The 57,671-nt window shown below is 58.0% G+C and carries 51 protein-coding genes, 2 tRNA genes and 3 pseudogenes (1 of these 56 cut by a window edge); 30 read left to right on the top strand and 26 right to left on the bottom strand.

The genetic code is table 11. The features are described from left to right. Positions 1-478, top strand: partial view of a glutathione-dependent disulfide-bond oxidoreductase gene (gene yghU / locus ACZ9XP_RS10925; RefSeq protein ID WP_465188423.1) — the 3' portion only. It extends 371 nt beyond the left edge of the window; 478 of the gene's 849 nt are visible here — the last part of the coding sequence; its start codon lies off the left edge, out of view; the stop codon is at positions 476-478. Positions 479-543: 65 nt separating this feature from the next. Here the strand turns inward: yghU and ACZ9XP_RS10920 are convergent, their stop codons facing one another. From ACZ9XP_RS10920 to ACZ9XP_RS10895, 6 genes are all read right to left on the bottom strand, one after another. Next, on the bottom strand, positions 544-1,044 hold the full coding sequence (locus tag ACZ9XP_RS10920; protein WP_147688844.1) for a YajQ family cyclic di-GMP-binding protein: 501 nt from the start codon (positions 1,042-1,044) through the stop codon (positions 544-546). Positions 1,045-1,076: 32 nt separating this feature from the next. Continuing rightward, the gene (locus tag ACZ9XP_RS10915; RefSeq protein ID WP_465188422.1) at positions 1,077-1,934 is read right to left on the bottom strand and encodes a DUF1294 domain-containing protein; all 858 of its coding nucleotides are present in this window, start codon (positions 1,932-1,934) and stop codon (positions 1,077-1,079) included. Next, positions 1,931-2,134 carry a DUF2788 domain-containing protein gene (locus tag ACZ9XP_RS10910; RefSeq protein ID WP_147688842.1) on the bottom strand — a complete coding sequence of 68 codons (204 nt, stop codon included), beginning with the start codon at positions 2,132-2,134 and terminating at the stop codon, positions 1,931-1,933. The genes ACZ9XP_RS10915 and ACZ9XP_RS10910 overlap by 4 nt, the downstream gene beginning before the upstream one ends. A 100-nt stretch (positions 2,135-2,234) precedes the next feature. Then, on the bottom strand, positions 2,235-3,455 hold the full coding sequence (locus ACZ9XP_RS10905; RefSeq protein WP_147688841.1) for an argininosuccinate synthase: 1,221 nt from the start codon (positions 3,453-3,455) through the stop codon (positions 2,235-2,237). 28 nt (positions 3,456-3,483) lie between these two features. After that, a complete protein-coding gene (gene argF / locus ACZ9XP_RS10900) occupies positions 3,484-4,407 on the bottom strand; it encodes an ornithine carbamoyltransferase (RefSeq protein ID WP_147688840.1) in 924 nt (307 codons plus the stop codon). A gap of 332 nt (positions 4,408-4,739) precedes the next feature. Further along, positions 4,740-6,698, bottom strand: a complete 1,959-nt coding sequence (locus tag ACZ9XP_RS10895) for an aminotransferase class I/II-fold pyridoxal phosphate-dependent enzyme (RefSeq protein ID WP_465188421.1) — start codon at positions 6,696-6,698, stop codon at positions 4,740-4,742. 189 nt (positions 6,699-6,887) lie between these two features. Here ACZ9XP_RS10895 and dinG point away from each other — a divergent pair, with 189 nt between their 5' ends. From dinG to map, 4 genes and pseudogenes are all read left to right on the top strand, one after another. Then, positions 6,888-9,023 (top strand): ATP-dependent DNA helicase DinG, encoded by a 2,136-nt coding sequence (gene dinG / locus ACZ9XP_RS10890; protein ID WP_465188420.1) that lies wholly within the window; start codon positions 6,888-6,890, stop codon positions 9,021-9,023. Between the two features lie 170 nt (positions 9,024-9,193). Then, a pseudogene (locus tag ACZ9XP_RS10885) lies at positions 9,194-9,481 on the top strand (DUF3579 domain-containing protein); the annotation flags it as partial. Positions 9,482-9,631: 150 nt separating this feature from the next. Then, positions 9,632-10,759, top strand: coding sequence for a porin (locus ACZ9XP_RS10880; RefSeq protein ID WP_465188419.1), 1,128 nt, complete (start codon positions 9,632-9,634; stop codon positions 10,757-10,759). Positions 10,760-10,891: 132 nt separating this feature from the next. Continuing rightward, positions 10,892-11,692 (top strand): type I methionyl aminopeptidase, encoded by an 801-nt coding sequence (map, locus tag ACZ9XP_RS10875; RefSeq protein WP_147688835.1) that lies wholly within the window; start codon positions 10,892-10,894, stop codon positions 11,690-11,692. A 72-nt stretch (positions 11,693-11,764) separates the two neighbouring features. On the opposite strand, the gene prmB is transcribed toward map, so the two are convergent. From prmB to ACZ9XP_RS10830, 9 genes and pseudogenes are all read right to left on the bottom strand, one after another. Beyond that, positions 11,765-12,709 (bottom strand): 50S ribosomal protein L3 N(5)-glutamine methyltransferase, encoded by a 945-nt coding sequence (gene prmB, locus ACZ9XP_RS10870; protein WP_147688834.1) that lies wholly within the window; start codon positions 12,707-12,709, stop codon positions 11,765-11,767. A gap of 123 nt (positions 12,710-12,832) precedes the next feature. Further along, positions 12,833-14,206 carry a phosphomannomutase/phosphoglucomutase gene (locus ACZ9XP_RS10865; RefSeq protein ID WP_147688833.1) on the bottom strand — a complete coding sequence of 458 codons (1,374 nt, stop codon included), beginning with the start codon at positions 14,204-14,206 and terminating at the stop codon, positions 12,833-12,835. Between the two features lie 64 nt (positions 14,207-14,270). Next, positions 14,271-15,296 (bottom strand): anthranilate phosphoribosyltransferase, encoded by a 1,026-nt coding sequence (trpD, locus tag ACZ9XP_RS10860; protein ID WP_147688832.1) that lies wholly within the window; start codon positions 15,294-15,296, stop codon positions 14,271-14,273. A gap of 33 nt (positions 15,297-15,329) precedes the next feature. Continuing rightward, positions 15,330-15,899 (bottom strand): aminodeoxychorismate/anthranilate synthase component II, encoded by a 570-nt coding sequence (locus tag ACZ9XP_RS10855; protein ID WP_147688830.1) that lies wholly within the window; start codon positions 15,897-15,899, stop codon positions 15,330-15,332. A gap of 389 nt (positions 15,900-16,288) precedes the next feature. Further along, positions 16,289-17,077: a MetQ/NlpA family ABC transporter substrate-binding protein gene (locus ACZ9XP_RS10850; RefSeq protein WP_465188418.1), complete on the bottom strand. Its 789-nt coding sequence runs from the start codon at positions 17,075-17,077 to the stop codon at positions 16,289-16,291. An 89-nt stretch (positions 17,078-17,166) separates the two neighbouring features. Continuing rightward, positions 17,167-17,844: a methionine ABC transporter permease gene (locus tag ACZ9XP_RS10845; RefSeq protein WP_147688731.1), complete on the bottom strand. Its 678-nt coding sequence runs from the start codon at positions 17,842-17,844 to the stop codon at positions 17,167-17,169. Beyond that, positions 17,845-18,117 carry an NIL domain-containing protein gene (locus tag ACZ9XP_RS10840; RefSeq protein WP_465188481.1) on the bottom strand — a complete coding sequence of 91 codons (273 nt, stop codon included), beginning with the start codon at positions 18,115-18,117 and terminating at the stop codon, positions 17,845-17,847. A 6-nt stretch (positions 18,118-18,123) separates the two neighbouring features. Next, positions 18,124-18,855 (bottom strand): annotated as a pseudogene (locus ACZ9XP_RS10835) (methionine ABC transporter ATP-binding protein); the annotation flags it as partial. Positions 18,856-19,093: 238 nt separating this feature from the next. Continuing rightward, positions 19,094-20,092, bottom strand: coding sequence for an HD domain-containing phosphohydrolase (locus tag ACZ9XP_RS10830; RefSeq protein ID WP_147688727.1), 999 nt, complete (start codon positions 20,090-20,092; stop codon positions 19,094-19,096). 204 nt (positions 20,093-20,296) lie between these two features. Here ACZ9XP_RS10830 and ACZ9XP_RS10825 point away from each other — a divergent pair, with 204 nt between their 5' ends. Beyond that, positions 20,297-20,800 (top strand): molybdopterin-dependent oxidoreductase, encoded by a 504-nt coding sequence (locus ACZ9XP_RS10825; protein ID WP_147688725.1) that lies wholly within the window; start codon positions 20,297-20,299, stop codon positions 20,798-20,800. 27 nt (positions 20,801-20,827) lie between these two features. Next, positions 20,828-23,437, top strand: coding sequence for a hybrid sensor histidine kinase/response regulator (locus ACZ9XP_RS10820; RefSeq protein ID WP_147688723.1), 2,610 nt, complete (start codon positions 20,828-20,830; stop codon positions 23,435-23,437). A gap of 225 nt (positions 23,438-23,662) precedes the next feature. Here the strand turns inward: ACZ9XP_RS10820 and ACZ9XP_RS10815 are convergent, their stop codons facing one another. After that, entirely contained in the window at positions 23,663-24,454 is a 792-nt protein-coding gene (locus tag ACZ9XP_RS10815; protein WP_465188417.1) for a helix-turn-helix transcriptional regulator, read from the bottom strand. 160 nt (positions 24,455-24,614) lie between these two features. Here ACZ9XP_RS10815 and ACZ9XP_RS10810 point away from each other — a divergent pair, with 160 nt between their 5' ends. The 12 genes from ACZ9XP_RS10810 to ACZ9XP_RS10755 all read left to right on the top strand — a co-directional run bounded on the left by ACZ9XP_RS10810 (position 24,615) and on the right by ACZ9XP_RS10755 (position 39,525). Continuing rightward, on the top strand, positions 24,615-25,427 hold the full coding sequence (locus ACZ9XP_RS10810) for a carbon-nitrogen hydrolase family protein (RefSeq protein ID WP_465188416.1): 813 nt from the start codon (positions 24,615-24,617) through the stop codon (positions 25,425-25,427). A 59-nt stretch (positions 25,428-25,486) separates the two neighbouring features. Continuing rightward, a complete protein-coding gene (locus ACZ9XP_RS10805; RefSeq protein ID WP_465188415.1) occupies positions 25,487-26,809 on the top strand; it encodes an APC family permease in 1,323 nt (440 codons plus the stop codon). Positions 26,810-27,010: 201 nt separating this feature from the next. Beyond that, positions 27,011-28,348, top strand: coding sequence for a purine-cytosine permease family protein (locus tag ACZ9XP_RS10800; protein ID WP_465188414.1), 1,338 nt, complete (start codon positions 27,011-27,013; stop codon positions 28,346-28,348). 200 nt (positions 28,349-28,548) lie between these two features. Continuing rightward, on the top strand, positions 28,549-30,333 hold the full coding sequence (gene capB / locus ACZ9XP_RS10795; protein ID WP_465188413.1) for a caprolactamase subunit beta: 1,785 nt from the start codon (positions 28,549-28,551) through the stop codon (positions 30,331-30,333). Next, entirely contained in the window at positions 30,330-32,414 is a 2,085-nt protein-coding gene (gene capA, locus ACZ9XP_RS10790) for a caprolactamase subunit alpha (RefSeq protein ID WP_147688717.1), read from the top strand. Before capB ends, capA begins: the two co-directional genes overlap by 4 nt. A gap of 128 nt (positions 32,415-32,542) precedes the next feature. Beyond that, a complete protein-coding gene (locus ACZ9XP_RS10785) occupies positions 32,543-33,505 on the top strand; it encodes an AraC-like ligand-binding domain-containing protein (protein ID WP_147688716.1) in 963 nt (320 codons plus the stop codon). A 389-nt stretch (positions 33,506-33,894) separates the two neighbouring features. Next, positions 33,895-35,226 (top strand): tyrosine-type recombinase/integrase, encoded by a 1,332-nt coding sequence (locus ACZ9XP_RS10780; RefSeq protein WP_465188412.1) that lies wholly within the window; start codon positions 33,895-33,897, stop codon positions 35,224-35,226. A gap of 227 nt (positions 35,227-35,453) precedes the next feature. Next, on the top strand, positions 35,454-36,029 hold the full coding sequence (locus ACZ9XP_RS10775) for a helix-turn-helix transcriptional regulator (protein WP_465188411.1): 576 nt from the start codon (positions 35,454-35,456) through the stop codon (positions 36,027-36,029). Then, positions 36,026-36,985 carry a helix-turn-helix domain-containing protein gene (locus ACZ9XP_RS10770; RefSeq protein WP_465188410.1) on the top strand — a complete coding sequence of 320 codons (960 nt, stop codon included), beginning with the start codon at positions 36,026-36,028 and terminating at the stop codon, positions 36,983-36,985. Before ACZ9XP_RS10775 ends, ACZ9XP_RS10770 begins: the two co-directional genes overlap by 4 nt. 173 nt (positions 36,986-37,158) lie before the next feature. After that, positions 37,159-38,238 carry a phage/plasmid replication protein, II/X family gene (locus ACZ9XP_RS10765; protein WP_465188409.1) on the top strand — a complete coding sequence of 360 codons (1,080 nt, stop codon included), beginning with the start codon at positions 37,159-37,161 and terminating at the stop codon, positions 38,236-38,238. Between the two features lie 61 nt (positions 38,239-38,299). Continuing rightward, the gene (locus ACZ9XP_RS10760) at positions 38,300-38,521 is read left to right on the top strand and encodes an AbrB/MazE/SpoVT family DNA-binding domain-containing protein (RefSeq protein ID WP_465188408.1); all 222 of its coding nucleotides are present in this window, start codon (positions 38,300-38,302) and stop codon (positions 38,519-38,521) included. Between the two features lie 281 nt (positions 38,522-38,802). Continuing rightward, a complete protein-coding gene (locus ACZ9XP_RS10755; RefSeq protein ID WP_465188406.1) occupies positions 38,803-39,525 on the top strand; it encodes an NYN domain-containing protein in 723 nt (240 codons plus the stop codon). Positions 39,526-39,783: 258 nt separating this feature from the next. On the opposite strand, the gene ACZ9XP_RS10750 is transcribed toward ACZ9XP_RS10755, so the two are convergent. Then, on the bottom strand, positions 39,784-40,695 hold the full coding sequence (locus ACZ9XP_RS10750; RefSeq protein WP_465188405.1) for a hypothetical protein: 912 nt from the start codon (positions 40,693-40,695) through the stop codon (positions 39,784-39,786). A 332-nt stretch (positions 40,696-41,027) separates the two neighbouring features. On the opposite strand from ACZ9XP_RS10750, the gene ACZ9XP_RS10745 reads away from it, so the two are divergent. The 3 genes from ACZ9XP_RS10745 (at position 41,028) to ACZ9XP_RS10735 (ending at position 42,453) form a co-directional block, all read left to right on the top strand. After that, entirely contained in the window at positions 41,028-41,321 is a 294-nt protein-coding gene (locus tag ACZ9XP_RS10745; protein WP_465188404.1) for a hypothetical protein, read from the top strand. Between the two features lie 78 nt (positions 41,322-41,399). Beyond that, complete coding sequence (locus ACZ9XP_RS10740; RefSeq protein ID WP_465188403.1) at positions 41,400-42,350, top strand: site-specific integrase; 951 nt, start codon at positions 41,400-41,402, stop codon at positions 42,348-42,350. Between the two features lie 22 nt (positions 42,351-42,372). Then, positions 42,373-42,453 (top strand): DUF4113 domain-containing protein, encoded by an 81-nt coding sequence (locus tag ACZ9XP_RS10735; RefSeq protein WP_465188480.1) that lies wholly within the window; start codon positions 42,373-42,375, stop codon positions 42,451-42,453. Positions 42,454-42,596: 143 nt separating this feature from the next. Here ACZ9XP_RS10735 and ACZ9XP_RS10730 read toward each other — a convergent pair whose 3' ends face one another. Beyond that, a complete protein-coding gene (locus ACZ9XP_RS10730) occupies positions 42,597-45,221 on the bottom strand; it encodes an AAA family ATPase (RefSeq protein WP_465188402.1) in 2,625 nt (874 codons plus the stop codon). Positions 45,222-45,369: 148 nt separating this feature from the next. On the opposite strand from ACZ9XP_RS10730, the pseudogene ACZ9XP_RS10725 reads away from it, so the two are divergent. From ACZ9XP_RS10725 to ACZ9XP_RS10710, 4 genes and pseudogenes are all read left to right on the top strand, one after another. Next, positions 45,370-45,642 (top strand): annotated as a pseudogene (locus tag ACZ9XP_RS10725) (hypothetical protein); the annotation flags it as partial. A gap of 32 nt (positions 45,643-45,674) precedes the next feature. Next, a complete protein-coding gene (locus ACZ9XP_RS10720) occupies positions 45,675-45,926 on the top strand; it encodes a hypothetical protein (RefSeq protein ID WP_465188401.1) in 252 nt (83 codons plus the stop codon). Continuing rightward, a complete protein-coding gene (locus tag ACZ9XP_RS10715) occupies positions 45,898-46,317 on the top strand; it encodes a hypothetical protein (RefSeq protein ID WP_465188400.1) in 420 nt (139 codons plus the stop codon). Before ACZ9XP_RS10720 ends, ACZ9XP_RS10715 begins: the two co-directional genes overlap by 29 nt. A gap of 86 nt (positions 46,318-46,403) precedes the next feature. Next, positions 46,404-46,796: a hypothetical protein gene (locus ACZ9XP_RS10710; protein ID WP_465188399.1), complete on the top strand. Its 393-nt coding sequence runs from the start codon at positions 46,404-46,406 to the stop codon at positions 46,794-46,796. Between the two features lie 326 nt (positions 46,797-47,122). Here ACZ9XP_RS10710 and ACZ9XP_RS10705 read toward each other — a convergent pair whose 3' ends face one another. The 3 genes from ACZ9XP_RS10705 to ACZ9XP_RS10695 all read right to left on the bottom strand — a co-directional run bounded on the left by ACZ9XP_RS10705 (position 47,123) and on the right by ACZ9XP_RS10695 (position 50,953). After that, a complete protein-coding gene (locus ACZ9XP_RS10705) occupies positions 47,123-48,433 on the bottom strand; it encodes an FRG domain-containing protein (RefSeq protein ID WP_465188398.1) in 1,311 nt (436 codons plus the stop codon). A 69-nt stretch (positions 48,434-48,502) separates the two neighbouring features. Then, complete coding sequence (locus ACZ9XP_RS10700) at positions 48,503-49,825, bottom strand: hypothetical protein (protein WP_465188397.1); 1,323 nt, start codon at positions 49,823-49,825, stop codon at positions 48,503-48,505. Between the two features lie 222 nt (positions 49,826-50,047). Further along, complete coding sequence (locus ACZ9XP_RS10695; RefSeq protein WP_465188396.1) at positions 50,048-50,953, bottom strand: lysozyme inhibitor LprI family protein; 906 nt, start codon at positions 50,951-50,953, stop codon at positions 50,048-50,050. Positions 50,954-51,233: 280 nt separating this feature from the next. Between ACZ9XP_RS10695 and ACZ9XP_RS10690 the strand changes: the two genes are divergently transcribed. Beyond that, on the top strand, positions 51,234-51,554 hold the full coding sequence (locus tag ACZ9XP_RS10690) for a helix-turn-helix domain-containing protein (RefSeq protein ID WP_465188395.1): 321 nt from the start codon (positions 51,234-51,236) through the stop codon (positions 51,552-51,554). Here the strand turns inward: ACZ9XP_RS10690 and ACZ9XP_RS10685 are convergent. From ACZ9XP_RS10685 to ACZ9XP_RS10675, 3 genes are all read right to left on the bottom strand, one after another. Beyond that, positions 51,543-52,349 (bottom strand): hypothetical protein, encoded by an 807-nt coding sequence (locus ACZ9XP_RS10685; protein ID WP_465188394.1) that lies wholly within the window; start codon positions 52,347-52,349, stop codon positions 51,543-51,545. The two genes, ACZ9XP_RS10690 and ACZ9XP_RS10685, sit on opposite strands and share 12 nt — an antisense overlap. A 12-nt stretch (positions 52,350-52,361) precedes the next feature. Beyond that, positions 52,362-52,850 carry a hypothetical protein gene (locus ACZ9XP_RS10680; protein WP_465188393.1) on the bottom strand — a complete coding sequence of 163 codons (489 nt, stop codon included), beginning with the start codon at positions 52,848-52,850 and terminating at the stop codon, positions 52,362-52,364. 370 nt (positions 52,851-53,220) lie between these two features. Then, a tRNA-Ser gene (locus tag ACZ9XP_RS10675) sits at positions 53,221-53,310 on the bottom strand. Positions 53,311-53,601: 291 nt separating this feature from the next. Between ACZ9XP_RS10675 and ACZ9XP_RS10670 the strand changes: the two genes are divergently transcribed. Next, entirely contained in the window at positions 53,602-54,528 is a 927-nt protein-coding gene (locus ACZ9XP_RS10670; RefSeq protein WP_147688715.1) for an ArgP/LysG family DNA-binding transcriptional regulator, read from the top strand. Between the two features lie 53 nt (positions 54,529-54,581). Further along, a complete protein-coding gene (locus ACZ9XP_RS10665) occupies positions 54,582-54,986 on the top strand; it encodes a cytidine deaminase (protein WP_147688714.1) in 405 nt (134 codons plus the stop codon). A gap of 64 nt (positions 54,987-55,050) precedes the next feature. Here the strand turns inward: ACZ9XP_RS10665 and tilS are convergent, their stop codons facing one another. Both tilS and ACZ9XP_RS10655 read right to left on the bottom strand, forming a co-directional pair. Continuing rightward, positions 55,051-56,358 carry a tRNA lysidine(34) synthetase TilS gene (gene tilS / locus ACZ9XP_RS10660; protein ID WP_147688713.1) on the bottom strand — a complete coding sequence of 436 codons (1,308 nt, stop codon included), beginning with the start codon at positions 56,356-56,358 and terminating at the stop codon, positions 55,051-55,053. After that, a complete protein-coding gene (locus tag ACZ9XP_RS10655; RefSeq protein ID WP_147688712.1) occupies positions 56,348-57,313 on the bottom strand; it encodes an acetyl-CoA carboxylase carboxyltransferase subunit alpha in 966 nt (321 codons plus the stop codon). The genes tilS and ACZ9XP_RS10655 overlap by 11 nt, the downstream gene beginning before the upstream one ends. 230 nt (positions 57,314-57,543) lie before the next feature. Here ACZ9XP_RS10655 and ACZ9XP_RS10650 point away from each other — a divergent pair. Further along, positions 57,544-57,619, top strand: a tRNA-Val gene (locus ACZ9XP_RS10650). Positions 57,620-57,671 lie beyond the last annotated feature (52 nt).

Raw genomic sequence — 57,671 nt, 5'->3', positions numbered from 1 at the left:
GTTGTACCTGGCCGAAAAGTTTGGTGCGCTGCTGCCGCAGGACATTACCAGCCGCACCGAAACGCTGAACTGGCTGTTCTGGCAAATGGGCAGTGCGCCCTATCTGGGCGGTGGCTTTGGTCATTTTTACCAGTACGCGCCGGTAAAAATCGAATACGCCATCGACCGCTTCAGCATGGAAGCCAAGCGCCAGCTGGACGTGCTGAACCGCCGCCTGGCAGATAGCCCTTATCTGGGTGGCAGCAGCTACAGCATTGCCGATATCGCGGTATGGCCGTGGTACGGTGCGCTGGTACTGGGCCAGCTGTACGGCGCGGCCGAGTTCCTGCAAGTAGACGACTACCCGCATGTACAACGCTGGGCCCGCGAGATTGCCGAACGCCCTGCCGTGCAGCGCGGCCGCCGCGTTAACCGCACCTGGGGTGACGAGGCCGAGCAGCTCGCCGAGCGCCATAGCGCTGCCGACCTGGACCGCTAAGCGCCAAAAGCACAAGGCCGCTGCATCTGCAGCGGCCTTGTGCTTTTACGCCAGCAACAACGCGCTTAGTCGCGGAAGTTGTTGAACTGCAGCGGAAAGCCGTTTTCCATATCGCCGGCAATTTCCTTGCGCATCAGCGCAATCACGTCTTGCAGCATGTCGCGCTTGGCACCCGATACGCGCACCGCCTCACCCTGGATGCTGGCCTGTACTTTCAGCTTGCTGTCCTTGATGAGCTTGACGATTTTTTTCGCCAGGTCGGTTTCCAAGCCTTCTTTCACGGTAATGGTTTTCTTGACCTTGTTACCGCTGACTTTTTCCAGCTTGCCGTATTCCATGCAGCGCACGTCTACGCCACGCTTGGCCAGCTTGGCCACCAGAATGTCGTTAACCTGGTCCAGCTGAAACTCGCTGTCTGCAAACAGGGTCAGCGTCTTGTCGCCGGTTTCGATACGGGCATCGCTACCCTTGAAGTCATAGCGGGTGGACACTTCCTTGTTGGATTGGTCTACCGCGTTGCGTACTTCGATTTTGTCCACTTCGGACACAATGTCAAACGATGGCATATCGCCCTTCCTTTCGTGTTATGGCGCGTATTTTAGCCCAAGTTGGCCGCAGGCTGTGCGCCCAGCACAGCGAAAGCCCCGTAGTACAGCAAGCTACCCAATGCTGCCACGTTCAGCAGCACGGTTAGCCAGTACAGGCGGCGAAAAGACGGCTTGGTGGACTTGTGATTGAACACATACTGCGCCAGCGCCGCACCCGGCCAACCACCCAGCAGGGCCAGCACGTGTAGTGTGCTTTCCGGGGTGCGCCACTGCTGGCGCTGGGCAGCGTGTTTATCGCGGCCGTAAGCCAGAAACAGCAGCACGCTCAGCAGGCCATACTCTGCCAGCATCCCGGTGGGCAGCCTGCCCGCCTGCCACAATGCGGCCAACATCAGCACCATCACCAGCGCAGGCCACGGCCGCGGGCGGCGGTCCGGCTTGAGGCTGGCCAGCACGTGCAGGCCGGGCAGCGCCGCGTAGTTGGCCCACACGGCCACCAGCTTGCCCAGCTCGTTATGGCCCGCCTTGTAATACACCTCGTCGCCGGCTACCGGCCGCCTGGGCGATACCGGAAACGCCGACACGTGCACAAACAGCGACTGGCCGTCTGCCGTGCCGATAAACCCGAACCCACGGCTATCGTCCCAGCGCAGCAGCGTGCCTTTATGGCGAATGCTGGCAGCCTGCCTGGCGGTGGCTACCTGCGCCCACACTGCCTGTGGCCGGCCGTCGCGCCCTGGCCCGGCGCGGTAGTGCACCGGGTCGCCCGCTACTGGCAGCACACCATCGGCAAACACGCTGGCGTGGGCAAACAGCCGGCTACCATCGGCCTGGCGGATAAAGCCGAAGCCGCGCGCCGCGTCCCAGCTGGCCAGCGCGCCTTCACGTGTTGTTTGCGGCGTGCTCATTTCAGCAGCATGAACTCCACCAGCACGTTCTTGAACACAAAACCCACCACGCCGACGCCCAGCACAACGAACAGGGCAATCATGCCGGTTTTGCCGGCATTGGATTTCTTGCCCAGGTCGTAAATGATGAAGCCCATGAAAATGATCAGGCCGGTCAGCAGGATACCCATGGACCAGTTGGTAAATTGTTCTTCGCTCATGATGTCTTTGCGCTAAAAGGTTGGCCGCCATTATAGAAGCGACAACAAAAAACCGCACCCCGTGGGGTGCGGTCTGGCTGTATCACTTCGTTGCAACAGCTTACTTGTTCAAGCGGCCGGCAATGCGCATGCGCAGTGCGTTCAGCTTGATGAAGCCGCCAGCGTCGGCCTGGTTGTAAGCACCGCCGTCGTCGTCGAAGGTGGCGATGTTCATATCGAACAGCGAGTTGGTTTTGGAGTCGCGGCTCACCACGATCACATTGCCCTTGTACAGCTTCAGGCGTACCCAGCCGTTTACGGTTTGCTGGGTGTAGTCGATCAGGGTTTGCAGCGCCTTGCGCTCCGGTGCCCACCAGTAGCCGTTGTAGATCAGGCTGGCGTAGCGTGGCATCAGGTCATCTTTCAGGTGGGCTACTTCGCGGTCCAGGGTGATGGACTCGATCGCGCGGTGCGCCTTCAGGATGATGGTACCGCCCGGGGTTTCGTAGCAGCCGCGGGACTTCATGCCCACGTAGCGGTTTTCCACCAGATCCAGGCGGCCGATGCCGTGCTTGCCGCCCAGCTCGTTCAGCTTGGCCAGCACTTCGTGGGCAGCCAGGCGTACGCCGTTCAGCGCCACGATGTCGCCTTTTTCGAACTCTACGTCCAGGTATTCGGCTTCATCCGGTGCCGCTTCTGGCGACACGGTCCAGCGCCACATGGCTTCTTCGGCCTCGGCGGACGGGTTTTCCAGATGGCGGCCTTCGAAGGAAATGTGCAGCAGGTTGGCGTCCATGGAGTATGGCGCGCCACCGTTCTTGTGCTTCATATCCACCGGAATGCCGTTTTTCTCGGCGTAGGCCAGCAGTTTTTCGCGGGACAGCAGGTCCCACTCGCGCCACGGGGCAATCACTTTGACGTCCGGCTTCAGGCCGTAGTAGCCCAGCTCGAAGCGCACCTGGTCGTTACCCTTGCCTGTAGCACCGTGCGATACCGCGTCGGCACCGGTCAGGTTGGCGATTTCGATCTGGCGTTTGGCGATCAGCGGGCGCGCAATGGAGGTGCCCAGCAGGTATTCGCCTTCGTAAATGGTGTTGGCGCGGAACATCGGGAACACGAAGTCGCGTACAAACTCTTCGCGCAGGTCGTCGATGAAGATGTTCTCCGGCTTGATGCCGAACTGCAGCGCCTTCTGGCGTGCCGGCTCCAGCTCTTCGCCCTGGCCCAGGTCGGCGGTGAAGGTCACCACTTCGCATTGATAGGTGTCTTGCAACCACTTCAGGATCACCGAAGTATCCAGGCCACCGGAATAGGCCAATACCACTTTATTGATGTCTGCCATCGTCTTCTCTCTCAGTCTACAAGCCGGGTCAGTCGTGTACACGACCCAGCATCAGGTATTCAATCAGGGCTTTCTGGGCATGCATGCGGTTTTCTGCTTCGTCCCATACCACGCTTTGCGGGCCGTCAATCACCTCGGCAGCCACTTCTTCGCCACGGTGGGCCGGCAGGCAGTGCATGAACAGCGCATCCGGCTTGGCTTGCTTCATCAGTGCTTCGCTCACCATATAGCCTTCAAACGCTTCACGACGTGCTTCTGCTTCGCCTTCGAAACCCATGCTGGTAAACACATCGGTGGTCACCAGGTCGGCGCCGGCCACGGCAGAGGCCGGGTTGTGGAAGGCTTCGAAACAGTCGCTGTCGTAGTGCTGGCCGTCCAGCACCTGCAGTTCGTAGCCTACCGGGGTGGCGATTTTCAGCTTGAAGCCCAGCAGCTTGGCGGCTTGCAGCCAGGTACGGGCCATATTGTTGCCATCGCCAATCCAGGCCACGGTCTTGCCCGCAATACTGCCACGGTGTTCGATATAGGTCAGGATGTCGGCCAGAATCTGGCACGGGTGGTATTCGTTGGTCAGGCCGTTAATCACCGGCACGCGGGAAAACGCGGCCAACCTTTCCACCATGTTTTGCTCGAACGTGCGGATCATGATGATGTCCGCCATGCGCGACAGCACGCGGGCGGTATCTTCTACCGGTTCGCCGCGGCCGATCTGCGAGCTTTTGCCGTCCAGAAACATGGCGTGGCCGCCCAGCTGGGACATGCCGGCTTCAAACGATACGCGGGTACGCGTGGAGTTCTTTTCGAAGATCATGGTCATCACCCGGCCTACCAGGGGGCGGTACAGCTCGCCGGACACCTGTCGTCGCTTCAGTACCTGTGCTCGCTCGAAGATGTGCTGGTACTCCGCGGCGGAAAGGTCTGTGAACTGGAGAAAGTGTTTGGGCTGCTTCATATCGGGTTCCGAAAAAAATTAATGCCACGGCGCTGTGAAAACGTGGCGTTTTCATGCGCGGCGGCACATTACTACACGCAAACCATCTGTCATCGGGTTGATCAACGCAATTTTGTTCATGATGAATTCATGATTTACAAAATTGCGACATGGTTATATGTATACGAAATCCACATTGGTGACAAGCCCAAGCCGGTTTCAAACAGCCACCATCCGGCAATAAAAACGCCGATACGCTGCAAGATCAATCACTTGCAGCGTACCGGCATTTTTTCAGGCTTTTAGCGAAGCGGCACAGCTGTTTAACAAAACGCTAAGCGCTGGCCATAAGGTCAGTTGAACCAGGCGCGGCTAGGCAGCCCCGCCAGCTCGTCGCCCCGCAGCACCCGCACGCAGAACTCGCCCCCCTCCTCGGCCAGGCCGTGTATTTCTATGCTCTTTTGCGTTTTCAGCAGCCGCGCCATATACGCCACGATATTGGCCTCGATCACCTGCCCCGGCACCAGCACCGGGATACCCGGCGGGTACGGCACGATCTGGTCGCAACACACTCGGCCGGTCAGCGCAGCGTTGGGCAAACCGTCGTCGTCCAGCAGCGGCAGGCGCTCGCCCGCCTCGTAAAACGCGTCACGCGGCAGGCAGGCCAGGCGCGAGAAGCCGGGGATTTCCGGCATCTTGCCCAGCGCACGCGGCGGGCGCTGCTCTTTGGCCAGGCGCAGCAGCGCGTCAAACAGGCGCGACATCTTGCTGCGCGTGGTGCCTACGGTTAGCAGCAGGGTAATGGTATTGAAGGTGGATTTTTCGATCTGGATATTGAAGCGCTCGAACAAGGCGCGCTGCAGCTCGTCGGCGGAGTAGCCGCTTTGCGAAATATCCACCGTCAGCTTGGTGGGGTCCAGCTGCACATCGTCGCCGCGCACCGACTCCGGCAGCAGGTCGTCCAGCTCCAGCACGCGGAAGGCACCGGTGGAGTTGATCTTCTGCCGCAGCTCCTGCGCCAGCTTCAGTGCACGATCCAGCAGGCGGAAGCCCTCGGTCACCGCCTGCTTGCGTGCCACGTCCAGGCTGGCAATCAGGTTGTATTGCGGGCTGGTGGAGGTGTGCATATTGAAGTTTTCGCGGAACAGGTGCTCGTCAAACGTGGGGTCGTTCACGTGGATCATGCTGGCTTGCGAAAAGGCCGACAGGATCTTGTGCGTGCTCTGGGTTACGTAGTCGGCGCCGGATTCCAGCGCGGTGGGGCGGAAAGCGTGGTGGAAGCGTGCGTGGCCGTACCAGGCCTCGTCCACGATCACCTTGATACCGGCGGCGTGCGCCGCTTCGATGATGGGCTTCAGGTCGTAGCGCAGGCCGTCGTAAGTGCAGCTGGTCAGAATCAGTACGCGGGCATCAGGGTTGGCCGCAATGGCGTCGAAAATGACCTGCTTGGGCACCGGGCCGAAAATACCGTACTGGCGATTCACCGACGAATCCAGGTACACCGGCTGCGCACCGGACAAAATCACGCCGTGGTGCACGGATTTGTGGCAGTTGCGGTCCAGCAGCAGCTTGTCGCCCGGCGCCAGCAGGGTCTGGAAGATCACCTTGTTCGAGGTAGAGGTACCGTTGGTGGCAAAGTAGGTTTTGCGAGCGCCAAACGCTTTGGCGGCCAGGGTTTGCGCCTCGGCAATCACCCCGGTGGGGTGCAGCAGTGAATCCAGCATGGGTACCGATACCGACAGGTCGGCGCGCAGCATTTCTTCGCCGACAAAATCGTAAAAATCGCCCACCCACGGGCTGCCTTTGAGCGAGTCGCCACCGGCGTGGCCCGGCGTGTGCCACGAATCCTTGGCCATGCGTACGTATTGCTTGAGCTTGTCGTAAAACGGCGTGGCGGCTTTTTCGCCCATTTCGGCCGCCAGAATACGGAACCAGCCGTTGAAATCGCGCTCGTCACGGTAGAAGTAGCCGTCAATGGCGTGGCTGGCCAGCTCTTCCATCAGCACTTTTTCGTCGTCATCCTGCAGCAGGATGTACAAGGACAGCTCGGGGCGCAGCCGGTTGATCTGGTTGGCCAGCTGAACCGCCGGCTGGGTAGCGCCCTTCTCTTTCAGGCCTTTGTCTACCAGCACGATCTGCACTTCGCCGTCGCTACCGGCACGCGCCAGCGCGTCGCTGCTGCGGCCAACCCCTTCAAAACACAGGCCAAACGGGTTGGCCATCTTGGCCGCCACCGCAGCCAGCTCGGCCAGTACATTAGCCTGCCAGGCGGCATCATCGCTTACCACCAATACTCTGCTCACCGGATTCATCGGTGCTCTCCTCTGGATACAGCGTGTTTTTATGATGTCTGTCGTACTGTTATTGCCGCGGCACGGTGCGGCTTTGTTTGACGCTATCGTAAGCACAGCACGGCCACAATGTCATGCTGCAGGCGCAAAACTGCATGGTCGATGTCGCCTTAGCAGCAGGGGGGGCGCCAATCCGTTACAATGCCGCCCATGCTGACCGACATCGAAAAAAACCTGCTGCGCGACCACTATCGTGCCATCTCCGAAAACCTGCCCGGCTTCCGCCCGCGCGCGGCGCAACGCCGCATGCTGGCCGAAATCGCCAATGCCTTTGGCCGCTGCAGCATGCCGCCCACGGACAGCGAGCAGGAACCGGAAGACAATAGCGGTGACAGTATCGTGGTCGTCGAGGGCCCTACCGGTGTCGGCAAAAGCCTGGCCTACTTGCTGGCCGGCGGCGTGATGGCCAAGTCGCGCGGCAAAAAGCTGGTGGTGACCAGTGCCACCATTGCCCTGCAAGAACAGCTGGTCAACCGTGACCTGCCCTTTGTCATCGAAAAAAGCGGCCTGCCGCTCACCTTTGCGCTGGCCAAAGGCCGTGGCCGCTACCTGTGCCCTTACCGCCTGTACCAATTGACAGCCGACACCGCCCAGGGCGAGCTGCTGGCCATGGACCCGAGCATGGCGCTGTGGGAACGCAAGCCCGAACAGGCCGAGATCGACGCCCTGCGCGAGCTGGCCGACGCGTTTTACTACCGCCGCTGGAACGGCGACCGCGACACCTGGGCCGAAAACATCCAGGACGATCTGTGGCGCCGCGTCACCAACGACCGCCACGGCTGCCTGAAAGCCGGCTGCCCCAACCGCGCCGAATGCCCGTTCTACCTGGCGCGCGACACGCTGGAGAACGTCGACGTGGTAGTGGCCAACCACGATCTGATGCTGGCCGATGTCTCCATGGGCGGCGGCGTGATTCTGCCCGCGCCGGAACAAAGCCTGTACTGCATCGACGAGGCGCATCACCTGGCCAAAAAGGCGGTAAACCAGTTTGCCGCCGAGCACAGCCTGGCCCAGGCCATGGCCTGGCTGGACAAAGTGCCGGCGCTGGCCACCCGCGTGCAAACGCTGATAGATAAACCCGAGCTGTGCGCCAACGCTATGGACGCCGCCGGCGCCTGCATGGAAAGCCTCACCGAATGGCTGTGGCTGCTGCAGGGTGTCACCGAGCTGGAAGCCAGTAGCGACAACCTGGAGCCCAGCTGGCTGGTAGAAGACGGCGTGCTGCCGGAGCACATGAAGATCCCTGCGGCCAACATGGCGCTATCGGCCCGCGCGCTGTACAAAAACCTTACCGGCATGGCCGACGCCATCGGCGCGCTGCGCAAGGACAAACAGCAAGACGCCGTGCTGCTGGACAAGCTGAACTCGGATGCCGGCTTCTTTGTGGGCAAGGTCGAGCCGCTAGTGGCCCTGTGGGACCTGTACGAGCGCGAGCCGGACGAAAACGCCCCGCCCATCGCCAAATGGGTAACCCGCCGCGCGGATGGCAAGGGCGACTATATTTTCTCGGCCTCGCCAGTCAGTGCTGCCGGCAGCCTGGCGGCCAACCTGTGGCGGCGCGCCTCTGGCGCCCTGCTCACCTCGGCCACGCTGCGCTCGCTGGGCAATTTTGATTTGCTGCTGTCGCAAACCGGCCTGAAGTGGCTGCCGGATGTGCAATGCGTGGCGCTGGATTCACCGTTCAATTTCAGTGAACAAGGCGAGCTTTATTTGCCGCCGCTGCACGCCACGCCCAAAGACCCGGCCGCCCATACCCGCGAAATCATCGAATGGCTGCCGCGCCTGATCGACCTGACCCAGCCGCTGGGCACGCTGGTGCTGTTTACGTCGCGCCGCCAGATGCAGGAAGTAGCAGAAGGCGTGCCCGCCGAGCTGCGCCAATGCGTGCAGATGCAAGGCGAGCTGCCCAAGGCCGTGCTACTGGCCAACCACTACGCCGCGCTGAAAGAACAGCGCCCCAGCGTGCTGTTCGGCCTGGACTCGTTTTCCGAAGGGCTCGATTTGCCCGGCGAAGCCTGCGTACACGTGATTATTGCCAAGCTGCCATTTGCCATGCCGGACGACCCGGTTGGCCGCACCCTGTCACGTTGGATAGAAAAACGCGGTGGCAACCCGTTCATCGAGCTGACCGTGCCCGAAGCGTCCATCAAGCTGGTACAGGCCGTAGGCCGCCTGATCCGCACGGAAAGCGACTACGGCCGGGTGACGATTCTGGACAACCGCATTGTGCGCCAGCAGTACGGTAAACGGCTGCTAGCCTCACTGCCAGCATTTCGCCGCCTGTAACATTAGGGAAAACCGCTTGCGCAATGTATTGCTAAAACGTGATGCACAAGCGATTTTAGGCTAGAATTAGGGTCAACCCGAATGACCTGCCAGGCAATACCATGCCCTTTTCAATAAAGCAGGCTACGGGCTGAGACCACACCCACAAGAACAAGCGCCCGGTTAAAGCCATGATCTGCAACCCGTATGAAATCGTAATACAAGGCCTCACCTCTGAAGGCCGTACCTTCCGCCCCAGCGACTGGGCAGAGCGCCTGGCCGGCATTCTGGCGTCGTTCGGCGACGATCAAAAACTGGCCTATCACCAGTTTGTGCGCCCCATGATGCTGGACAATGTCCGCTGCGTGGCCGTGGACAAAAAGCTGGAAAAAATCCAGCCGCCGGTTTACCGCTTCCTGATGGACTTCGCCAAAGACAACGATCTGCGCATCGTAGACTGCCGCACCCTGATCGACGAAGTCTACCCCAACCAGTTTCTGGCCTGATTGATTCAGATTAACTGAACGTTAATCAGGCTGTCACTGCCAGCTCATTGCAGTGCAACATTTCAAAAGCACAATTGCCCCGTTTTCAAAAAACACCCGACACACGGGATAACGGAGCATTAAATGCAAAAGAAACTGCTTGCCAGCCTGATCACACTCTCCCTCACCTCTTTCGCAGCCCACGCCGAGATTACTTGGTACGGCTTTCTGAGCGCCGGTGTTGAATCGGTCAAAGCCTCGGGCAACGGCGACTTCAAAAAAGACGTACCGAGCACCGGCCGCGTGACTGACCAAGGCTCCCGCCTGGGTGTAAAGGGCTCGACCAAAGTAGACGATGACGTTACCGTCTACGGCCAGATCGAAACCAGCCTGCGCGGCTTTGACCAGGCAGGTACCAACGACAAAGGCGAAAGCGCCACCCTGGCTAGCCGTAACTCCTTTGTGGGCATTGGCGGCGGTTTCGGCAAGATCGAACTGGGCCAGAAAGACTCTGCTTACAAAGCCCTGACCGACATCGGCCTGGACATCATGTCCAACACCACTGCCAGCAACCACGGCAGCAGCAATACCTTTTCCCGCGGCGATGCCCGCCTGAAAAACAGTGTGCACTATCTGGCACCGAACCTGTCCGGCCTGGACCTGGGCTTGTCGTACGGCTTTGACGAGGCCCGTACCCTGGCAACCGATGGCAGCCGTCAGAAGAACGACCGTTTCTCGCTGGCAGGCAAGTACAAAACCGGCGACCTGCAACTGGCCGCCGGCTATGACCGCCAAGGCAGCAAAAACGACAGTGGCAACACCACAAAAGAACTGAACAGCACGGTGTACACCAAACTGGTGGCCAGCTATGCACTGCCAGGTGGCACCTTCATCGGCGCCGGTTTTGAGCAAGCCAAGATGGACTACGCCACCGGCAAAGACCCAAAACAAACCTTCACGACCGTGGCACTGGGCCAGACCCTTGGCAAAACCACTATCCGCGCTTCGTACACCACCATGGGTGCCCTGAAAAACGCGCGCAGCGGCCAGGAAGGCGATTACAAAGCCAAACAGTGGGTAATCGGCGCAACTTACGATATCTACAAGCAAACCCAGCTGTACGCTTACGCCACCAAGATCAAAAACGAAAAGTCGCAGAACGCTAACCTGGGCAACCCGGTTTACGACACCGCACTGGGCACCAGCTCCGCCAGCCTGACCAAGGGCAACGACCCGCAAGCCTTCGGCGCTGGCATCCGCTACACCTTCTAATACAGACTGCTTTTATCGCCATAAGCAGCGGGCACTTCGGTGCCCGCTTTTTCTTGCCCTCACACCGCGCCCCGTTTACCGGCAGGATTTGCTAACATACTGCGTTGACACATCAAACGACCCCACCCAGCAATGTCCATTGTTATCAAAAACCAGCAAGACATCGAAAAAATGCGCATCGCCGGCCGCCTGGCTGCCGAAGTGCTGGACTACATCACCCCGTTCGTAAAACCGGGCGTGACTACCGAAGAGCTGGACAAGCTCTGCCATGACTACATGGTGAACGTACAAGGCACCATCCCTGCCCCGCTGAACTACGCACCGGATGGTACCAACCCGTACCCGAAATCCATCTGCACCTCGATCAACCACGTGATCTGCCATGGCATTCCCGATAACAAGCCGCTGAAAAAAGGCGATATCGTGAACCTGGACATCACCGTGATCAAGGACGGCTACCACGGCGATAACAGCCGCATGTACTACGTAGGCGAGGTCAGCGAGTTTGCCCGCCGCCTGTGCAAGGTAACCTACGAGTGCATGTGGAAAGGCATCGAAAAAGTCAAACCGGGCGCTCGCCTGGGCGATATCGGCTACGCCATCCAGCGCCACGCCGAAGCTGCCGGCTACAGCGTGGTGCAGGAGTTCTGCGGCCACGGCATTGGCACCAAGTTCCACGAAGAGCCACAGATACTGCACTACGGCCAACCCGGCACCGGCCTGGAAATCAAGGAAGGCATGATTTTCACCATCGAACCGATGATCAACCAAGGCAAGCGCCACCTGCGCCTGCTGGCCGACGGCTGGACCGTGGTCACAAAAGACCGCAGCCTGTCCGCGCAGTGGGAACACACCATTCTGGTAACGGCAACCGGCTACGAGATCCTGACCACCTCGGACGGCACGCCACCCAAGCCAGTGTGGAAGCAATAATATCCCGCCATGCCATGAAAAACCCCGCTACGCATAGCGGGGTTTTATTTTGCGGCCAAGCTTGGCAGTCGCTTAGAAGTCGTCGTCGGCAAAATCGTCGTCGTTCATCGGGTCGCCCAGGCCGGCAGCCACCAGGTCTTCGCGTGTCAGCAAGAACACAAAGCCATCGCCACTCTGGGTTTCCATCCACATGAACGGCAGGCTGGGGTACGCCGCCTCCAGCACATCGCGGTTATGGCCGATTTCTACCAGCAGCACGCCCCCTGGGGTCAGCAAGCGTGCGGCGTTCTGCAGAATCACATGGGTAGCATCCAGGCCGTCTTCGCCCGAGCCCAGCGCCAGCTCCGGCTCATGCAGGTATTCCTGCGGCAGCGCCTCTACCGATGGTGCATCGACATACGGCGGGTTGGAGATGATCAGGTCGTACGGCTCTTCCAGGCCTTCTACCAGGTCGCTGTGAATCAGCTGGATACGCTCTTCCAGGCCGTAGTTCTGGATATTGATGCTGGCTACTTCCAGTGCGTCCAGCGAGATATCCACCGCATCGATCTCGGCATCCGGATAGTGGTGCGCCAGCTGGATCGCCAGGCAGCCTGAACCGGTGCACAGGTCCAGTGCGCGGTGAACGAGTTCGGGGTGCTCGATCCACGGTGCCAGCGGCTCGCCCATCAACTCGTAAATGAAGCTGCGCGGCACAATCACACGCTCATCCACGTAGAAATTGAATTCGCCCTGCCAGGCTTCGTTGGTCAGGTAGGCTACCGGCACCCGCTCTTCGGCGCGGCGCTGGATGCGGCCAACCACGTCTTGTACTTCCGACGGTAGCAAACGCGCATCCAGATACGGCTCCAGCTGCTGGATAGGCAGCTTCAGCGTGGACAGGATCAGGTAGGCGGCTTCGTCGTAGGCATTGCTGGTGCCATGGCCGTAGGTGAGCTCGGCTTCGTTGAAACGCGACACGGCAAAGCGCAGCAGGTCGCGTACGGTATGAAAAGCACTGGCGGCTTCAGCGTACATCGGGTGTCCTTTCTGTTCGGCAGCGCGCTACTGGCGCTACCCATGATAAAAGGTTGGCCGCAGCCAACCTTTTGGTCTTTCATGCATGCCCGGGGGCAATCGCGGCTTGGCCGCGATTATCGCCTAGAACGGCAGCGTTGCGCTGGTTTCCTGCGCCAGAACACGGCGGAAATCGTTCTGGATACGTGCCAGCGCAGCCTCGTTATCGGCCTCGAAACGCAGCACGATCACCGGCGTGGTGTTGGAAGCACGCATCAGGCCAAAGCCATCGGCGTATTCCACCCGCAGGCCATCGATGGTGATGATGTCCTGCGCGCCGTCAAACTGCGCGGTTTCCTGCAGCTTGGCGATCAGGCTGTGGTTTTCGCCCTCGGCAGTCTTCAGGTTCAGCTCGGGGGTGGACAGCGCGTTAGGCAGTGCATTGAGCACGGCGGACGGGTCGGCCACCTTGGACAAAATCTCCAGCAGACGCGCACCGGTATACAGGCCATCGTCAAAACCGTACCAGCGCTCTTTGAAGAATACGTGGCCGGACATTTCGCCCGCCATGCCGGCGTCCGGGTTGGCCTTCAGCGCCGCTTTCATGAAGCTGTGACCAGTGCGGTTGATCATCGGCACGCCACCGGCTGCCTGGATGGCGGGTGCCAGCAAACGGGTGCATTTCACGTCGTAGATGATCTTGGCACCAGGCTGGCGGCTGAGTACGTCCTGGGCAAACAGCATCAGCTGGCGGTCTGGCCAGATGATGTTACCGTCTTTGGTGACCACACCCAGGCGGTCGCCGTCGCCATCAAACGCCAGGCCGATTTCTGCGTCGGTCTCCTGCAGGGCGCGAATCACGTCTTGCAGGTTTTCCGGTTTGGCCGGGTCCGGGTGATGGTTGGGGAAGTGGCCGTCCACCTCGCAGAACAGCTCGTGCACGTCACAACCCAGCGCTTTGAACAGACGCGGGGCAAAGTCGCCCGGCACGCCGTTGCCGCAATCCACAATCACCTTCATCGGACGCGCCAGCTTGATGTCGCCAATGATGCGCTGATGGTAAGCCTCGGCGATATCGTGCGTACGGTAGGCACCCTCGCCTTCGGCAAAATCGTTATTCACGATGCGCTGGTACAGGGTCTGGATCCAGTCACCGGCCAGGGTGTCGCCATCCAGCATCATCTTGAAGCCGTTGTAGTCTGGCGGGTTGTGGCTGCCGGTGACCATCACGCCAGAGAAGGTTTCCAGCTGGTACGCCGCAAAGTACAGCATGGGCGTGGCCACGCGGCCTACGTCGATCACATCGACACCCGCGGCACGGATACCGTCGGACAGGCGGCCGGACAGCTCGGGGCCGGACAGGCGGCCATCGCGGCCGATGCAGATGGCAGACACATTGCGCAGGCGTGCTTCACTGCCAATGGCGCGGCCAATCAGGAAAGCAGCATCGGCGGTGAGGGTGTCACCGACCACGCCACGAATGTCGTAAGCCTTGAAAATGGATTGAGCGATCGTCATGAAAGTAAGGGCATTTATAGAGAATGGTTGGCCGCAAACACCGCATCGGGGATTGCGGATGGCATTAATCGATATTTTGACTCAGCTTCACCAGCGCGTCGAGTTTGGCACGCGCCGCGCCGCTATCAATCGCCGCCGCCGCTGCCTGTACGCCATCCGCCAGGGAGCCCGCTACACCGGCGGTATAGATGGCGGCGCCGGCATTCAGCAGCACGATATCGCGCGCCGGGCCGGACTCACCGGCCAGCACGTCCAGCAGGAAGCGGCGTGAGGCATCGGCGCTTTCGGCACGAATGGCCGACAGCGGCGACAGCGACAAGCCAAAGTCTGCCGGGTTCAGCGTGTAGTCCATGATCACGCCGTCTTTCAGCTCGGCCACGCGGGTGTCGCCGGACAGGGTGATCTCGTCCAGGCCATCGCTGCCGTGCACGATCATGACGTGTTCGCTACCCAGCTCGCGCAACACGCGCGCCTGGATGCCCACCAGGTCGGGGTGGAATACACCCATCACTTGGTTGGGCGCACCGGCCGGATTGGTCAGCGGGCCCAGGATATTGAAAATGGTGCGCACACCCAGCTCTTTACGCACCGGTGCCACGTACTTCATGGCAGTGTGATGGTTAGGGGCAAACATGAAACCCACGCCGATGTCATCGATACAGCGCGCTACCTGCCCTGCATTCAGGTTCAGGTTCACCCCCAGCGCCTCCAGCACATCCGCGCTGCCGGAACTGGACGACACCGAGCGCCCGCCGTGCTTGGCCACCCGCGCACCGGCAGCCGCACTGACAAAAGCCGCGGTGGTAGAAATATTGAAGGTGTGGCTCTTGTCGCCGCCGGTACCGCAGGTATCCACCAGGTGCTCGCGCTGGCTTACGGGTACGCGCGTAGCAAACTCGCGCATCACCTGCGCCGCTGCGGCGATTTCGGACACGCTCTCCGTCTTGACGCGCAGGCCGATCAGGATGGCGGCAATCAGCGGCGCGGGCACTTCGCCGCGCATGATCTGGCGCATCAGGTCCAGCATTTCGTCGTGGAACAGCTCGTTCTGGTCGATCAGGCGGTTAAGGGCGGCCTGCGGTGTAATCATGCCTTTATCTCCGGCAAAAGGGTCATTAACAACTCAGGCAAATTCTTTCAGGAAGTTTTGCAGCATCCGGTGGCCGTGCTCGGTCAGGATCGACTCGGGGTGGAACTGCACGCCCTCAATCGGCAGTGTCTTGTGGCGCACGCCCATGATCTCGCCGTCTTCAGTCCAGGCGGTGATCTCCAGGCAGTCCGGCAGCGTCTCGCGCTCGATCACCAGTGAATGGTAGCGGGTGCAGGTTACCGGATTAGGCAAGTCACGGAACATGCCTACGTTATGGTGCGACACCGGCGACACCTTGCCGTGCATCAGCTGCTTGGCATGGATGATCTTGCCACCAAAGGCCTGGCCAATACTCTGGTGCCCCAGGCACACGCCCATGATGGGCAGCTTGCCGGCAAAGTGGTGGATGGCCGGCACCGAGATCCCCGCCTCGTTCGGCGTGCACGGCCCGGGTGACAGCACCATATACTGCGGATTCAGTGCCTCTATTTCTGCCAGCGTGATTTCGTCATTACGAAACACCTTGACCTCTTGCCCCAGCTCGCCAAAGTACTGCACCAGGTTGTAGGTAAAGGAATCGTAGTTATCGATCATTAATAGCATAATGTATTTAAACCTTTGTTTTTAAAGTACTTCGCAACACTTTTGCCATTTTGACACCCGCTTTGGTACCCGATATTTTTACCGTCAGGGCTATACCCCATCAAGCAGCAAGCTATCGCGTCGTCCTGTAATTTTTCGCATCCGTACCATACCACAAACAGCATGCATTTAATGAGGTGCAATGCCGCCATTAACCGGGGGCATGCCGCCTTTACAATAAGCGCTGAATGCGTTTCACAGGGCTATCGGCCGTGGCACGCCTGCAGACCCGCAACAAGCGTGCCCGGCAGTACAAAGCGCAAGGGCCTGTCGCCAAGCGACAGGCCCTTGCAGCCTACTATTCATTCAAACGTGACCGGCAGCCAGCTGGCTAGCCGTGTACGTCAGTATCAGAATGCCGGAACCACGGCGCCCTGGTACTTGGTTTCAATGAATTTCTTGGTTTCAGCGCTGTTCAGTGCAGCAGCCAGCTTCTTGATAGCCGGGCTGTTTACGTTGTCTTTGCGGGAAACCAGCAGGTTGGCGTACGGCGAGGTGGTTTCGGCAAACAGGCCGTCTTTTTTCGGGTTCAGCTTGGCTTCCAGCGCGTAGTTGGCGTTGATCAGCGCCAGGTCTACCTGGTTTAGCACGCGCGGCAGGGTGGCGGCTTCCAGCTCTTTCAGCTTCAGGTCTTTCGGGTTGGCCGCAATGTCTTTCTTGGTCGGGTACAGGTTCTTGCGGTCTTTCAGCTTGATCACGCCCCCCTGATCCAGCAGCAGCAGCGCGCGACCGGCATTGGTCGGGTCGTTCGGAATGGCCACGGTCGCGCCCTTGGGCAGGTCGGCTACTTTCTTGAACTTGGCAGAGTAGGCAGCAAACGGCTCGATGTGTACCGGCTTGCTGGCGACAACCAGGGTGGTGCCACGGTCTTTATTGAACTTGTCAAGGTAAGGGATGTGCTGGAAGAAGTTGGCGTCCAGCTGTTTTTCCTGCACCTGGGTATTCGGCAGTACATAGTCGTTGAAAACTTTTACTTCCAGGTCCACGCCCTGTTTGGCCAGCGCAGGTTTCAGCGCTTCCAGGATTTCGGCGTGGGGTACTGGCGACGCAGCCACGGTCAGTTTCACGTTTTCTGCCTGGGCGGCAAAGGCGATAGCGGCCAGGCCAACAGCGGCGGCGAGTTTGCTGATGCGGGTCATGTTTTTTCCTTTTTGAGAGAAAGTCTTCCCCCTGCCCGGCCGGATCGGCACGGGCATACGGGGCACAGCATGATTAACAGAGAGCGGTCTTAGTCGAAGCGACAGCGGCGAACCAGGCTGTCACCGGCCGATTGCAGGCCTTGCACCAGCGCCAGCAACAACACCACGGTGACGATCATGATTTCGGTCTGGAAGCGCTGGTAGCCGTAGCGGATAGCCAGGTCGCCCAGGCCACCGCCGCCGATCACACCAGACATGGCGGTGTAACCCACCAGCGCCACGGCAGTCACGGTAGCCGCACCGATCAGGCCCGGCAGCGATTCCGGCAGCAGCACCTTGAACACGATGTGTGGCAGGCGCGCGCCCATGGACTGGCTGGCTTCAATCACGCCGCGGTCTACTTCGCGCAGCACGTTTTCTACCAGACGGGCAAAGAAGGGCACTGCCCCCACCACCAGCGGCACGATGGCACCGGCTACGCCGATAGAGGTCCCCACCAGCAGCAGGGTGAACGGCATCAGCACGATCAGCAGGATGACAAACGGCAGCGAACGCAGCACGTTTACCAGGAAAGACAGCACCGCGTACAGGCGCGGGCGGGCACGCAGCTGCCCAGGCGCAGAAACGAATAGCAGCACGCCCAGCGGCAGGCCGGCCAGTACGGTAAACAGCATGGACACGCCCAGCATGGTGAGGGTATCCAGCGTGGCTTCGCCGATTTCGACCCAGTCGATGTCCAGTAGCAGGTTCCAGTCAAAGTCCAGCATTTACAGCACCTCGCAACGCACACCCTCGCGGGCAAAGATGGCCGGCAGTGCCGACACGTCTACATCCGACGCCACCACGCCGGCCAGCAGCTGGCCAAACGGGGTGTCCTTGATTTCCGACAGCGTGCCGGACAGCAGGTTGACGCGCAGGCCAGCCTCGCGGCCAACCTTGTCCAGCACCGGCTGCAGCGTCGGCTCGCCGACAAAGGTGAGCTTGATCACCGGCGTGGCCACACGCTGGCGCCAGATACCCTGCAGCGCGCCCTGCCCCATGCCGGTTTCGGCCAGCAGGCTTTGCGTCACCGCGTGCTGCGGCGCCAGGAACACGTCCAGCACCTTGCCTTGCTCTACCACGCGGCCGTGGTCCAGCACCGCCACGCTGTCGCATAGCTGGCGGATAACGCGCATATCGTGGGTAATCAGCACGATGGTCAGCCCCAGCTGGCGGTTGATGTCGGCCAGCAGCGCCAGGATGGCGTCGGTAGTTTCCGGGTCCAGCGCGCTGGTGGCCTCGTCGCACAGCAACAAGTCGGGGTGATTGGCCAGCGCACGGGCAATGCCGACGCGCTGCTTCTGCCCGCCAGACAGCTGCGACGGGCGCTTGTGCTTGTGATCCTGCAAGCCGACCAAGGCCAGCAGCTCGTCCACGCGGGCGTCCATCTGCACCGGGCTCAGGCCACCGGCCAGCTCCAGCGGGAAGCGTACGTTGGCCGCCACGGTACGGGAACGCAGCAGGTTAAAGTGCTGAAACACCATGCCGATACGCTGACGGCGCTGCTGCAGGGCGCGCTCGTCAAAGCGGGTGATGTCTTCGCCGTGCAGGCTGACGTGGCCGCTGTCCGGCCGCTCCAGCAGATTCAGACAACGGATCAGCGTGCTTTTGCCAGCGCCGGAGCGGCCGATAATGCCGTAGATCTCGCCGCTGGCAATCTGCAGGCTGACGTTATCCAGCGCGGCCACGCTCTTGCCGCCGTGCTGGTAGTGTTTGCTGATGTTTTGTACTTCGATCATGCCTTGCCCTAGCCCAGCTACCGCAACGGCGGCTGGTTTTGATAAATATGGGCGTAGTCTATAGCGATCGATTGGATACAAAAAATAATATAATACGAAAACTTTATTTCAAAAAGTTATTAGCGCAGCAGCCATCATTCCCGGCAGCCATATTGCAGGCACGGTAGCAAACACCTAATGCAAACAGGCCACCCTTCCAGCCGGGTGGCCTGTTTGCATTAGGTGCGCTACGGCAAGGCTAGGCTGGCGGCAGCGGGTCGTCACGCAGGCGGGTCTGGATATCCAGCACCTGCTCCAGGCTAGCCATGAAGGCATCCAGCACGGCAGGGTCGAAATGCACACCACGCTGACTCTGCATGAAATCCAGCGCCCGGCTCATTTCCCACGCCGGCTTGTAAGGACGAGCCGATGTCAGCGCATCAAACACATCGGCCACAGCCACAATGCGTGCGGCCAACGGTATGGCCTCGCCACGCAGGCCTTGCGGGTAGCCCGTGCCATCAAACTTTTCATGGTGGCCCAGCGCAATATCATAAGCCATGCGCAACAGGGGCAGCTCGCTGTCCTGCAGAAACTCTGCCCCGCGCGTGGGGTGGGTTTTCATGATGTCAAACTCTTCCGGCGTGAGCTTGCCCGGCTTGAGCAGGATATGGTCCGGAATCGCCACCTTGCCGATATCGTGCATGGGCGCCGCCAGAAAGATACGTTCTTCGATTTCCGGCCCCAGGTCCATCCGGCTGGCAATAATGCGGGCGTAGTAGGCCATGCGCTCGATGTGCCGCCCGGTTTCCGGGTCGCGCGATTCGGCAATATGCGACAGGCGGATGACCAGATCTTGTGCCGCCACCTCGCGCAGCTGGCGCTGGGCACGGCGCAGCTGCAGCAGGTTCTGGATACGGGCACGGGTTTCCGGCGGGTCTACCGGTTTGGTCAGGAAGTCGGTAGAACCGCCCTCCAGTGCACTCTGGCGTACCCCCTTCATATCACTGGTGGTCACCATGATGATGGGGATATCGTGAATATGCGGCATAGCCCGCAGCGCCTGGATCAACGCCAGGCCATCCATGCCAGGCATCATGTAGTCGGTCAGGATGAGGTCAGGGGTGTTATTGCGACACCACGCCAGCGCCGCCAGTGCATCTTGCATCGTGACAGGCTCGCAATGGTCTATGCGGCCAACCAGGTGGCGCAGCACCATCAAGTTGGCCGGATTGTCATCGACAATCAACACCGTCATTCTCATGGTAAGCCTTGTTATACGTTAAATTTATCGAAAACAATCCCGACTACAACAATATTCCAATACAGTGCAATGTCAACCTCCCTGCCGTACTACCTGACCAGTTTCTGATCTGGGTGCGGTTGACTGCTGCATCAGGGGGTGCATTTTTGTAGCAAGCATTCATAATGAAGTGTCCATTCACAAGCAAGGAGCAAAAGCATGCTGAAAATCACACGTAATCTTTTGGCATTTTCCCTGATCACTGTATTCTCTGCCAATGCATTCGCACTGGATAAGCCAGCCGGGCGCCCCATCCTTACCGTGTCTGGCCTGATTGCAGAAAAGAATGCCGGCAACGATGCCCAGTTTGATGCCGCCATGCTGGACAAACTGCCGCAACAGAAAATGACGGTAGAGACCCCGTGGTACAAGACGGCACAAACCTTTGAAGGCCCGCTGTTTCGCGACGTACTGAAAGCGACCGGCGCCAAGGGTAAAAAGCTTTATGTTGTCGCGCTGAATGACTATGCGGCCGAAATCCCGCTGGCCGACCTGGAAAAATACGATGTGATCCTGGCGCGTAAAATTGATGGCAAAGTATTGAATGTAAGAGATAAAGGCCCGCTATTCATCATGTATCCTTTTGACAAGAAACCTGAACTGCGCACCAAAGACATTTACTCGCGCTGCGTGTGGCAGGTAAACCGCATCCGCGTGGAATAAGGCCGTGCGGTTCCCGGAGTAACGCAGGTGTCCCTACGCCACACCAATCGCCGCGTCAGTAACCAGCTATGGCTGCTCGCCATCCTCATGGCTGCAGCCCTGCTGGTAGTGGGCATGCTTTACCACCGGCAGCAGTCCGAAATGCAGCACTTCGCCGAGCAGGGCGAAGACAATATCGTCTGGGTCTACTCACAGCTGGGCATCGACTACTACCGCACCCTGGGCGCTGCCAAGGTGGCCGTTGCTACCGGCCAGCTGCAAGACCTGGACGAACTGCAGCTGCGCTACGACATTCTGGTGTCGCGCATCAACCTGCTCAGCGAGTACCGCTACAGCTTGCTGTTCAAAAACGGCAACTGGTACAACACCCAGATGTCAGCCCTCACCCGGCTGGTCGCCCTGACCGACAAAAAGCTGTCAGCCGGTGATGGCTACTTTACCCAGCGTACGGCAGGCGAACTGGTACAAGACCTGAATGCCATCGTCGAAAACGTGCGCGAGCTCACCATCGGGGCTAACAGCCGCCTCACCGAGCAGGCCAACGAAAGCAACCGCAGCCTGCAAACCATCAACACCACGGTCGCTTCCACTGCCGCCATTCTGATGCTGGTAGCCAGCCTGATGGCTGCCATGGCCTACCGCAACTTGTCACACAGCGAAAGGCGCCGCGAAGAGGCCGAACAGCTCAGCCGCGAGCTGGACCAGGCCCTGGCCCAGGCCGAAGCGGCCAACGAGGCCAAAAGTGCTTTCCTGGCCAATATGAGCCATGAGATCCGCACGCCGATGAACGGCGTCATCGGCATGACCGAACTCACGCTGGATACCGAGCTCTCCGCAGAGCAGCGCGAGTATCTGGAGCTGGTCAAGTCATCGGCCGATTCGCTGCTGATCATCATTAATGACATCCTGGATTTCTCCAAGATTGAAGCGGGCAAAATGACCATCGAGGCAGTACCGTTCTCGATACGCGACCTCATCACGCAAACCGTCTACCCCTTTGCCCTGCGCGCCAGCACCCAGCAGCTGGAAGTAGTCTGTCGCATTTGCCCCGAGCTGCAAGACCGGGTGATATCCGACCCCTCCCGACTGCGCCAGATACTGAACAACCTGATCGGCAACGCCATCAAATTCACCCATAGCGGCGAAGTCGTACTCACGGTAAGCGGGGACGCCCAAGCCGACGGCCAGGTGATGCTGGGCTTTTCCGTACGCGACACCGGCATCGGCATCCCGCTGGAAAAACAGCAACTCATCTTTGATGCCTTTGCCCAGGCAGACAACAGCACCACACGCCGCTACGGTGGCACCGGCCTTGGGCTTTCCATTACCCAAAAGCTGGTGCACCTACTGGGTGGCCGCATCAGCGTACAAAGCACGCCGGGTAGCGGCTCGGAGTTCCATTTCAGCGTACCGGTGCAGCTGGCCGACGAACAACCCGCCCCGCCCCGCCCCACCGAGCTGGCCGACATGCCTGTGCTGGTCGTAGACGACAACCCCACCAACCGCAGCTGGCTGGAAGCCATGCTGAAAAACTGGTCCATGCGGCCAACCCTGGCGGCCGACGGCTTCGAAGCCCTCGAACTTCTGGCACAACAGCCCTACCCGCTGATTTTGCTGGATGGGCATATGCCCGGCATGTCAGGCTTTGACGTTGCCCAGCAGATACAGGAAGACCGCCGCAGCGCCACCGTCATCATGCTCACCTCGTCCGGCGAGCGCGGCGATGCCAAACGCTGCCAGGCACTGGGCATACGTGGCTACCTGACCAAGCCGGTATCACAAGACGAGCTGCTCACCACTATCCGTCTGCTACAGAACCCCGACCACAGCGCGACTTCTGCGCTGATTACACGGCACACCGTGCGTGAACTTGGAAGAAGCCTCAGCATCCTGCTGGCGGAAGACAACCCGGTAAACCAGAAACTGGCCGTAACCATCCTGCATCGGCGGGGCTACCACGTTACCGTGGTCAACAATGGCCAAGAGGCTCTGGACGCCTTGCAAGCTGCACACTTTGACCTGGTACTGATGGATATGCAGATGCCGGTCATGGACGGCCTGGAGGCCTGTCAGCACATCCGAGCCATGCAGGCTGCCGGCCAGCTGGCCAAGCTGCCCATTATTGCCCTCACTGCCAATGCCATGAGCGGCGACCGCGAGCGCTATCTGCAAGCGGGCATGGACGGCTATATCAGCAAGCCCATCGATGCCACCCGTACGCTGGAAGAGATTCATCGTGTACTCGGTGAGCCAGACACACCTGCCGCGCCAGTCATGCAGCCCGAGCAAGACAGCACACCGGTGTTTCAGTACCAGCAGGCACTGAAGAATTGCGACGGAGACGAAAGTTTCCTGCCGCTGCTGCTCGCTGCTTTTCTGGACGATATGCCCGTTCGTCTGGCCGACTTGCGCCACGGCGTGCAGCAAGGCGACCTACCCGCCATCGTCATGGCTGCCCACGCGCTGAAAGGCAGCTGCCTATCGGTTGCCGCCCTGCAGTTGGCCGCACACTGCCGCCGCATGGAAACGGCCGCCAATGAAGGCCGGCTAGCCGATGCCGCCGCCAGCCTGCCAGAGCTGGAAGCCAGTAGCGAAGCCCTCATCGCCACCCTGCACCCCTACCTGAGCCCGGTGTGACAGCAGCACTGACACGCAAATCATGCAGTTTTTGCCAGATTTTTTATGACCGCTGCCAACAAGAGGGCGGCCATATTCATGCCACAGCATGACCCTGCTGGCTAATGCAGCAGAGAAAACCACGCAATACACCTGCGCCAGAGCGGGGCCGGTGTAAACAGGCCGCCAGAACGGTAAGGCGGCGCAACACAGGATCAGGAAGGGTGTTAGCAACTCGCACAGCCGCTAGCCAAGACTACGGGCACTATCCTTCAGAAACAGCGAGAACAGCTCACCCTGAGAGTTGATACCCAGTTTGCTGTAAAGATGCTTACGGTGTGCTTTCACCGTATCGATGGCAATGCCCAGACGTTGTGCTATGCCCTTTGATGAATACCCGCTGAGCATCAGCTGGCTGATCTCCAGCTCGCGCGCGGTGAGATTGACACCGGGAAACTGAAAACTGCTTTTTGTACCAGCGGGCAGCGGGATCTGCCGGGGTTGTATCCTGAGCTGACACTCCAGCCGCCAGCGCTGTTTGAGCAGCGGAATCAACCACTGGCTTACCACCGCCAGCATAGCCATGTCGGCCGGGCTGAAACGCTGCGTGGCCCCCAGCGACAAGCACAGCATGCGATGCTCATCCAGCAGGCAATTGATCTGCACCTCGTCTTCCACGATATTGAGGCGGAAATAGCGGCTGTAGTATTCGGTACTACGAAAGCGGTCCGGGGCCACATCGTCCAGCCGTACCAAGCCCTCTTTACGCTGCGTCACCGCGTCAATATAAAACGGGTCAAGCAGGTACAAGCCCCGAAGGTATTCGGCAAACAAGATATCTGGCTGGCCATCATCTTGCGGTACCTCTGCCAGCACCTGGGGCTGGCTGTCCTGGCTAAAGCACAGGGCTACCCAGCTATTGAAATGGACGTAATCGGCCAGCAGCCGGGTAAGGCGCAACCAAAAATCCTCCCGGTCCAGCGTGTCCAGCACCGTGCCCATGGCCCGGTGCCAGGCCAGATCATCCAAGTTCAGCATCCCGCTCCCCCTTAGAGGCTAACCCCCATGTGTAATGTTGCCGCGCACGCTGGCTTCTTATACTGCCGTCACTGCTGCAGAGCGGCAGGGTAAGACAAGTCAGAAGCAAAAAACAAGCCGACCACCGCCATGCGGTGGCCGCACCCCAAAGGAGACGACATTGCAAATACTGTTGGCACAGATTCCGCTGACGGATGGCCACACCGCCCCCAATCTGGCGCACGTACTCGCGCTGATTGACCGCGCCCCGGCGGGTACCGATCTGATTGTGTTCCCGGAAACCACGCTGATGGGCTTCCCCACGGCAGAGGAGATCGCCGCTATCGCCGAGCCACTGGATGGCCCGACGCTGAGCGCCGTTCAGCATGCGGTGCGTCGGGCGAACGTAGCGGTAGTCATCGGGCTGGCCGAAGTGCTGGATGGCCGGTTCTATAACACCACCGTCCTGCTGGCACCGGAAGGTGTTGTGCTGGCTTACCGCAAGACCCATCTATGGGCCTCGGATGTCGGTGTCTTTTCAGCAGGGGATCAGCTGCCGGTAGCCACCTGGCGCGGGCGCAAAGTCGGCATCCTGGTCTGCTTTGATATCGAGTTCCCGGAAACTGCCCGAGCACTCGCCAGCCAAGGTGCCGAGCTGCTCCTGGTCACCAACGGCAATATGGACCCTTACGGCCCTGTCCATCGCACCCTCATGACCGCACGCGCCATGGAGAACCAGCTGTTTGCGGTCATGGTAAACCGTTGCGGCAGTGGTAGCGGGCTGCAGTTTGCCGGCGAAAGCATGGTGGTTACCCCATGCGGCGAGACACAGCTGCTACTGGATCGCCACGAGACGCTGGCCAGCACCACGCTGGACTTCTCGCTGCTGGATACCAGCCGGCGGGACTATCACTACGTGTCACAACGCCGCATCGCCCTGGCCGGAGAAACCAGTGTGACTGCAGCAGGCGCTTCCGCCTTCCTCATGTCCTGATGTCTACATTATCGGCCCGACCGTGCCTTCAGAAGCCGGCAGGCCAAAAGGAGAAATAGATGAGCACATTAAAAAGATCATTAACGCTCAGTTCGGTCGTGCTGTTCGGCTTGGCCTACATGACCCCGATCATCGTACTGGGCACCTTCGGCATCATGGCAGACAGCACCCACGGCACCGTGGCGGGCGCCTATCTGCTGGCGCTGGTGGCCATGCTACTCACCGCCCGCAGCTATGGCGTGATGGCGGCAGAATTTCCGGTGGCTGGCTCCGCCTACAGTTACGTACGTAAAGCCATCAGCCCCAAAGCCGGTTTCCTGGTTGGCTGGGCAGTATTGCTGGACTATCTGTTTTTGCCGATGGTGATCTGGCTATTCGGTGCGGTGTATCTGAACAGCGCCTTCCCGCAGGTACCGATGGCCGTGTGGATTATGGCTTTCATCACGATCACGACGGCCATCAATATCGTTGGCATCAAGCTAGCCAACACCGTCAACTACGTAATGATGCTGATCCAGATACTGGTATTGATCGCATTCGTCTCGTTGGCGTTTCATTATGTGTGGGGCGACCCGAGCAAATCGCTGTTTAGCCTGGCACCCTTTTATCAGGCCAACGTCCCACATGGGCTGCTGCTGGCCGGTGCGGCGATTGCCTGCTACTCGTTTCTCGGCTTTGACGCAGTCACCACCCTGACCGAAGAAACCATCAACCCCAAGCAAGTCATCCCCCGCGCCATCATGCTGATTACCCTGTTGGGTGGCGGTATCTTTGTGCTTACCGCCTACGCGGTACAACTGGCGCATCCTGGTTACCAGTTTGTTTCTACTGATGCCGCTGCGTCAGAAATCGCCAAGAACATCGGCGGTGATATTTTCGTGTCCATTTTCCTGATAGGCCTGATCATCGGCCAGTTTGCCTCCGGCCTGTCGGCGCAGGCCAGCGCCTCACGTTTGCTGTATGCCATGGGGCGCGATGGCGTGCTGCCCAAAGCCCTGTTCGGCACGCTGAGCCCGCGCTTCCAGACACCGGTTACCGCTATTCTGCTATGTGGTCTGGTTGCGCTACTCGCCCTTTTCATGGACGTGACCACCTCGGTTTCTTTCATCAACTTTGGCGCATTCATGGCCTTCAGCTGCATCAACCTGGCCGTGATCGCCCATTTTTACCTGAAACGTAGCCGCCCGGCGCCAAAGGATTTCATCCTCTACTTGCTGCTGCCCGCACTGGGGGCTTTGCTGGACTTGTGGCTATTGATCAGCCTGGACAGCAAAGCACTGACATTGGGTCTGATCTGGTTAGGCCTGGGCATGGCCTATCTGGCCTATCTCACGCATGGCTTCCGACATAACCCGCCAGAGATGGATTTCACGGAAGCTTGAGCGTCTTTTACCCGCCATGGCGCCTGTCAGAACAGCGGCCCCATGGCGGGAACACCCCGGCAGGGTGAAGCAGTCTGCACGGCCCTGTACTCTCTTCAGCCTCAGTCAACAAACCCTGCGCTGGCGTGCTATCAGCTGGCCACGCTTGTTCCTACGATGCCAACAGCCTTCGGGCACACAACACATCTAAAGGAGACAATCGTGGCTACCCTTATCCCCTCACCGGATCAGCAATCTGATCCGGACTTTACCCGCGGCCCGGTACCGGCAGCGGCTCGCATGGGCCGGCTCGGGCTTTCCATGGCCTGGTGGTCGGTTTGCAGTGCCATGTTCTGGCTGGTGGTTTCAGCAACATTGGCGCTGCATTACGGCACGGTCAATACGCTAATCGGCCTGGTGTTGTCTGCTGTCTGTTACAGCGCGATCAATGCGGTCATTACGCGCTACGCCATTCATAGCGGGCTATCGGTAGCGCTGTTCTCACGCACGCTGTTCGGTCAGTCCGGCTCGGCACTGGCCACCCTCATCTTTTTTGCTACGGCCATTTACTACGCGGTTTTCGAAGGGTCGGTCATTGCGGTAGCCATCCAGAGCTACTTCCCCTCGCTCAGTCTGCAGCAGGCCTACTTGCTAGTAGTGGTCTATAGCGTACCGCTGGTTTTCGGGTCAGTGCAGCGCTGGCTGGACAAATTCAACGGGGTGCTGCTGCCGTTTTACCTGCTGGGGTTGGCCGCAGCGGTAGCACTCACCATCAGCGAGTACGGCTACAGTGATGCCTGGTTGCAGCTGGGGCCGGCGACAGGCATGCCGGCAGATGGCTGGTGGAGTTGCTTCACCTACTTCATGGGGGTATGGATCCTGATGATGTACACCTGGGATTACGCCCGTTTTGGCAAAACCGAGGACAGCGACTTCCACGCCCGTATCAACTTCGGCCTGCCCTTTTACCTGTTCACTTTCCTCATTAATGGCGTCGCAGGCATTTTCCTGGCTGCCAGCATTCCCACTGGTGGTGGCATCAGCGAAGTCTCTGTCGTACTGGCCCTGCTCAAACTGATGGGCTTTGCCGGGCTGGCGTTCGTGTGGGTGAGCCAGACTCGCATCAATACCGCCAACTTTTACCTGGCCACCATCAATATGCAGAGCTTTTTCGAACGTCTGACCGGCCTGCACGTACCCAAGATGGTCTGCGGCGTGGTGGTAGGCACCATTGTCTATGTCCTGATGCTGGGCAATGTGTTCAGCGTCATCCTGCAGGCGCTGGCATACCAGGGCATCTTCGTGGTGGCCTGGGTCGGCATTGCGCTGGCGCACATCCTGTCCGGGCTGCCGGCCACCCCGACCAGCCCGCCGCTGGCCATACGCCGCGAAGGCATGATCAGCTGGTTTGTGGCCACCGGTATCGGTATTGCGATGATGGAAGTCGGTGGCGCGCTGACCGGCTGGTCTGCACCAGCGACCTTCCTGGCAGCAACCCTGCTCTACCGCCTGCAATGCCAGCCACACACTGTTGGCCACACGGCCACGCGCGACGCGTAAACCCTGTTTTTGTCTTGCTCCTCCCCTTTTGCCCCGCCTTGCGGGGCTTTTTTCTTCTGCACGCACAGACAAAACATTCTGCACGCTGGTGCAAGCCGCCCCCTCGGCAAGGGCTTAACGTAAGCCTGCGGGCCGGCATATTGCCGGACACACCGACCTGGCGGCCAACCTTGAAGCCGCAGGCACTACGGAGACACACCATGACGCAAGCCAACCCGAACCCCGGCCGGGTCGACCCGATTACGCTGGCGGTGATTCGTGGCGCGCTGGAAACCACGCAGCGAGAAATGACGCTGACGCTGGAAAAAACCGGCCGCTCCAGCGTATTCAACCTGGCACACGACTACAGCAATGCGCTGTTTGACCACTTACCGGAAATGATCCTGCAGGGTCAGGATATCCCCATCCACCTGGGGTCGCTGATTCCGGCCATGAAAGCCGTGGCCGGCTATTTTGGCGACGACATTCACGAAGGCGACGTGATCTACCACAACGACCCGGCCTATCAGGGCAGCCACATTCTGGACTGCTGCATGTACAAACCGGTGTTTTACCATGGCAAGCTGGTGTTCTGGACTGTGTGCAAGGGCCACCTGACCGACATCGGAGGCCCGGTACCCGCCGGTTACAACCCGGCGGCCAAGGAAATCTACGCCGAAGGCTTGCGCATTCCGCCGGTAAAACTATGGGACAAAGGCCGCCGCCGTGACGACGTAGTGAACCTGCTGCTGAGCAATATGCGCGCGCGCCGCGCCCAGGAAGGCGACCTTAACGCACAGTTTGGCGCCTGCCGGGTAGGCGAACGCAACCTGATTGCCCTGCTGGACAAATACGGCATCGACACCGTGCAGGCCGCCATTGCCGAACTGAAGGACATGGCCGACCGCCACATGCGCTCGTTGATCCGCTCCATTCCCGACGGTATCTACCACGGCGAAGCCGTGCTGGAAGACGCTGGCCACGGCCTGGGTGCACTCACCATCCGCACCACCGCCACCGTACAAGACGACAGTGTGCATATCCGGGTGGATAGCCCGCCGCAAGTGCCCTACTTCATCAACTCCTACGCTGGCAACTCGATGTCCGGCATCTACCTGGGGCTGATGATGTTTGCCCAGGTGCCGCCCCCGTACAACGAAGGCCTGTACCGCTGTGTCAGCGTGGATCTGGGGCCGCAGGGCACCTTGTGCAATGCGATGGAACCCGCCCCGCACGTGAACTGTACCACCACACCGATGGAAACGCTGACCGACGCAGTGCGCATGGCATTTGAAGCTGCCGCGCCGGAGCGCGTTACCGCCTCCTGGGGGCACGCCAGCGGCATCAATATCGCCGGTATCAACCCGGCTACCGGCGAGCAATACGTGACCATGGTGCTGGCTTCCATCATTTCTGGCGCTGGTGCTACCCGGCACATGGACGGCTGGCACGCCTGCGGCCCCTTGTGCTGCTTCGGCGCCCTGAGCTCTGGCGATATCGAGCTGCTGGAGTATGCCTACCCCATCATCATTCACCGCTACGGCCTGCAGGAAGACAGCGGCGGCGCCGGGCGCTATCGCGGCGGCAGCGGCACGGTCTGGGAGGTTGAACCCATCGGCCATGAAATGACCATTATTGCCTTTGGCGAAGGCCGCCAGATCGGCACCATGGGTGCCGCAGGTGCCGTAGACGCCCTGCCAGAACGCAAGCTGGGGCGGCTGGAAATCGACAAGGCCGACGGACAGATCCTGTACCGCCAGAACGTCATGACCACCATCCAGCCGGGCGAGCGCGCCCGCAATGTGAATCCGGGCGGCGGCGGCTACGGCCTGCCCTGGCAGCGCCCGGCCGAAGCCGTACTGCGTGACGTGCAAAACGGCCTGGTATCCGTCGAGGCAGCACAATGCGAATACGGCGTCATTCTCGACCGTTGCGGCCAACATATCGACCACCATGCCACTGCAACACTACGCGAGCGCATGAACCAGCAAGGAGTACAGGCATGAAACAGCGATTCCGTTTGGGTGTAGACGCCGGCGGTACCTTTACCGATTTTGTACTGGCAGAGAAAGATGGCCCGCTGCGCCTGTTCAAAAGCCCATCCACACCGGACGATGGCACCCGTGCGATTGCCGCCGGTTTACAGCAGATGGCCGAAGCGCTGGACATGCCCGTCAGTCAGATCGTGCAGCAGTGCGACTTGTGCATCAATGGCACGACGGTAGCGCTGAACGCGCTGATCGAACTGAAAGGCGTCAAGGTGGGCCTGCTGTGTACCGCGGGCCACGAAGACAGTATCGAGATCCGCCTGGGGCACAAAGAAGAAGGCTACCGCTACGATGCCAGCTACCCGCCGGCGCCCCAGTTGGTACCGCGCCAGCTGCGCCGTGCCGTGCGTGGCCGCATCCTGTCAGACGGCAGCGAGCATACCCCGCTGAACGAGGACGACATTCTGGCCGCCATCGACGTATTCCGCGCCGAGCAGGTACAGAGCGTAGCCATCAGTTTTGTCTGGTCGGTACGCAACCCGGCCCACGAGCGCCGTGCGCGTGAACTGCTAGCACAGCACTTGCCCGGTGTGTTTGTTTGCTGCGGCAGCGAAGTCTACCCGCAGGTGCGTGAGTACACCCGTACCTCCACCACGGTCGTCAACGCCTATCTCAGCCCGGTGATGGGGCGCTACGTACAACGCATTGACCAGTTCTTTGCCGAGCTAGGCGCCCGCGCCCCGGTACGCTACTACCAGAGCAACGGCGGCCTCGCACTGGGCAGCGTGATGCGGGAACGGGCGGTCAACGCCATCAATTCCGGCCCGGCCTCGGCCCCGCAAGCTGGCCTGTACATTGCGCAGCCATTCGGTATCGATAACGTGATCACCGTCGACATGGGCGGCACCTCGTTTGACATCACACTGGCCAAAGGCGGCCAGACGCAGCTGAACCGCAACTTTGACTTTCTGCGCCACCGCATCGGCGTACCGATGATCCACGTCGAAACACTGGGTGCCGGCGGCGGCTCGATTGCCCATATCAACCCGTTCGGCATGCTGGAAGTCGGCCCGCACAGCGCCGGTGCCACCCCCGGCCCGGCCTGCTACGGCAAAGGCGGCGAGCACGCCACGGTGACCGACGGCAACCTGGCACTGGGCTATCTGCGCCCCAATGCCGTGCTCGGCGGCACCATCCGCCTTGATCAGGCGAAGGCACGGCAAGCCATTGCGGCCAACGTTGCCGGGCCGCTGGACATCAGCGTGGAGCGGGCTGCCTTTGGCATCAATACGCTGGTGAACATGAATATGGCCAATGGCATTCGCCGTATCTCTATCGAACAAGGCTACGACCCGCGTGACTTTGCCCTGATCTGTGCCGGTGGCGCTACCGGCATGCACATCACGGCGCTGGCCGAAGAACTGGGTGTCGAAACCGTGCTGGTACCCAAGTCCGCCTCCTGCCTGTGTGCCTTTGGTCAGGTCATTTCGGACGTGAAATACAACTTCCTGGCCAGCTCCCCCATGCATCTGCACCGCGAAGCAGACCTGTCTGAGCTGAACAGGCTATTTGCCGACATGGAGCAGCGTGGCCGCCAGCTGTTGCGCGACGACGGCTTTGACGACGCCGACATCCGCAGCCACCGCAGCGTGGAAATGCGCTACCAGGGGCAGATTCACGAATGTACGGTAGAGATTGCCGGCGGCACGCTGGACGCCGCTAGCGTGGCAACTATTCTTGATGCCTTCCATGCCCGGCACGAGGCACTGTTCACCTACAGCGAACCGTACAACCCGGTAGAGCTGGTCAATCTGGAATGCACCCTGAGCGGTCTGGTAGACAAACCGGCACTACCCACCCTGGCCATCGACGCCAGCAGCATACAGCGCGCCCACGACGGTTTCCGCGCCATGTTGTTTGACGACAGCGGCCGTTGGGTCGAAACACCGGTCTATCGCGGCGAGAGCTTGCTGGCCGGCAGCCGGATCCTTGGCCCTGCCGTTATTGAGGAACCCACCACCACTGTGGTGATCCGGCCCGGCTGGCAAGCAGAGTTACACACATCGGGCACCTATCGTCTGACACGCTGGCAAGAATAAGTCATGATGATTGTCTGACAAAGCAGGCATGTGAATGCTGCCGGCCCCGTGCCGGCAGCCACGTCGCAGAACCGGTTGCCATGACGACCGGCGAAGACTTCCCGACGTGCATCGGAGAGGAGAGACACATGAAACAGCATTACAGCACTAGCGGCCACCATCCTGCCGAGCGGGCACGGCATTGGCAGGACGTGATCCGCACCACCTATTTCGACCTGCAACTGGCTTATGCCGATGCCGCCAGCTTCGAAGCCTGCCTGAGCAGCTGGCAACTGGGAGACTTGTCGCTGTCGCGCCTGAGCTCCAGCCCCATTGCCTATCGGCGGCAAAAGCCCGATCACACCGAACAGGAAGAGCAGTTTCTGGTGTCACTACCGCGACAAAATCCCATCCGCTTCAGCCAGATGGGGCGTGACGCCCACTGCCCAGCCGGGCACTTTATCCTGGAACGCAGCCATGATCCCTACGAATTCAGCTATCAGCGCGCCAACAACCTGTGGGTACTGAAAATACCCGGCCGCCTGCTGCGGCGCCACCTGCGCCAGCCCGAGCGCTACTGCGCCCTGACACTGGACGGCAGCCAAGGCATGGGTGCCCTGTTTACCAGCTATCTGAACCAGGTGGGCATGCAGCTGGAACAAGGAGACGAACCCGCTCATCCACTGATTGGCCAGCAACTACTGGAGTTGTTTGCGGCCTGTGCAGAACATAACCCGGCAGTACTCGGCACACACACCTCCAGTGTGCGCGCGGCGCATCTGCAACGCATCGAGCAATACGTACGCCACCACTTGGCCGAAACCACGCTAAACCCGGAGCAGATTGCCCGTGCCTGCCGCATCTCTACACGTTACCTGCACGACTTGTTTGGCGATACCGGCCAGACCTTCAGCCAGTGGTTACGTGAACAACGGCTAGAGGGCGCGCGCCAGACACTGGCACGTCACCCGAAACGCTCTCTGGCCCAGATCGCCTATCAGTGGGGCTTTAACGATCAATCGCACTTTTCCCGGGTATTCAAGCTCCGCTACGGCCATACCCCCAGCGAAATCCGGCACAGTCAACGCAACACCCTGCCAGACATGCTGTAATCGGCCTGCCAGAACAATAGCGTGACTAAGTTGGCGACTTAGACTGTAGCGCCTGCTACCCCTATTGCGGCCAACTACCTCAGCTGCAGGGAAAACGCCGAGCAGCTGACGGCGTTGCAGGCGTGGGTAGATGAGCAATCGAAGTGCAGTAGCGACAACGCATTTTGTGGGGCAGTTGCGGGGCAAAGTGAAACGCACTAAACCGCATTAAGAACAAATAGCGGAAAAACAAAAATCCCCACTAAACTGCGCCTAGCTTGACTCTCAAGCTAATTAACGCGTTTTAATGGGGATTAGTGTTTTACTCATTCTGGCGGAAGCGGTGTCGATTTTACTCAAGTGCGCCATCATCCATTTTTCTGTTTTGTTGCGCAAATTCAACAGCTTGTGTGCCGGATGAATTCCGCCATTTTCCGCTCAAAACCGCCGCCAGCCGTGCGGATTTGATATGTGATTTGATAGTAAGGCGCTCCTTTCAACCTGCAGGCATGGTGATAAAGATGGCCAGAAACAAACTCACGGATACCCGAATTCGCGCACGGATCAAACAGATTGAGCAACTCGCTTTTTCTACCCCAAAGAACGCCCTGCTCGGTGATGGCGAGGGCTTATACCTCAGTATCAATAAGAATGGTGCGGCCAGTTGGCTGTTTCGCTACATGGATACTGGCAAGGCCAAGTCTGTAGGGCTTGGAGCGTACCCTGCGACCACTTTGCAGTTAGCCCGCGAATTGGCGCAGCAGTTGCGGGAAGCTCGCGCTCGGGGTGACGACCTGGCTGCGCATCGTAAGCCCAGCCAGCCTGTCGCCGCCGCGCCCGTATCGCCCTCGAGGACGTTTCGAGACTGCGCCGAAGCCTATATCGCGTTGGCGCGGCCCAGCTGGCGCAATGCCAAGCATGCCCAGCAGTGGACGAATTCCCTTGCCCAGTATGCTTATCCGGTGTTTGGGGACTTGCCCATTACCGACATCGATAGCGGTATGGTGGTTGCGGTGCTGGAACCGATTTGGCAGCACAAGACTGAAACCGCCACCCGCTTACGGGGCCGCATCGAAACTATCATGGATTGGGCCACGGCCAACGGCTATCGCCAAGGCGACAATCCGGCTCGCTATAAGGGTTTGTTGGAGCACCGCTTGCCCAAACTGCGGGCTGATCGTAGAAGGCATTTCGCCTCGCTGCCCTACGACGAGCTACCCGGCTTTCTGACTCGCTTGCGTGAAGATGATGGCGTCAGCCGGCTTGCGCTGGAGTTTTTGATTTTGTGTGCGTCACGCACTGGCGAGGTGGTCGGCGCACGTTGGGACGAAATCGACTTCGATAAGAAAATGTGGACCATTCCCAAGCAGCGCATGAAAGCGGGTGTTGCCCACCGTGTGCCGCTGAGCGAACGGGCCGTGGAGATTTTGCATTGCGTGCGTGGTTTTAGCGGCCCGACGTTTGTGTTTGGCAATGCTCGGAAGGACAAGCCGCTGTCGAATATGGCGATGTCCATGCTGCTGCGGCGGCTGGGCTATGCGGATATCACCGTGCATGGCTTTAGGTCGACCTTTCGCTGCTGGGCGGGCGAGCAGACGACTTACCCGTTTGAGGTCTGCGAGCAAGCGTTGGCGCATCGGCTGCCGGACGCAGTGGCGGCAGCGTATCTGCGCTCCGACTTCTACGACAAGCGTGTCAGTCTGCTGGCGGATTGGCAGGCGTATTGTTTATCGCAAAGCTGAATTTACATTGACAACCCGCTCCATGCGGGCAAAGAATACTCCCGACATCCACACGGATGTCTTTGAATCGACACTGCTTTATTGTCGAGGCGATCCTTCAGCACCGCTGAAGCATGGCTTGAATCCGCTGCAGTAGCGGGCAGGACCGAATGACGCCAACTAACCCTAACCGGGCTGGTTGGCGTTTGTCATTCCGGCTCCTGTAACCCCACTGCAAAGGAAACACCATGTCCCATACCGCCAAACCCGCCACCTTGCGGCCAACCTTGTGCCGCGACGTCATCATGGCCCGTATTGCACAAAGCCCGGCCGGTACCTTGGTACTGGTCAGTGCCGAGTACGCGGCGCTGTTCAAACCGGTACCGAAAGATGGCCGCCGCTATATCGTGCAGGACCCGGTACGCCCTGGCCTGTACCATGACGTATTGCCTAATGGTGTGCACACGGTGCTGGACCCGCATCGCCATACCGTGCCGGTGCGCATCCGCCACCACGATGGCACCCCGGTGAAGAAGCCGCCGCGCTACGCCAGCCGCCTGACGGTGAGCTGTGCACCACCGATTGCGCCCGACACGCCACCGCCCTTGCGCCTGATTACCTTGGCCCGCGTCACCGAGATCATCGGATTCAAAAAGAGTTTTGTGTACGAACAGCCAGACTTTCCGGAGCCGATTCGCTTGGGCAGCAGCCGTCGTGCGGCCGTGCGCTGGGTGGAAGCCGAGGTGGTCGCGTGGGCGGCCAAGCTGATGGCACGTCGTAGTACCGCCGCGCAGCAGGCCGCCACCGAACAGGAGGAGGCATGATGGCATCCCCCAAAGACGAGTTTCATCGTGTCAGCCAGTTTCAACTCAGCACACTGGACGAGTTGGCCGCCTTGGCCCGGCACACCCCGCCGTACCTGATGCAGGGCTTGATCTACCCCGGCGAGATCACCGTGTTCCGGCACCAGCCCGGTGCGGCGTGGCGCGAGTTCATGTATCTGCTGGCGCGTTCACTGGCCAGTGACGTCGACTTGGGGCCGTTTCAGACCCAAGGCGCGGTCGATACCTTGCTGCTGGTGAGTAACGGCCTGCTGCCCGCCGATGCCGCCTACGTGGCCGCCCTGCAAAGCTACGATGCGGACTGGACGGCTGCCGATACGCGCCAGCACCTACACCTCTATCACCGCGCCCAGCAACAAGACGAGTCAATACAGCTTGATAGCGCAGAAGGCCGCAATGCCTTGCTGGCCTCGCTGCGGCCCGGTACCAAGGTAGTGATCGTGGATGACATGCTGAGCTGGTTCAGCGATAGCAAGTCGCCACCTCACGACAAGGTACGCGTCGAGCTGGTGCTGCAAGACCTGGACAAGCGCGGCATCGCCTTGGTGTTGTTTGCGGCCAACGGCAAAGCGGGTGACCGCTTTTGTCAGCAACATCTGGCGCATCGCATGCACGAGGTCTGCCTCACGCCCGATACGTGTGCGCCGGCAGAGATTGGCGGCGGCTTGCGCCTGCAGCGAACGCATCGCGGGCTACACGAGCCTTTACCGCGTTGCATCCAGTGGTGGTGGCTGGTGAAAGACGGCGAATTCCACACCGGCTGGCAGATCCCGGAGCCGGAAGACGAGCGTACGGCCAAGCAGGTAGCGTTGGCCGAGCGCCAGTTGCTGATCCGCCAGTACGCCGCCGCGGGCTGGCGGCAGCGCGAAATCGCCAAGTGCCTGGGCATTCATCAGTCCACGGTGGCGCGTACGTTGGCGCGTGGCGGGCAAAGCTGAGCACTGTTGATGCATGCGGCGGTGTCTGATGCATCGTCCGCATGCATGCATATTTGCATCAAACGGACCACGGCGAGGTTGGCCGCATTGGCATGCCAACCGCTATACCACATCAGATTTGTACGCAATTTGAACATGTCACTCACCAACCAGGCCCTCAAGCCCTCTCTATCATGTTCACCGCTACCCCCAGCACTACCAGCACACAGCCAGCCAATATCCACATCGACCGTTTCCGCGTTACCGGACCCTGCACGCATAGCGTGCTGGGCGGTGGCCAGTGGGAGTACATCGACTTTGACAGCGGTGAAATCCGCCACGCCGGCAACGGGTTAAACGGCAAACTCGATCATCCCGACAGCCAGTTCTATGTCCGCTCACGCAAGGTATGCAATGGCGTGGCTAGCCAGCTGGAAATCCACGTGTGCCCACCCAAGCTGCTGCAGCGTCACAATGTGTTCGGGCACGGCAATCTGCATGATTACGTCTGCCGCATCTTTGATCTGCTGACCCACCGATACAACATCACCGTGGACCCGCGAGAGCGGCAGTACTGGCTGGACGGCTTGTACTGGCTTACCGAAGTCCACCTCACCGCCAACTTTGCCTGCCAGCGCGAACTGCTGCAGCCCATCATCGATGCGGTGGACCAGCACCACGGCAAGGGCAAGCACCGCAATGGTGACAGCGAAATCAGCCTGGGCTTTACCCGCAAACGCCGCAGCACCCACCACGTGCTCACCCTCTACGACAAGTACCAGGAGCTGCAGCAACACTGGCGCAAGCCCGGCCCGCTGCAACAGCGCATTCTGGCTGACTTCCGCCACGCACTGCGGGTTGAACTCAAGCTGTACTCGCAAGGGCTGGCGTACCTGAAGCTGCAAAGCGGCCGTGCGTGGTGGGACCTCGACCTCGCCGAGCTGTACTTTCGCGGCCTGCGCCATTACCGCCTGCGCCACGCTATCCAGCGCCTGCTCACCGACGACGAACTCGTCATGCTGACCCTGCCCGAACGCAACGTCTACGAAGCCTGGCTACACGGGCGCGACGTCAAATCCTTGTTCCGTAGCCGCAGCAGCGTGCACAAGTACGTTGGCAGCATCGAGCGCAAAACCGGTATCAACATCCTCAGCCACCGCCGCCCCGAACGCTTGCCCGCCGTCGATCTGGCCGAGTTGTTCAGCCCCGGCAACGTGTTGCCGGTACCGGCTTGGGCACACGGCACCGCGTGCTACGTACCGCCGCTCGGCTAAGCCAGCTTGCCGCGCCCCAGCGCAATTTGCTGATTGTCATTGGCGATACAAGGAGAAAACCATGACCGTCCGCTTATGCCGCTGGGGCAACTCAACCGGCCTGCGCTTGCCCGCTGCCTTGCTGCAAGCCGCAGGGTTGGCCGCAGGCCACTACGTTTCCGTCCGCTTGCTGGATAACGGGGACATTCGCGTGCGACCTGTCGGGCCTGCTTGCCCCGCCGAAAGCACCGAACCCGCGGCCAGCACAACCAACTCCACAGATTTGGGAGGTGACCAATGGTAAGCCTGCCAAAAACAAACCCGGCACCGACCAAGGCCAGTACCGGGCTGTATTGCTGCTACCTCTGCTTATGCTTACTGCTGCTTGTGGGGGAGAGGTGTTGGTAAAGGGGGCTTTTTAGGCAGCAAAAAACACGCGCTATATGAAGACGAGTCAATCACTTATGAACGGCGATTGGAAATTTATCTATTGCATGATTTATTATTCGATAGATATTTAGATTTTTTTTGACTTTGGCATGAAATTTTTATATATTATGGCAGTCATTTCCACATTTTATAGTCATGAAAAAGCAAATGTATAATATTGCGGTCTATGTTGACATGGAAAATGTTGCCTCGACTGACTTTGTACTTGAAGATCTAATGAGTGCTTTGCTTCGCGCCGATGATGATCATAATTGTATTTTCGTAATAAAGGCAGCATATGGTAACCAAGTCACGGGAAGAAAAACCCTTAAAGAGCAACTGATCGACCATAATTTTACTCTGATCGACACCCCGAAAATTGGTGTTGAGAAGAATCGTGCTGATCTTTTTATCAGCCTAGATGCGTTCGAAACACTGTACCTAGGAAACCCTAAGATCGATCGTTACTGCTTTCTGACCAGCGATTCTGATTTCACTGTGATTGGTGACCGACTTCGCAAGTACGGTAAGGAGGTGTGGCTGGTTTGCCGACGGATGGACAAAGACCGTGCAATCTTAGCCAAGGCATTTGATACGCTACTCTTTCTTGAGGACTTTGCTAGGACCCAAATCAAGACGTTTGATGATGCTATCGAAAATCTTTTCGTCAAAGCATTACGTAACATTGATCGCAACAAACTGCCAGTCAATGTATCCACTGCCAATAGCAAAATGAAGGAGCTTGATCCCAGCTTTGATGTCTCACGGACCCCATATAAAAATTTTATGCCACTCTTGAAAGAGATGGCAAGCCGAGGACATCTTCGCTTTATCACTTCATCCAGCGGTGAAAATAGGATCACAGATATTCTTATTTAGGGGAGGTCTGGAAAAATCTCTGAGTAAAAATATTGAAAAAATATAGTCAATGTGTTGTTACGCTCCAAGGTTGTAGTCGGTCTCTTGTTCAGACCATCCTTAGAAAAATAGTGGCTACTTAAAATACTAGCCAACTTTCGGGACTACGCTCACAGGAAAATATAAGTGGTTAAGCAAGGCCGTTTAAGCCTTACTTGACTCGTTGTCTGGTCTATTCCGCAAGGACAGGCGTGATGGGAAATTGAACCTCAGACTTCATTATCGATATGGTTTGGCACTAACAAAGACGCTAATATTCACACCTAATGTGTCAGCCAGCCCCATTGTTTCAATCGCAAACTTGTGGTCAGCTTTTGGCCCGAAGTGCACCATCGAGTTATTAGAAATTAGGCCCATATTGCTTTCAATGTAAGCGCGCTTCGGATCTCTGTTATCAAATTGAACTCCTGAGGCTTGAGCATAGTCATCCTTATGAACGATAGATCGAACCTCTCTTTCCGATGCATACTCAGAGGACTTAAACAAGAAGAGGAGTGGGTGTGTGGCTTGAATTACTTCTTCAAGATCGGCCATCGCGTTGGAGCGGCTTCTTCGTATATGGTTGAGACGCTCAACAAGGGCTTGCTCAAGTTTACGAACTGGACGCGTGGCAGCCGCTGTACCTCCGCCTCTTGTTTCAGTACCGTAAGTGACGCGGTATAGTTGGTTTGGAAATACTGGGAGTAGGTTTGTAAGGGGAATCATTAAACAAGAACCTTTCCCATCTGCGCCATAAAAACGCCAGTGATTCAAGGAGTCGCTTGTCGACTCTTCACCAGCTTTGACCGTTGTTACTGTCCAGCACGAAAGAAACGTACATTTGTTATAAGCAGAGTAAAGAAGGCGCGATGTTCTTAGCTGAGCTAGGCGTTCAACGAATGCTTCTTTATGTGGATGAGTACATTTCCGTGCTGCTCGAATCATTACATCAACTAGATAGCGCCCTTCCTCTGGATCATTCATGTAATCACCATCAAACTGTCGCATAACGTTTGTGGCGGGTGTCTGAAGAAGTAAGCGCGGTGTTTCTACGCTCGTGTAATGTGCCGCATACTCGGTAGCATCAGCCCTAGTTACCCGCTGATCATTGAGAATTGTGTCTACCTCAATGCGATAGTCGTTAATATCCATAGTATTTTAGCAGCTATGAGTGAAGGGTTTTATAGAGTGCAACATCAAAAAACACGAACAGTGAAGATGTACGTTGGTTTTGTATTTTGTGCTAAATAAATTTTATTTCAAGAAGTAAACTCGGCGGCTAAATAATAATTCGATCTAATCTTTACCAAAGTTACACCGCCATCGCGCTATAGTTAATCGCCTGGTAGCTTGAAACTGCGGCAGCATTTGCCGCGCCGCCAAGCGGTTACCGCATCACCACAAGCCAAGACGTTTACGCGTCTTGGCTTTTGGCATTTCTGCAGCCGGTACCGCACGGCGGCCAACCTTTCAAGGAGCCAGCCATGCAAGCCAAGCATCCCCAATCCTTACCACTCTTTTCTCTCGGCCGTGTCGTTGCCACCCGCGCCGTGTTCGATCACCTGATGGCCAATCAGCACGACGCCAAGCCATTCTTAGGGCGTCACCAGCGCGGCGATTGGGGCGATGTGCCGCCCGAAGATGCCGCCGAAAACGACTTTGCCGTGAAGAACGGCTTGCGCATCTTTTCCAGCTATCAGATGGCCGCCAAGCGCGTCTGGGTCATTACCGAAGCCGACCGCAGCGTCACCACTTTGCTGTTCCCTTGCGAGTACTAGCCAGCCAGCGGCCAGCGTGCCGCTTTATTGCGATGCGCTGACTAACGCAAACATAACATTCGAATTGATGACAAAGCCATGAAAAACGTGATTTTGACCACCGAGCAGCAGGTGGATACAACAGATGAAAACCTTTCCCAGCCTGCTTATACGGCTGAAGAGCTGATGGCGGCGGCGCAGTCTCTTTCAACGAAACGGGAGTATGCCAATGATGTGCGGTACTTTTGCTGCGCCGGTGGCAGTATCCCGGCCACGCCTGAGCAATTGGTGCAGTACTTGGTAGCCGTCGCCGGCAAACTGGCCGTGGCTACGCTAGAGCGCAGGTTGGTGGCCATCCATAAGGCCCACATCGACCAAGGCTACCCATCGCCAGTAAAGCACGCCTTGGTGAAGCGCACCATGCAGGGCATCCGGCGTACCTTTGGCAAACGGCAGCGCCGCGTCAAAGCCTTGGTGCGCGATGACTTGCTGGAAGTCCTGTTTGCGATGGGCGATCAACGACCAATACGAGCAGCCCGAGACCAGGCCTTGATACTGGTTGGCTGGGCGGCTGCACTACGGCGCTCGGAGCTGGTGGCATTGCGGTGTGAGGATGTGACGGAGTACCCGGACGGGCTGGAGATACTGCTGAGGCGGTCCAAAACAGACCAAGAAGGCGTTGGCCGCACGTGCTTTATCCCCTACGCGGGCGGCAACCGTTGCCCGGTGCTGGCGCTAAAGCACTACCGCGAAGTAGCTGGGATTAAAGACGGCTGGCTGTTTCGGGCGGTAGACCGCCACGAGAACGTGTCCACCACACCGCTTAGTGCTCAGTCCGTGGCGCTAATACTGAAAGAGGCGGTGAAGAAGGCTGGTGGCGACCCCGGCCAAGTGAGTGGCCACAGCTTGCGGGCCGGCTACTGCACTCAGGCAGCCATCGCCGGGCTACAGCCGTGGCAGATACGAGAGCAAACTGGGCATACCAGCGACCTGATGCTGGCCAGGTACATCAGGCCGGTGGCAAAGCGGAAGATACCGAGTTTGTTGTAAGGGCCAGACCTCCATACAAAAAGTGGCACTTGGTTGGGCGATGCGGCAAGAAAAAAGGTTGCTACGATGGACGACCTGTTGGGAGGAGTTGCCGGTGGTGTAGAAGTGGCCGGTTGTCGGCCTTAGCAGCCCTTCACTGGTGAGATGAAAATTGGCTGCTTGCGCCTTGAAAGCAGCCACAAAAGTATCTTGCCAACGAGCGGCTACTCAAGAAACACGTCACGTCAAGAGATTACTTACCTTGAGTTAGCGTCCGAGTAGCACTGCTAATGCCTCATCCAATGCTGTAACCGATTCGACTATTGTGCGCACAGTGGTGCGGTCGAACTCATGGTCACGTTGGGAGTCGTGCACACCACTGTTGAGATAGCCCCATTCGATGCTTCCTGCGCCAACACCAAGCAGGCGTGTCAATCCTGCGACGACATCTGGTGCTCCGTCGTGCTGTGCAGCGATGCGATCGACGGCTGACCGTAACTTAGTACATTTGTTATTAAGCTCCCATGGCGAGCGGGGACCACCTAGCTTGAGCTCAATGCGCCCATCCGTACGTCGACCCAGCCAAGTCCAGATACGGTCAGTCAGGCTCTCCAGCGCAGGTCGAGCCTGGCGCAGTGCCTCGCGCTTCTCGTCGGCAGCCAATGCCTGCTGGGCCAGCAGAACGTAGTTCTTCGTCGGCGGATTGCTGTCGACGCGGAGCTCGTGCTCCCCTTGATGCGGCAGGAACTTATAGCGCTTGATGGACGTGGCACGACGAGTGCCCAACTCCTGCTGGATGCGATGCAGGAACTCTTCGGCGTGCGAAGTTAGGATGACTTGCTTTCCATCCAGCAGACCATCCTCGAAGAAGGTGCGCCAAATCCCATCGCGGTGGTCATCGTCGATCGCATTGACAACATCATCAAAGATGACTACGGGGCAGCCCTGCGCGATGTTTTTGGCCAGTAGTATCGCCAGGCCCAAGCATTTGATATGTCCTTCACTGAAGACGATCAGTGCGTCATAGCGTACGCCCGGTTCGCCGACGTACTCCACCTCGATCTTGCCGTTCTCTGCCACTGGCAGCCACAGCGCGTGCAGCAGGTCGCTGGGCGGATCAGCGCGATTGAACGCGTTGTACAGATGGCGGGCCTGTTCTCCCAGGCCCTGGAGCAGTACGCCCGGCAATGCGGCCAGGTAGGCCTGGATCTCGGGCAGGAAACCGTCGTAGGCGGCCTTGATCCGCTGATGGTGCGCGACCAGCGGCACCTCTGCCGCGACAGCCTGGATCAGTTCGTGGTTCGCTTTGTCGAACTGGGCCACGGTTTGGTGGGCTGTAGCCAGTTCCTGGTCCGCCGTCATGCGCATGGTCCGAAGTTGTTCGACCTCCAGCCGATGCTGGTTCAACCTGTCCCGTTCTTGGGCCAGCGCTCCGCGCTGGGCAAGCACTTCGCGAGCCTGCGCGTCGAACTGCTCAATGATTTCAGCGACCCGCAGCAGAGCGTTCCAAGCATGTCGCTCACCATCGACCCACGCACCGAGCCAGTTGCCTGCAGCGGTGGGAGGCAGCTGAGGCAGGCCCGCTGCCTGCAGTTCAGCAGGACACGCATGTACAGCGGCCGCCACGACTCGACGCATCTCGTCCCAGAGCAACCGCACGGCCTCACTCAGTCGCGTCCGAAGATTGGCCTCTTGCTGCTGAAGGGCAGCCAATTGCGCGAGCTGCTCCAATCCCGCGCGCGCCTTGGCGAAAGGATCCTGAGCCACAGCAGCCAGGTCGGTACCGCATGCGGGACAGGCGGTCGCCCCGTCGGCTAGGGCTAGCACCGCCTCGTAGAGCTTAGCGTATGACACCTCGCCAGCACGGGCTGCGAGCTGACAGGACGACTCCTGCCAAAACCCCTGGACGCGGTAGGCTTCTGCCAGAAGTGCCTGCAGCTGCGCTCGGGTGACCTCGTGTACGGCAGGTGGGACGGCATCCAGCTGTCCTTGGACAAACGGCAGCCGCCCTTGCTGTTGCGGCGTACCGAGCAGCCAGTCCACGCAAGCCTGGTACGCCACGCCGGGGAACATGCGCTGCGCCAAGGCATGCTCCAAGCCCTCGACTGCTGAGATTTTTTGCGGGTAGGCCGCGATCGTTTGCTCGGAGTTCGATAGTTGCAGGCGGCGCTGTACCAACTGAGACGCCTGAACCCCAACGAGCATCAAGTCCTGATCGAGCGAGGGATTGAAGCCACGGACGAATTCGCTGAACTGATCCACGCCGAACAAGGTCGCGATGAGCTGTCTCTGATCGCTTGGGGTTCGCGCGGCGATGCGGGCGAAGTCATCGAGGCGGTTCTTTTCTATGAAGCAGAAGCGGTACTCGGTCTCGTCTGGCCGCACTGTCTGAGCCTGGCCAGCCCCTCTGGCGGAGAGAACCGGCGCGACATGGCGACGCAGGCGGGCATTGTTGCAGTAAATACGCTGATCGACCCGCTTGACTTGCGCTTCACTGATAGAGCCAAGCATCGCCACTTCTAATGCCTCACAGAAGCTGCTCTTGCCTGTGCCGTTGGCGCCATAGACAAGGGTGATGTCATGGCTGAGGTCGAACGTCTCCTGCCGCATAAACCCGCGAAACGGCCCCACCTCTAGCTGCTGCAGGCGCCCAAGTGCCGGCCCAGCTTCGGGCTCGTGAGCCTCCACGTCGTGCACGACAGGCAACTGCGCCAGTTGCGCGACTGCCAGCGGTGCAAGGCGAGTGGACCGCCCACGGCGCGCTGCTCCGACCTCGGCAAGTGGCTGCAGATGATTTAGCACTAGGTGCGCGAATCGGCGCACGTCGTCGTGCACTTCTCGCTGCTTCAGGTACGTTAGAAAGCGTTGATACTCCGAATGAATGCTTGCCATGCAGTCCCCTCCACTCAGAAAGACGCTTTCAGCCGCGTCCGTGGTGATGTTTAGCCGCCATGATAGCACATGGGCATGCCCACCCTGACTGAGAACGAAGCTTTGGCCGTGGTGGAAGTTTATGACGTAACGGTATAATAACTGCTATCGACCGAACGCCCATGAAACTCAAGAGGAGGAGCAACGGCAAATCCGAGCTCACATACTTGAAATCTTGTCTGGCGAAAAGCCGCTTCGATGCACATCACAAACATCCCACAGGACAATGCCGGCACACCAAATGAGGCGTAAACATACTGCCGCGGGAGGCCGGGTCTGGCCTAGCTGGGCGTTCAAGCGGACGTCAACACTGGCCATGGCTTCGCCATTTTCATGGCCAATGTCGGTACCCTTCGCCCTGTCGGGCTCCGGCGCCGCATAACTTGGGCGTTAGGCGCTTATGAGGATACCTTCGTGTCTATAGAACTATCACTATTGACAGGTGTTATTGCCACAGCAGTCAGCGTTGTATCCCTGCTGAAACCACTTATTTCTTCAATTCTTCAAAAGAAGATTAAGGAGTCTATCACCGTATCGATAAAGGTAAATGGCATTGAGCTAAGGTCGGTCGAGCTTCACGGAGAGACCGGTAAGGAGGCCATAGAGAAGCTCTTAAACAACCTTGCGGAGGTGAAGAATGGTGACAAAGCCGTCGATCCGAAGTAAGGATTCATCAAGCGTCCTTGGCGCAGGAGCTGCTGGAGGCGGTATCGGAACGGTTGTCGCGTCAATAGCCGCCAGTCTGCCTGCTGACTCCCCGTACAAATCTTTCTTAACCGTCTGCGCACCATTGGTGACTATTTGTATTTCTGGCCTCTGGCTCTTTGTGAAGACTGTGTACATTGATCCATATGTTGCCCGAAAGTCTTATCAGGCAAACCATAGCTATATAGAAACACTATTGGCAGACGCAAAGCGTTATGAGGGAAGCGTTCTGGCCGATCCTCGTTCGACAGCAAAACACAAGGAAGAAGTGCGCAAAGAGGTAGAGCGCCTTGAAATCGCACTTATGCAAGCCATTGCAGAGAGAGTAAATCTTGTCGAAATACGCGCCTAACAAATCATTCCACCGGACCTGTCGCGGCAAGCCACGCGAGTCCGGTAAATTCAAACGTTAGACAACAAGGGAGCCATTGCGAGCATATGAGCGATTACGTCGTCTATCACAAGGTAGAAAAGATGGGCTATCAAGCCCTAGACATCGAAAAGCTGGCGATCTACACAAAGAAGCCAACAGATGGCAAGACGGGAAATCGAATCTGGCTAATTGCAGGCGAAGGCAGCCCCCGGCGCTACTACTTGAGGGCAACCTTTCGCATCGGTGGTGTCGAACCGTCGGATAAGCCAGAGTTCAAGTCTCGGGTCACTGGGACCGACGGGCAATTGCTAGATCCAATGCCACTTCTCAATAGTGAGGCATGGCTTCCTGGATTTGTGGAGGAGCAAGGTCGCTTCGCCTTTGGGTTCAATCGAATTCAGAATGCCGCTGCAGTTGCTGGCCTCCGGAAGTTGCTGCTTGCAAGCACTCTTCGGTAGCCGACTATGCACTTACAGGCGCACAGCTGGTTGTCTAACCTGGCGCTCAACCGGATCCGCAACGGCATGCCGGTTAGCTCAAACGTTAGTGTCCGCTTTTTCATGAAGGCATCGACTGCTTTGGGTCAAACAGACATAGTCAACATTGGCAGTGATTGACCGCTTAGGCCGACCTGTAGCCGTCCGGAAAGGGTCAACGGCAAATTGTCGGCCTTTGCGGACCTAATGATGCTTCCACATCTACGTCCGCAAGGCAGGTTGCTGCAATTGGAATCGTCGAAGAAGCGAATTGCAACGTCTTTACCTCACCGAACTCGACTGAGTAGTCAGTCTACCTTTTCTCCCTTAAATGCGAACTTATCTGCAATGTACTTGGCTGAGTTTTCGATGTAGGGAAAAACGGTGCTCTCGTTAATATTCAACTGATCTAGCTGTCGGAGGACATTGCGCTTGTTTGTGACGGCAATTCGCTGAACCGCAATCACGTCTGTACCGTCCTCATCAAGTGTTGCATCGTGGCCGAAGAGCAGAAATGCGCCAGATTGGAACGCTATCCGGTCGTTGGTATGTTTCCCTTTAACGCAAATTACTGACCGGAGGTGACTAGGAATCAATCTGCCCTCAAAGAATGGCTTTTCCTCTTTTATGAAATGAAGTAGTTGCTTGATCGCAGGTTGCTTATTGAATTTGCGCACATCCTGACTGCTGAAATCAATTGCATCTCGCGAACTAGGTGGAAGCCGAGTCAGATTTGCAATGCAACTGGCAGTATCTGAATCGAAATATTTTATTTCGCTTCGGTCTAACGAAAATACAATGACTTCGCCATCGTGATCAAGGTTGCTTTTGCATGCAAAGTACAGCGCAATCAATGGATTAGAGCTGATGTCAAGAAGGCGAGTAGGCAACGAGTAATGCTGCATCCGGACGAGCCGATCCAGGGTGTAAACATCACCGTGGAAGTCGATGGAATTCGAGATTAGAAGCTCTCGAAACATTCGGTCTTCCGCATCGCGATACATGAAATTGCCGCGTTCGTCCTTCCTGAAAATGAATGGTTCTAGTCTGTACTTTGCGCGATTTGAATGCCCTCGGTAGAATACCTCCCGGCCACTGTGATCAAGGTTCAAGACATTCTCAATGAATGTGCCGACGCTATTTGCTTGGAACGCAGGTACAGAGACGGGCGGGAGGTCCGCCTTTGAAACCTTCGAGTTTTCTGTATCTCCAGTGGCAATACCGGCATTTGCCAAAACCTGGAAAAGATCTTCGTCCTTGATTGCCCAGTGCGTCCTATTGAGTTCCCATCCTCGGATGTCGAGAGCTGCTTGAAGCGGCTTAATTTGCTCAAAGGGTATTGGTGCAATGTTAGGGTCGATTTCAGGTTCAACGTATAGCAGACGTCCGCCTTGACGCGACTTGACTCGCTTTAATCGCCCAACTCGCATGGGCTCGTCGGTGCCTTCATAAGCGAATAGGCACGGCAACTCAGTTAGCGTCTGAATCTGCGCATCCCTGAGTTCCTGGAAGCTGGCGGCGATTTCGTCACTCGTATATTCGAGAAATCGACCTCTGTCGTACTCGTAGCCCTGTAGGTCCCAGGCCCCTGTGCTGGATGTCACGAGAAAGTTAAACATGACTTACATTCCTGTGAATTTCGGTTATTGTGGGCTAATGTGGCAGAAACATATCCATGACGTCGTTACCTAGGATCTTCGTGATAGCTGCATGTAAAAAAACTTCCGGATCAACGTCCCAGTAAATTCATGAACGTTGATATAGTAATCAGGAAAATCACTAACGTACTTTTTCCCCTTCAAGATCAGCGGACGATTCGGCCTATAGGCAGAATAGTTATGCAGGTTTATGCCGGTATGGACGAATTTTGACCTATCTTCATATATCTGTTTAAAAACTCTATTCAAGTATCTATTGCTATCAGAGTGCGAGTCAACGAACTTCTTGAATCGCTCGCTAATTTTCCACTCATCACGCGCGACTATTGCGCTACAGCTAGGGCACGAAACGTCTATTTTCTCCTTTCGTTGATCTAACAGCGCCTCGATTGCTGATACATAAGCAATTAACTCATAGGAGATGGTGTAGAGCTCGTTTAGCCGTCGATTCATCTTCCTACGTAGGTCGAGGCCTTCATGAAAGCGCCTGCATGACTGGATGTATTTATCGTTGTTAAGAATCAGGCTGAGAATTTGATCAGCACGTCGAGGAAGCGAGAGCTGTCCCTCTGTTATGCAGTCACCTTCTTCGATAATTCTCTTCGTGGAGTCGCTGAGTCGAATTACCTTCTTCACCTCCTCCTGTGCAGTGAATCCAGAGTCGTCTATCCATCCTGCGGAGGTACTAACATCATCCCAAACAGATTGGAAAACCTCCGCGGTTAGTTTCTTCCACGGTAAGTCTTCCGAGACCACGAGGTGACGCTGTGTGACAACTGAAAGGGCGGCTGCGATGTTTAGTGCTAGGTTTGAGCCTTCAAAATATTGTTCATGCTCATCGGATGCGACGAGAGGGACTAGTATGTACCCGTCAACGTCTTCGTCTTCCGTTCGGGGCTTCCTCAGCAATAGTCCTGACGAAAGTAACTTGTAGTCACCGGACAACTTGGCTCCTGCCTGAAACGGCACCATAAAGTAGCCACTTTTTTCGGCTAACTTCCTAGATGGTAATTTCGCGACTTTAGTTATGGCCGCTTGAATCTTGCCTTCAAATTCTTTGCTGACCGTCCGCGTCTCGTAATGCTGCGCGGCGACCAATACGTGAGTCAGGCCTTTCGCCGTATGATTGAAAAATGATAATTCCGCGATAAACGGCAAGTCACGATCTGACCAGCACACACAGAACTCATAGACCTCTGGATCATCGGTATCAAGGTAGTTTTGGTAGCAGCTAACGCGACCGATCGACCTTGAGAACTCATCCCAGAGCTCGCCAAGATATTCGTTCACCCTCTCCCTTGGAATCGATAACTCGATCCTTTTGAAGCTAGCATTTTCGAGATTAAACGGCATATATCATTTGCCTTTTGATTTTTTTGACTCTGTCTCTTGTTTTGTATTGCCTTCTGATCGCTGGTGCTTTGTAGCTACCCGCCGTATTCTCAATCTCACCTAGTTGGAGTGTTGCTTATGAGCACAATTTTGTGCAGTCCGCTTATGGTTGTGAAGGGATGTTATCAGCATGACGCTCGAACGTCCGCAAAGGCCGAACTCCGGGCCTACTGGATGCCCTTACTAACGCAACTCCACCAGCCTTTGCTTGTAAGCACCCTCCAAACAGGCCGCATCCGTACAAGCATCCCGAACTGTCCGTCGCCAGTTCGCCTGCTGCTGTTTCAATCCACTCCTGTCCGTACTCGATGCCAACTTGGCTTTATAGGCTGCTGCAGTATCTCTATCTGCTGCGGCCAACTTCGGGTTGGTACAGATCATCTTCTCCACGGTGGTGCTGGCTTTGGCGCATTCAAAGCTGGGGCTGCTATCTGCGGTATTGGTCGTATCCACAGTAGTGGCGGCAATGCTGGCTAGCTGTGCAGGTGGTGGGTCTAGCTCGGCAGCAGATGGCTGAGTGGTGGCTGATGCTTCTGTCTGTTTGAAGCGGGGATAGTTGGCTGTTTCGGTGACGACTTCCACGGTACTCAGGGCTGGAGTATCTACAAAATGCCAGCCGCTTTCTGCTTTGCCCATATGTCCATTGCCGCGCACTTTGATGGCGACTGGCACTGCTATCTGGCTTTGGCCGGATTTGGCAGCTTCTTTGGCAGTACTGCGCATAATCTGCAGCCGGGACAGAGCTTCTAAGCTCTGGCATGGCACCAGCGTGTTGATCCGGTTCTCTAGTTGTTCTTTGGCTTGGCTTAGCCGCCTTACTTCCGGGTCGGCGTTGCGGTCGCCACCTACCTGCCCACTCGCTATTCGCACATCGGCTTCATACTGTGCCTTCTCCAATGCCAGCTGTGTGGGGTGCATCTGCGCATCCAGATGGCTCCATTCGGCAAACATCTTTCCCGCTGCTTCGGCACCGCCTTTGATGCTGACGGTGTAGGTAAATGCCACTTCATACACTTTACTGTCAACTTCTGCATCATCTACCTTCTTCACATCCGACACTTGCAGAATCGGGCATTCGTAAGTGGCCACCAGGTCTTGCTGGATGTCAGTGTCCTCCGGTTTGTTGCTGCAGGCACTCAGGCAAGTGCATATGGCTAGCATGGTCAGCCAGTGTCGGAATGGCTGTTGCTGAAGAGTGGTTAGTGAGTCGATTCTTTTGCTTGTCTGGTGGCGCATTTTTGATCCCTTTGTTCGATAAGTATGTCTTTAGGTCTCGTGGTGGAACTGACTGCGACTACAATGCTACGAATTACGTAGTATCTGAAATATACAGCACCTACGAATCTCGTAGCTATTTGGGCGCGAGACGATGGATGCAAATCAGCTTTGGGGTCGCCGTCTAAAGCAGGCGAGGTTGGCCGCAGGCTTGTCGCAAAAGAGCCTGGGCATTGCGGCGGGCATAGATCCGTTTGTGGCCAGTACCCGTATCAATCGCTATGAGCTGGGCGTGCACAAGCCAGACTTGTTGACTGCCAGTAATCTGGCCAAGACCTTGGGGGTGCCTTTGGCGTTTTTCTATGCAGAGGAGGACGATATGGCTGATTTGATCTACCGCTACAGCAAGGCAGATGCGGAAGCCAAGGCGCAAGTTGTGCAGTTGCTAGCAGCGAATCCAGGTTTAGCGGAATAGACGACGGAGTTCGTTCACCACCTCAAGCAGCAATCCTTCCGGCAGTCCTTTGACCGATTCCGGCAGCTGCATGGCGAGTAACCGCTGTCTGAACTGGTCATGCTGCTGGAACCGTGCAATCAAGGCTTCGCGCAGGATGGTGCGGTAGGCGGTGCTGTCTGGCTGCGATTGCCAGGCTTTGCGTAAGGCCAGTGGCCAGTGATTGGGATGGGCGGATGGCCAGATGCGGCCAGCCAAGACGAAGGGATAAGGGCTTTCTGGCAGTAACCAGCTAGCGGGAGAGTCGGCGTTTTCAACGCGCCAAGTTCGTATCGTAAGGGTATGGCCCTGTGGACTGAATCCGACGCTGCCGTCCAGTGCCGGCAAGTAGCCCAGCTGCCACGTGCTGTTTTGACCTAAGCCCAAACGCAGCCGCAAGGTAATCATGGCTTCGTCTACCACCATGTTCGCCAGCATCAATCTGGGCGCGGTATCTGTGCCCACCAGGTCTTGCAGCGCGTGGCCGCTAATGCAGTGGCGGGGCAAGGTCAGGTCGAACCGTTTATCGCCTGCCTCAGTTGGCAGCACGCTTAGCCTGTAGCCTGGCGAAGTCAGCACGCCATTAGCCGCGATACCTAGTGCGGTCCCGCTTGGCCGCATGCCGTAGCGTAGCGGCGACCAGCACGCCAGCACCCCATCCTCAAAGTGCAGCAACACGGCACCGGCTAGCAGGCCGGGCGTCCCGGTATCGAGACGCCACGGCTCCACCAGCTCGATGCGGTGCAGCTGCTGGAAGTACAAGTCCTCAAGCAGCATGGTGCACCGTCCTTAGCCTTTGGCATCGCGATACAACTCGGTGACTCCGACATACCAAGCAGGCCGCAGCTTGGCGATGTCACCCACGCCGCTGCGCAGGTACAGCTTGGGGTCAGCGTGCGGGTAAGGGTCGATCACGTAAGGCTGTGCCGATTTGCCATCCTGGCCCGTGTTGCGATGGTAGAGCACGCACCGGCCCACTTCCCAGTCAGTGTGATAGTCGGTCATCACAATGGCGATTTCCGGCAACTCCGTGTAGCTGGAGCACGGTTTCCAGGCACCGCCTTTGAGGTTGTTGGCGACCAACAGCTTGCCGAGCAAGGTTTCATCCAGCCACGGATAAAACGGGCCGACCTTGGGCATGCCCAGCGTTTCGGCCTGCTGGTACACGGTGTCTAACGGCTTGCTGCTGAGGGTGGCGATCACGGCCAGCAGATCGTCGTGGCGGTCTTGCTGGGCGACGCGTTTGAACAAAGGCTGCAGAGAAGTTGGGGTAGTCATGGTGAAGCTCCTGATCCGGATGGAAAAGGCGCAGCGGCACCTGCCCGCAAGTTGGCAAGTAAGGCGAAATCAACACGGAGTGCCCAAGGCGGGCGAGGAGGATGGCTGCGCGTGGTGCCGGGCCGTAGCCAGTAGTAGATACGGTGGCATTTTCACGTTATCACTGGCAAACAGCCTGGATCGAGGAGCGTAAAACTTTGGCAGCCTGCCGTTTCAGACGGTGCGCAATCCGTGTGCCGGGGCTGAAAAGCAAAAAAGCGATGCACGGTAGCATCGCTTTTTTGATAGTAGCTTTGATATTTGCGTTGTTTTTTGCCGGCTGATAAAATTAAAAACAGCCTTAAAAATCAAGCGCATACCAAAAAATATTTGGCGGAAGCGGTGAGATTCGAACTCACGGAAGGCTCACACCTTCGGCGGTTTTCAAGACCGCTGCCTTAAACCACTCGGCCACGCTTCCTTCTGAGGCTTGATGCCTTCAAGAGCTGAGCATGTTACGCAAATTTTCTCTGTTTGGCTAGAGTCGCGTCATGCAATTTATTGCCTTTTGCTACATGTCATCGCCTTAAATCAAAGCAATCAGATAGCCACCAATCTTCAAAACAAAACCCTGCAAATACCACTACCACCCCTCAAGCAGCCCTTATTGCGCATGTAAATGATTGACTTCAAACGATCAATGACAAACAATTTAACCTTATTGCATAGATATCTTTTCACTGACGCATGACAACCACGACTCCATATCACCATGCTTGACAGCAAACTTCTGCAAACGCTGGCCTCCGTCATCGAAACCAATGGTTTTGAACGTGCAGCCGCACAACTGGGTGTAACCCAATCAGCGGTATCACAACGCATCAAGCAGCTTGAGGTGATGGTAGGACAACCTTTGTTAGTTCGTAGCCAGCCCCTGGAGCCAACGGCGGCAGGAAAGAGCCTGTTGCAGCACTACAAACAGATCAAGCTACTGGAGCTCGACTTGATGCAACACCTCAAGCCCGAGCCTGGTAACAGCACGCTGAATATGCTCAGTATCGGCGCCGATGCCGACAGCCTGTCTAGCTGGCTTTTGCCTGCGCTATTACCGCTCGTCAAACAACAGGGATTACAGCTGCGTATCCTGCCTGGCGAGCAAGTAACCGACCCGGCAAACGCGCTGAACTCGGGGCACCTATGCGGGTGGCTTAGTCATGACAGCACCACCATGCATGGCAGCCAGTGCCAACACTTGGGGGAAATTCTCTATCAGTGCGTCTGCACACACGCATTTCGTGAAAGCCATTTTCCTGACGGCATGAACGCGTCGTCGCTGGCACACGCACACGCTGTCATTTTGCACGGCCAACAAACCCGGCATGCAGGCTACCTGTATCAACGCACGGCCTACCAAGGCTGCTTTCCTTTTTCCAGCATGCCCACACCGGATGCCATGCTTGACTTTATCCAGGCCGGGCTGGGTTATGGTTTGCTACCGCAAGCGTTTCTGGAACAGGCGGCCAATCATGCCAGCCTGGTCAACCTGGGTGCACCGTTGCACCTACCCCTCTACTGGCACCATTGGCGCGCAGAGCCTGCGATTGCCCGTGCGCTGGGCGAAGCACTGCTGGCAGCATGTCAGGTTCGGCATGACGAACACAGCAAAGTCTCGGCGGGCGTCATCACAAGAAATGATTGACAGCGCTGCCCGGCAGCAGGAATATCCCTCGCCCTTTTGCGTGGAGAGCATTGATGGAACACACCATCCCATGGGATACCCTGGCCAAGGAAGCTCGTGCGGCAGCACGCCATGCCTATGTGCCTTATAGCCGCTTTACTGTAGGGGCTGCCATCCTGACAGCTGACGGCAAGATCGTACGCGGCTGCAATGTAGAAAACGCCTCGTATGGCCTGACAAATTGCGCAGAACGCACTGCCATTTTCACCGCCCGGGCAGAGGGCATGGAAGAGGTACTGGCAGTGTGCATCTATACACCCACCGCCACTCCTACCCCTCCCTGCGGCGGCTGCCGACAGGTACTGAACGAGTTTGGGCCGACCATGAAGGTGCGCGCCATTTGTGATGGCGACGACATCATCGATACCACACTGGATGCCTTGCTGCCCGGTGCATTTGGCCCGAAAAACCTGGGCTAGGCTCATATGGCATGTAAAAAGAGCGGGCCGGCTCCTTGCCGGCCCGCTCTTTTTGATAATCATCTTACCTAGGGATGGCAGCAGGATGCCACTGAGGCCACCACCCCTCCCCTTGCGCCTGATAGGCGGCACTAACACCCAGCCCTGGCACAGCTAGTAATGTGCCGTCTGCATGATGCAGTAGTGGCCAAGCGTCGCGCAGTGCAGCAGGGACAGCATGGGTCTGGAACAGCTTTTTCAACGCCACGCGGCCAACCTTTTGCGGTAGGGTTTCGCCCCCTTTGCGCGCCGTCAGCCACATGGCTTGCCCCGCGCACCCTTCCGATAAGCCACCTTGCGTGCGAACCCACGTCAGTTTGCCCAGCGCCGTCACCAAGGGCAAGCCAGGCTGACAAACCATGGGCAAAACAAGCGGGCCATCGTACCAGGCCACCGCCATCAGCTGCTGCCGGTAGCGTAGTATTTGCCCCTGTGGCAGCTGCAGTCTGGCCGCCTCCCCCACCAGCACGGCCTGCTGAAAAGCCAGCATGGCAGCAGGCGCGGGGGAAGACCAGCCCAGCTGACCCAGCCAATGCAACAGCAACAAGCGCTGCCTTGCCGCCGACAAGGCCTGCCAGCTTGGCAGCTGCAGGATACTACCCGACAGGCACTGCGCAGCATCCAGTGCCGCCATTTCATCCAGCACACTGGCTGCATCTGCCATCTGCGCTGCGCTGCGCGCCAGCCTGGCATCCAGCCCGCTCACACGTTGCCGCAATGCAGGCAAAGTGTGCAGGCGCAGATAATTGCGCAGATAGTTGGCCGCATCCGCATTGCTGTCGTCTTCGACCCACTGCAGGCTATGCTGGCGGGCATAAGCGGCCAACTGGGCACGGCTACAGGCCAATAACGGGCGCCACAGCCACTTGCCCTGCCACTGGCGTAGCGCTGGCATGGCAGCCAATGCCCTCACACCACCGCCACGTAGCAGCTGAAGCAGCGCCGTTTCACTTTGATCGTCGGCATGATGCGCCAACACAAGCACTTGCTGCGGCGAGCGGGCGAAGGCTGCGTAGCGTGCATCGCGTGCCACCGCCTCCAGGCTCTCTCCCCCCTGCCGTTGCAATTGCACCCGCTCGGCACGCAGCGGCACGCGCCGCAGGGCACATTGCTGCTGGCAATGCACCAGCCACGCATCGGCCTGCTGGCTAATGCCATGGTGCACGTGGGTAGCAGATAGCTGTGGCCCACCCTGCTCGTCGCGCCAACGGCAAAGCAAGTCCAGCAATACCATGGAGTCCAGCCCGCCTGACAGGGCTACGTCCAAATGAGAATGGCCGGACAAGGTGTCCGGCCAGTTCTGGATCAAGGCATTTAGCAGGTCAGGCTGCATTTTCCTTGAAGCGCCCGTAGCTCATCAGGCGATCGAAGCGGGTTTTCAGCAGCTCGTCCACGCCGCGGCCGTTAGCCTCTTTCAGCTGGTCTTGCAGTACACGCTTCAGCGCCGTCATCATGGCGGCATGGTCGCGGTGCGCACCACCCAGCGGCTCATTTACGACGCGGTCGATCAGACCCAGCGTTTTCAGGCGCGGCGCCGTAATACCCAGCGCCTCGGCTGCATCGGCAGCGCGTTCGGCGGTTTTCCACAGAATGGAAGCGCAGCCTTCTGGCGAAATCACCGAGTAGGTGGAGTATTGCAGCATGTTCACGTAGTCGCCCACGGCAATCGCCAGCGCGCCACCGGAACCGCCCTCACCGATCACCGTAACGATAACCGGCACCTTCAGGCGGGCCATTTCGTACAGGTTGCGACCGATAGCTTCGGACTGGCCACGCTCTTCTGCACCGATACCCGGGTACGCGCCCGGGGTATCGACAAAAGTGATTACCGGCAAGCCAAACTTCTCGGCGGTGCGCATCAGGCGCAATGCCTTGCGGTAGCCTTCCGGACGCGGCATGCCGAAATTCCGGTAAATCTTCTCTTTGGTATCGCGGCCTTTCTGGTGGCCAATCACCATGACAGGCTGTTCATTGAAGCGCGCCAGGCCACCTACGATTGCCGGGTCGTCGGCAAAAGAACGGTCACCATGCAGCTCCTGAAAGTCTGTAAACAGGCTGTTAATGTAATCCAGCGTATAAGGACGCTGCGGATGACGCGCCACAATTGCAATTTGGGAAGGGGTCAGTTTGCTGTACAAGGTTTTTGTCAGCTCTTGGCTCTTCTTCTGCAAGCGCGAAATCTCTTCCGAGATATCGAGGACGGAATCGTCTTGGACGAAACGCAATTCCTCTATCTTGTTCTCGAGCTCGGCAATGGGCTGCTCAAAATCAAGAAAGGTCGGCTTCATGCTTAGGTTCCGATTAGGGACAATCGGGCAATGATACATGAGCGGTTTGCATCACGCACCACCCTGTCAGACAAAATGCGGACAGCATCACTTGCAACAAAAACAGACGCTTGTAGAAAACCTGCATTTTTCTTGCAATAACCCCTTGCAGCCCCGCCCAGCCTGTGTTTTAATTCGCCTCCTCGCTGAACGACGCAGCAAAAACAGCGTCGCAGCAGAGACAGATTTCAGGGCGTTTAGCTCAGTTGGTAGAGCGTCTGCCTTACAAGCAGAATGTCGGCGGTTCGACTCCGTCAACGCCCACCAAGTTTTACGGTTGGAGCGGTAGTTCAGTTGGTTAGAATACCGGCCTGTCACG

This window comes from Vogesella perlucida (assembly GCF_979366545.1).
This window is presented reverse-complemented; position numbering and strand designations above follow the sequence as displayed.

Bases quoted from the DNA above. Each gene is read 5' to 3' on its own strand.
- ACZ9XP_RS10920 (WP_147688844.1), bottom strand. From the start codon at position 1,044: ATGCCATCGTTTGACATTGTGTCCGAAGTGGACAAAATCGAAGTACGC.
- ACZ9XP_RS10915 (WP_465188422.1), bottom strand. From the start codon at position 1,934: ATGAGCACGCCGCAAACAACACGTGAAGGCGCGCTGGCCAGCTGGGAC.
- ACZ9XP_RS10910 (WP_147688842.1), bottom strand. From the start codon at position 2,134: ATGAGCGAAGAACAATTTACCAACTGGTCCATGGGTATCCTGCTGACC.
- ACZ9XP_RS10905 (WP_147688841.1), bottom strand. From the start codon at position 3,455: ATGGCAGACATCAATAAAGTGGTATTGGCCTATTCCGGTGGCCTGGAT.
- argF (WP_147688840.1), bottom strand. From the start codon at position 4,407: ATGAAGCAGCCCAAACACTTTCTCCAGTTCACAGACCTTTCCGCCGCG.
- ACZ9XP_RS10895 (WP_465188421.1), bottom strand. From the start codon at position 6,698: ATGAATCCGGTGAGCAGAGTATTGGTGGTAAGCGATGATGCCGCCTGG.
- dinG (WP_465188420.1), top strand. From the start codon at position 6,888: ATGCTGACCGACATCGAAAAAAACCTGCTGCGCGACCACTATCGTGCC.
- ACZ9XP_RS10880 (WP_465188419.1), top strand. From the start codon at position 9,632: ATGCAAAAGAAACTGCTTGCCAGCCTGATCACACTCTCCCTCACCTCT.
- map (WP_147688835.1), top strand. From the start codon at position 10,892: ATGTCCATTGTTATCAAAAACCAGCAAGACATCGAAAAAATGCGCATC.
- prmB (WP_147688834.1), bottom strand. From the start codon at position 12,709: ATGTACGCTGAAGCCGCCAGTGCTTTTCATACCGTACGCGACCTGCTG.
- ACZ9XP_RS10865 (WP_147688833.1), bottom strand. From the start codon at position 14,206: ATGACGATCGCTCAATCCATTTTCAAGGCTTACGACATTCGTGGCGTG.
- trpD (WP_147688832.1), bottom strand. From the start codon at position 15,296: ATGATTACACCGCAGGCCGCCCTTAACCGCCTGATCGACCAGAACGAG.
- ACZ9XP_RS10855 (WP_147688830.1), bottom strand. From the start codon at position 15,899: ATGCTATTAATGATCGATAACTACGATTCCTTTACCTACAACCTGGTG.
- ACZ9XP_RS10850 (WP_465188418.1), bottom strand. From the start codon at position 17,077: ATGACCCGCATCAGCAAACTCGCCGCCGCTGTTGGCCTGGCCGCTATC.
- ACZ9XP_RS10845 (WP_147688731.1), bottom strand. From the start codon at position 17,844: ATGCTGGACTTTGACTGGAACCTGCTACTGGACATCGACTGGGTCGAA.
- ACZ9XP_RS10840 (WP_465188481.1), bottom strand. From the start codon at position 18,117: ATGGGGCAGGGCGCGCTGCAGGGTATCTGGCGCCAGCGTGTGGCCACG.
- ACZ9XP_RS10830 (WP_147688727.1), bottom strand. From the start codon at position 20,092: ATGACGGTGTTGATTGTCGATGACAATCCGGCCAACTTGATGGTGCTG.
- ACZ9XP_RS10825 (WP_147688725.1), top strand. From the start codon at position 20,297: ATGCTGAAAATCACACGTAATCTTTTGGCATTTTCCCTGATCACTGTA.
- ACZ9XP_RS10815 (WP_465188417.1), bottom strand. From the start codon at position 24,454: ATGCTGAACTTGGATGATCTGGCCTGGCACCGGGCCATGGGCACGGTG.
- ACZ9XP_RS10805 (WP_465188415.1), top strand. From the start codon at position 25,487: ATGAGCACATTAAAAAGATCATTAACGCTCAGTTCGGTCGTGCTGTTC.
- capB (WP_465188413.1), top strand. From the start codon at position 28,549: ATGACGCAAGCCAACCCGAACCCCGGCCGGGTCGACCCGATTACGCTG.
- capA (WP_147688717.1), top strand. From the start codon at position 30,330: ATGAAACAGCGATTCCGTTTGGGTGTAGACGCCGGCGGTACCTTTACC.
- ACZ9XP_RS10785 (WP_147688716.1), top strand. From the start codon at position 32,543: ATGAAACAGCATTACAGCACTAGCGGCCACCATCCTGCCGAGCGGGCA.
- ACZ9XP_RS10775 (WP_465188411.1), top strand. From the start codon at position 35,454: ATGTCCCATACCGCCAAACCCGCCACCTTGCGGCCAACCTTGTGCCGC.
- ACZ9XP_RS10770 (WP_465188410.1), top strand. From the start codon at position 36,026: ATGATGGCATCCCCCAAAGACGAGTTTCATCGTGTCAGCCAGTTTCAA.
- ACZ9XP_RS10765 (WP_465188409.1), top strand. From the start codon at position 37,159: ATGTTCACCGCTACCCCCAGCACTACCAGCACACAGCCAGCCAATATC.
- ACZ9XP_RS10760 (WP_465188408.1), top strand. From the start codon at position 38,300: ATGACCGTCCGCTTATGCCGCTGGGGCAACTCAACCGGCCTGCGCTTG.
- ACZ9XP_RS10755 (WP_465188406.1), top strand. From the start codon at position 38,803: ATGAAAAAGCAAATGTATAATATTGCGGTCTATGTTGACATGGAAAAT.
- ACZ9XP_RS10750 (WP_465188405.1), bottom strand. From the start codon at position 40,695: ATGGATATTAACGACTATCGCATTGAGGTAGACACAATTCTCAATGAT.
- ACZ9XP_RS10745 (WP_465188404.1), top strand. From the start codon at position 41,028: ATGCAAGCCAAGCATCCCCAATCCTTACCACTCTTTTCTCTCGGCCGT.
- ACZ9XP_RS10740 (WP_465188403.1), top strand. From the start codon at position 41,400: ATGAAAAACGTGATTTTGACCACCGAGCAGCAGGTGGATACAACAGAT.
- ACZ9XP_RS10730 (WP_465188402.1), bottom strand. From the start codon at position 45,221: ATGGCAAGCATTCATTCGGAGTATCAACGCTTTCTAACGTACCTGAAG.
- ACZ9XP_RS10715 (WP_465188400.1), top strand. From the start codon at position 45,898: ATGGTGACAAAGCCGTCGATCCGAAGTAAGGATTCATCAAGCGTCCTT.
- ACZ9XP_RS10710 (WP_465188399.1), top strand. From the start codon at position 46,404: ATGAGCGATTACGTCGTCTATCACAAGGTAGAAAAGATGGGCTATCAA.
- ACZ9XP_RS10705 (WP_465188398.1), bottom strand. From the start codon at position 48,433: ATGTTTAACTTTCTCGTGACATCCAGCACAGGGGCCTGGGACCTACAG.
- ACZ9XP_RS10700 (WP_465188397.1), bottom strand. From the start codon at position 49,825: ATGCCGTTTAATCTCGAAAATGCTAGCTTCAAAAGGATCGAGTTATCG.
- ACZ9XP_RS10690 (WP_465188395.1), top strand. From the start codon at position 51,234: ATGGATGCAAATCAGCTTTGGGGTCGCCGTCTAAAGCAGGCGAGGTTG.
- ACZ9XP_RS10685 (WP_465188394.1), bottom strand. From the start codon at position 52,349: ATGCTGCTTGAGGACTTGTACTTCCAGCAGCTGCACCGCATCGAGCTG.
- ACZ9XP_RS10680 (WP_465188393.1), bottom strand. From the start codon at position 52,850: ATGACTACCCCAACTTCTCTGCAGCCTTTGTTCAAACGCGTCGCCCAG.
- ACZ9XP_RS10670 (WP_147688715.1), top strand. From the start codon at position 53,602: ATGCTTGACAGCAAACTTCTGCAAACGCTGGCCTCCGTCATCGAAACC.
- ACZ9XP_RS10665 (WP_147688714.1), top strand. From the start codon at position 54,582: ATGGAACACACCATCCCATGGGATACCCTGGCCAAGGAAGCTCGTGCG.
- tilS (WP_147688713.1), bottom strand. From the start codon at position 56,358: ATGCAGCCTGACCTGCTAAATGCCTTGATCCAGAACTGGCCGGACACC.
- ACZ9XP_RS10655 (WP_147688712.1), bottom strand. From the start codon at position 57,313: ATGAAGCCGACCTTTCTTGATTTTGAGCAGCCCATTGCCGAGCTCGAG.